The sequence below is a fragment of the Ruegeria sp. CDSA033 genome (assembly GCF_059612305.1).
The window spans coordinates 391,910-448,650 of the sequence record NZ_JBXWQI010000001.1; the positions used below are offsets into that span (position 1 = coordinate 391,910).

Here is a 56,741-nt window from a genome sequence, read left to right on the forward strand (position 1 = left end):
ATGGCGGTGCAGATGCCGGCGCTCAAGAAGCTGGGCGAAGAACTGGGCCTGTCGATGGAAAACGGTGTCGGGGGTGTCGTCAACGGTGCGCTTGAATCGACGGTTGAACCTGCCGAAGAAGGCGGCGTGATCGAAGAAGGATCGCGGACAGAGCACTAATCGAAAGGGGCCGGGGTTTTCCCGGCCCTTTTTTATTGCTTTTCACGCGACCGTTTCAGCAGACGACCGATGGTGAACGACGTGCGTGGTGCGTAGACATAGTTGGTCCGCTCTTCGGGCGTCGGGCGTGAGCGCATTCGGGCCAGGCCAAAGATGATCAGGAAAACATGGCCGACCGCCACAAATGCAAACAGGGCTCCGGGCCCAAACTGCTGAATCAACGTCGATGAGATATAGGGTGAGGCTATCGCACCCAAAGCGAACCAGAACATCAGTGCCGCGGATAGCTCAACCCGTTCTTCTGCCGTTGCAAAGTCGTTTGCATGAGCGGAAGAGACCGAGAAGATCGGGAAGGTTGTCAGGCCAAAGAAAACAGCGGCCAGCATGACGCCTGCCGTTCCTGTTCCGCTGGCCGCCATTGTGACACCGCTGCTGACAACCGCAGCAACGGACAGCCAGATCAGCACCCAGCGCCTGTCATATTTGTCGGCCAGCCAGCCAACCGGGTACTGCGCCAGTGCACCACCCAAAACAAAGGATGCCAGGAAGAATGCGATCTGGTCCACGTCCAGCCCAACTTCCTGACCGTAGACCGGACCAACCATACGAAACGACGCAGAGCTGAGCGCCGCAACGATCACACCTGCAACGGCCAAGGGTGAGCTGCGCCAGGCCAGTTTGGGTCTCAACCGAGGGGCGTCGGGTGTTTTCGGCTGGCTGGCCCGTGTCAACGTCAACGGCAACAGGGACGCGCAGCACAGGATCGCCAGCAAGTTGTAGGACACGTATGACGCTGGCGGCAAAACCGCGATGATCAACTGTGCGCACAGAGACGCGCCCATATCCGCAATGCGATAGGTCCCCATGGCGCGGCCGCGCGTTTCGTTTGTGACTTTGGCGTTCAGCCACGCCTCGATCACCGTATAGGCCCCGGCGACACAGGTTCCAGACGCGACCCGAAGGGCTGCCCAGATGTACGGGTTTTCGGTCAACGTATGCCCAATAAGACCCATTGCGCCCAAGGCGGTGCAGACTGCGAAGGCTCGCGAATGACCAACGCTGCCCATCAGGCGCGGAGCCCACCAGCAGCCAATGAAGAAGCCAAGAAAGTGCGCCGAACCCAACATACCGATTTGTCCGGTCGTGAACCCAAGCGTGATGCCCGAGATCGCATCCAAAGGACCAACGCCGCCCGTTGAGAGCTGCAGAAGAATGACAGAAAGAAACAGGGCGGCAAAAGAAATGATCGTGCGCATAGTGCGCCCAGCATTACCGCATCAGCGAGCGTTGCGCGTGATAATTCGACCTCTGCGCGTCGTTTTTTGTCCTTTGGGTGTCAGGCCTTGCGGGTCAACTCGGCCCGGATGTTCAAAGACACGGTATCGGCGACCAGATCGGGATAGCCAGAGGCGCCGAAGTTATGGCGGTTCAATGCGCCCGACAGTCGAATTGACAAAGCGTTCAGGTCATCAGCCTCGGTTCCGGGTTCGCGGTACAGATTGGCTTGCAGGGTCACAGGGCGTGTGACCCCGCGCACCGTCAGGTCTCCGGTGATGGTTGCGCCTTCGGAAATGCGGCCAGTGGGGCCAAGCTGTATTCGGGTAGATTTGAACGTAATGCTCGGAAATTCCTGCGCGTTTAGCACGTTTTTGCTTAGCATCGGGCCGCGGGCAAAGGGCAACCGGGTGCGCGCCGCGGCTACATTCAGCACGACGGTGACACGGCTGTTTTGTAACTGTTCCGTGTCGACCCGAATATCTGCCGATTGGATCGGCATCGTGCCTGACTGCGCAACCCCCGAGAGCATGAAGGAAAACCCGACGGACGTCCCGGCTCGAGACAATTCATATTGGACCAACGCAGCATGAGTTGGCCGTGCCAGCGGAATGCTCGCCAGACCCGCAATCAGAAAGCGCCGCGTCAATGATCTCATGCCAAAACCTCTTGTCTGTGGGCGCGCGAGCGGCTGAGCAGAAACAGCAGAATTCCGATGTTCAGGCCGTTCCATAGAATGCCGTTTACGAAAGCCAGTTGGTAATTGCCGGTCACGTCGTAAATCCAGCCGGACATCCATCCCCCCAGCGCCATGCCCATGATCGTCATCATCATGACAAACCCCACGCGCGCGCCGGCCTCTCGCGGGGGCATATATTCGCGCACAATAAGGGCATAACCGGGAACGATGCCGCCTTGTGACAGGCCAAAAAGCAGGCTGATCAGGTAGAGTGAGACCATCCCGTCATAGGGAAGGAACAGAAACAACGCGAGGCATTGCAGGACCGAGCCGATCAGAACCGTCAGGACGCCGCCAAGTTGATCGGCGACCATGCCTGATATTACTCGGCTGATCACACCTCCGAACAGCATCAGGGACAACATCTCGGCGCCGACTGTGGGTCCGTAACCCAGCCCGACGCAATAGGACACGATATGCACCTGAGGCATCGACATCGCGACACAGCACGATATACCGGCCAGACCGAGGATGTATTGAAGTGCCCGAGGGGAAATGCCGACGCTGCGCGCCTTGATTTGTGCGGCAGACGCTGCGGTGCTGTGCGCCTCGGCCGGGACCTGTCGACGCAACAGTAGGGATAGGGGAATGACGACAAGCAGCGTTATGACAGCCAGCGTCAGGTAGACCTGCTGCCAACCGTCGCGCGCGAGTATGCCGGACAGCAATGTCGGCCAGATAGCCCCAGACAGGTAGTTTCCGCTTGCCACCAGACCCACAGCGATCCCGCGCCGTTTCATGAACCAGTGCGAGATGTCGGCGATCAATGGTCCAAAGCCGATGGATGCCCCGAGGCCCAACAGAAGATGTGCGACGGACAACATCACAATGTTTGGCGCCAGTGTCGCCAGAAGATAGCTGGTCGCGCTGAGGATTGCGGCCCCGATCAGGGCTTTGGTCACGCCCAGCCGATCCACCAATTGCCCCATCCAAAAATTGCCAAGGGCGAACCCGATCATGGCCAATGTGTAAGGCATCGCGGCCTCGGCGCGTCCGGCGTTGAATTGGGTTTCGATGGCGGGCATCACAACGATGACGGCCCACATTCCCACATTGGCCACGGTTGCGATGATCAAAGTGATCGCAAGTCGCAGCCAGGAGTATCGGCTATCGTGGATCGCGTGGCTCATCCTGAAACGCTAGGGCTCGGCCTGTGCTTTGGCCAGTCACAAACCCCGTGAGGGGCGCGTGATCACACGGGTGTGTCTTCTGTAGCGATCTGTTGCAGGTGCAAACCGGCGCGCGGTTTGGTCTGCGTGGCATGCCAGCTGACCGGGGGCAGGGCGCGGGCACGGCGGCGGGTCAGGGTCCAGCGCCGGGCCTCTGCCTGATGGTTTGCGGCCATGTGCCAGCGCGTCTCTACCCCCTGTGCGCCGCCGTCGCCGGGGGTCAGCAGCATCCCCAGCGGGGCACGCCCCATCGCACCACCCTGTTCCGCAGCCAGATGCATGCGCCGCACCGGGGTCAGCCCTGGCGCGCCGGGCAGATCACCGACAACCAGAGGCATAGCCGCGCTGCGCAGGGCCTCTTCTACGCACCACAGCAGATCTTCGGACCGGGTCGGGCGCACAAAGATGAACCGGGCGGGATCGGCAAAGGCCATCATGCCATCGGGGTTAAGCTGGCCGGGCTCCCATGCGGGCGCGATCCACAGCACCGGCCCCTGCATCTGCCCCGCCAGCCACATGGCAAAGCTGCGCCGGGCGGGGCCGCAGGCCTCGTGCACGCGGGCCAGTTGCAGTCTGATCTGCGGATGAAGATCTATCCCCGGCACCTCACGTGCGGGTTTGCGGCCAAGAAGATGTGTAGACATGCTGTCAGGCTAGCATGTTCTCACTTTGTTCTCAATTGTGGAATTGCGGCAACGGATGCCTTAACGCGACAAAAGCAGGCGGCCATTGGCGAACTGGATATTCGAGAACCGATGCAGGTAATCCATACCCAGCAAGGATTTGTCCAATTCCCCTTCGTTTACCCAGGCCGAGATATTCTGGTCCGTGATTGGCCCCAATGCCAGCGTGTCCAGGCGCACAGGCGCGGTCCGCACAACGCCATTGGCCGTGTTTGCCCGGCCGAAATAATTCAACTGATCGGGATCAATGCCAACACGTTCGGCGTCCCGCGAGCTTAAGACAATCTGGCTTGCGCCGGTGTCCACCAGAAAGGTGATCGGTTCTCCGTTCACATCAATGGGCAGATAATAGTGCCCGTCGGAGGCGCGCGGAACCTCTATGGTCTGGCCGGTGACAGTCATTTGCGGGGCAGGGCCAACAGTGGTGCGGATGTCTTCCCACAGGCCGACAACGGCAATGACACCGATAAAGATAAAGACCCACGCCAAAGCCTGCTGCAGCGTTTTGTTCAGAGACTGGCGGTTTTGTGCGACAAACCACGCTACAACGGCCGTACCAAGCACGGCCAGATATACCAAACGTCCAATGTTGTCGCCGTCCATAGCGCTCCTCACCATATTCTCTGAAAGATATATGGGGTTTTACGACGCAAAACCAAAGGCCTTGAGGCCGTCCAGGATGAATTGAACCGACAACGCCGCCAGCAGCATCCCCAACAGCCGCGTCAATACGTTCAGGCCGGTTTTGCCCAGCAAACGCGCAATCAAGCCGCCGGACAGGAAGAAGGTCAAAACCACAGCCATGACGGCCAGCATGACGATACAGGCCTCGACAATGCCAAGAATGCCCGGGTGCTGTCCGGCCAGCAGGATAATCGTCGCAATTGATCCGGGACCGGCGACCAGCGGAATGGCCAGCGGGAACACGGACGGGTCGTGGTGTTCCTCTTCTTCCTCGACCCGGTCTTCACGGCGTTTGGTGCGTCGTTCGAACAGCATGTCCAGTGCTGTAAGGAACAACAACGCGCCCCCGGCGACCTTGAAGGCCTCCATCGAGATACCGACAAAACCCAGCACCGCTTCGCCAAAGGCGGCAAAGGCAATGAGTATGCCAGAGGCCACGGCACAGGTGCGATAGGCCGTCCGGCGACGGGCGCGGGCGTCCATGTCCTGAGTTAAAGCCACAAAAATCGGCGCGGTGCCAAAGGGGTCAATCACCACGAACAGAGTGGTGAAGGCAGTGATGAAAAAGGCGAGGTCGATCATTTGCCGGCACCTTGTTGGAGGTCTAACAGAACGGCCACAGCTTTTTCCGCCAGATTGCTTGGAACATAGACGTGGTCGTGGTGATACCCCGCGACCATGTTTGCCGGAATGTCACTTTGGGCAAGAGCATCGGACACAGCGGCAGTCAAGCCAACGCCTTCCAGTGAGGAATGAACCCGCAGGGTGATGCACTTCATACTGATGGCGCCAGCGGGTGCCGCGTCGATCGGCACGATGAGGGACAGACCTTCGGCCTCCATGCAACTGGCCCGCGTTCCTTCGGGCCAGGCTTTGTCATGCGGCCAAACGACAAAGGCAAATTCCCCGTCCTGAAGTTCAGGGCGCATGCCTGCGATCATGGCAGTCGTTTCGATTACCGGTTTCGTCATGTTGTTTCGGCCTTTTCCAGGCGTTCGGCGGCGGCGACCCAAAGAGCCTCGGCTTTTTGCATGGCTTCGACCACTTCGGCAAATTTCCGGTTCCACGTTGCAAGATCGTTTTTCCTGTCGTCCTCGTAAAGCGCAGGATCTGCCAGTTTGGCCGACAGTTTATCATGCATATCCGTTAGCTTCTCGATCCGGTCCTCGCATTTGCGAAGGTCCGCCCGCAGGTTCAGCACTGCCTCGCGCGAAGGGCGCTTGGGCTTGATCACTTGCGGTTTCTCTTTGGCCGGTTTGTCGCGTCCCAGCAGCATGGTGCGATAGGTCTCGAGATCTCCCTCGAAGGGTTTGACCGTTCCGTCCGAGACCAGCCACAGATGGTCCGCGACCAGCGACAATAAGTGCATATCGTGGCTGACCAGAACCACCGCACCGGAATAGGCGGTCAACGCTTCGACCAGCGCCTCACGGCTTTCGATATCCAGGTGGTTGGTCGGCTCGTCCAGGATCAACATATGCGGCGCGTCGATGGTGGCGATCAGCAGAGACAGGCGTGCCTTCTGGCCGCCCGATAGACGACCAACCTTGGTTTCAGCCTGATCCGCGTTCAGCCCGAACCCCGCCAGACGCGACCGCCACTTGCCCGGCGCCTCGTTCGGGCGCAGGCGGCGCAGATGGTCCAGCGGCGTTTCGTCCACATAAAGCTCATCCACCTGATGCTGCGCAAAATAACCAATCCGCAGCTTGTTGCTGCGGGTCATCTTGCCCGCCATGAGCGGCAGTCGGTCGGACAGCAGCTTGGATAGGGTCGACTTGCCCTGACCGTTCTTGCCCAGCAGCGCGATCCGGTCATCCTGGTCAATACGCAGGTTCAAGCGGCGCAGCACCTCGGTGTCACCATAGCCCGTCACGCCGCCTTCAATCTGAATGATCGGCGGGGACAGCTCTTCTGGCTCTGGGAAGGAGAATGCGCGCAGAGCGGCCTCTTGAGGGGTTGAAACCAGCTGAATGCGCTCGATCATTTTCAAGCGTGACTGGGCCTGAACTGCTTTGGATGCCTTGTAACGGAAGCGATCCACGAAACTCTGCAGATGGGCGATCCGGGCCTTGGCTTTTACGTTCTCGGATTCCGCCTGTGCCAGTCGTTCAGCGCGGCGTTCGGCGAATTTGTCATAAGGAACCGCGTAGTAGGTCAGCTTGCGGTCTTCCAAATGCAGGATCGACCCCACCGCGCGGTTCAGCAACCCGCGGTCGTGGCTGATGATGATGACGGTGTGCGGATATTTGGCCAAATAGCTCTCCAGCCACAGCGCACCTTCGAGGTCCAGATAGTTTGTCGGTTCGTCCAGCAGCAGCAGATCGGGCTGTGAAAACAGCACCGCCGCCAACGCCACGCGCATCCGCCAACCGCCCGAGAAGTCGGAGCAGGGGCGCAACTGGTCGTCATCATCAAACCCAAGACCTTTAAGGATCGAGGCCGCGCGCGCCTCGGCAGACCACGCGTCGATATCTACAAGGCGGGTCTGAATTTCGGCGATGCGTGTGGGATCGGTCGCGGTGTCGGCCTCGTTCATCAGCGCGCTGCGCTCAGTATCGGCGGCCAGAACCGTGTTGATCAGCGACACATCCGAGGAGGGCACCTCTTGCGCCACTCCGCCAATCCGGGCGCGCTTCGGGACATTGATATTGCCTGACTCCAGCGCCAATTCGCCCCGGATCAGTCGGAACAGGGTTGTCTTCCCCGTGCCGTTCCGTCCCACAAGGCCAACCTTGTGCCCATCGGGAATGGTTGCACTGGCCCCATCGAATAGGGGGCGGCCTTCAACCGCGTAGGTTATGTCTTGAATCCGTAGCATGACGCGCTCTTAGCAGAGCCTTGTTGCCGCCGCCAGCAGCTTGATATGTTCAATATCCAGGCAATGTGTTAGCGCTGATCCGGTTGACATTACTCGACGGTTTTCATCATGCGCGCGGCTCAGACGCCTCCTTCTTTGGTCACTTTGATCTTCGCTACGGCGTTGTCGGTGCTGTCGTTGAACATGTTCCTGCCGTCGCTTGCGAGGATGGCCGAGGGGTTTCAGGTCGACTACGGACTGATTAACTTGTCAGTCGCCGGGTATCTGGCGGTGTCCGCCGTGTTGCAATTGATCATGGGGCCGTTGTCCGACCGATATGGTCGCAGACCGATCCTTTTGATTTGCATGGCAGTTTTCACAGTGGCCTCCGTTGGCTGCGTATTGGCCGAGTCGATCTGGATATTCCTCGGTTTCCGTCTGCTTCAAGCAGCGGTGGTGGCCGGACCCGTGCTGTCCAGCGCCTCGATCCGGGATCTCTATGCCCCGAACGAGGCCGCCAGCAAACTGGGCTATGTTGCGATGGCAATGGCTTTGGCACCGATGCTTGGCCCGATGCTGGGCGGTGCACTGGATATGCTGTTCGGCTGGCGGGCAGGATTCATTTTGTACTCGGTCCTGGGGGCGGGGATGCTAGTGCTGTTGTGGGCGGATATGGGTGAGACGAATACGAACCGTTCCGCAACATTCTCGGCTCAGCTAAAGGAATACCCGCACCTGTTTCGCGCGCGTCGGTTCTGGGGTTACGCGCTGTGTGCGGCATTCTCGATCGGCGGGTTCTTCAGCTTTATCACCGGTGCGCCACTGGTCGCCGCGGTCTGGTTCGACCTGAGCCCTGCCATGCTGGGTCTGGGGATCGGAATTATTACCGGCGGCTTCATGGTGGGCAATTTCATCACCGGGCGTATCGCAGCACACACGAAGCTGACGACGATGATCCTGATCGGTCGGGTTGTTGCCTCTATTGGCCCTTTCTGCGGGTTGATGCTGTTTACAGCGGGTCTCGGCTCGGTCTGGGTATTCTTCGGCTCGGCCATTTGCGTGGGCTTCGGTAACGGGCTGACGAATGCGAACGCCTCGGCCGGGGTAATGTCCGTGAGACCCAATCTGGCGGGCAGCGCTGCGGGGCTATCTGGTGCGTTGATCGTGGCGTTGGGTGCAATTCTGACCTTGATGACCGGCGCGTTTGTTAGCCCTGAAAATGGGCCCTTTCTGGTGTTGGGCATGATGTTCGCCAGCAGCTTTGTCGGATTGCTTGCGGTGCTTTACGTTCGCCGGATCGACGCGTCAGAGCCCTTGCCGGACACAATCTGATGGCCAAGACCCACTGGCGCAATCATTCCACTTTTCATGAGGCACATACCGTGTTAGGCGGCGCGCGATGGATTTCGGCGCGTACCTCGCGCCATATAGTAAGGAGAGGCCGATATGGCACTGGAACGCACATTCTCGATCATCAAACCTGATGCAACCCGTCGCAACCTGACTGGCAAGATCAACGCCAAGTTCGAAGACGCTGGCCTGCGCATCGTTGCGCAAAAGCGCATTCACATGACCAAAGCTCAGGCTGGCAAGTTCTACGACGTACACGCCGAGCGTCCGTTCTATGACGAACTGTGCGAATTCATGTCCTCCGAGCCGGTTATCGTTCAGGTTCTGGAAGGCGAAGGCGCCATTGCAAAGAACCGCGAAGTCATGGGCGCAACCAACCCCGCAGACGCAGCACCCGGCACCATCCGGGCCGAGTTCGCAGAATCGGTTGGCGAAAACTCGGTCCACGGTTCGGACGCGCCTGAAACTGCTGCGGTTGAAATCGCATACTTCTTCTCGGGCATCGAACTGGTCGGCTAATCCGTCATCAGACGAAGTTCTGGGCCGTATCCCATTGGGGGTGCGGCCTTTTTCGTTTCAGACCTGTTTAAGATCTTTCGGCGCGACCCGTATGCCTATCGCATCCAGATCAGAAATCATGCGGGTTTCCGGGGCGGTGCTGACGCTGGATTTTATCGCGTCGAACTTTACGCGCAGTGCCTTCTTTTCCTCGCCCTTGCAGTCGTTCCAGGGGCGCCCCTGCAATCCCATCACCAATACGTAGTATCCGATGAAATGCGGCCGGGTGCCCGCCTGCAATAGCCGGGCATAGGCTTCATCCGGCCCCAAATCGCGCAATTCCTGCGCAGAATGAATACCTGCGCGTGCGCAGGATTGCTCAAAAGCCGGGCCGAGATTGCGGATCGATGAAACAGGATCAGACATACCCCCGTCTTAGCCAAATGCCCGGACAGAGTCATTCGGTTGTTCGAGCAAAATCAGATGTTCTGGTCATTGCTGTTGATCAACGGAGTTAGTCGTTGATCGGATCGCAGGAATATGAATTCATGATCACGTACTGGATCCTCGGTGAAAGGGACGCTCTTAATGGCTCGGGTCAAAAACTGTTTTGTTATCCCGGGCACATTCGATGAGGCGGGTTTTACTAAATCTTTGAAAGAATTGGCATTGCGGTTCGAGGCCGCTGAACCTGCTGGAAATTTTGATATTCTGGATTGTCATGACCAATCCCTCAGGGCATCTAGCAAGGTATTGATCCAAACCGATGGGTCATTGTTTTTGTTGCGCGGCGGAACAGCCGAAACCCAGCGGTGCAAGGGTAAGGGCAAGTTCGTGCAGGAATTGCCTGACGGACCCGTCAAGGCGGGTCTAGCGGGCTTTCCCAAGTTGCGCGCGTTGATGAGCGTCGGGGCGGGCAGGGCCAAGCACCGATCGTTTGCCATTCTGGGTGACCTGCAAAAGACACAAGTGCGTGGCACGATGATGTTGATGTCCTCGGATCAGGGGCAGGTAACTGTTGTTACTGTTCAACACATGCGCGGATATGACCGGGCATATAAGACTGTTTGTGAAAAGCTGACGAAATTGGAGGGTGGTAAAAGCAAGGCTAAGCCATTGTTCGACTGGTTGTTTCCCGACGCGACCATATACAAGGCCAAGCCCGAAATCCGCGTTAGTAAACAAGAGCCATCAATCGAGGTCGCCACCGACATCATTCGCACCTATCTGGCGGTCGCGCGCCAGAATGAGGCGGGCGTGATCGATGATATTGATACTGAATTTCTGCATGACTACCGCGTTTCCTTGCGCCGCGTGCGATCTGTGATCAGCCTGTTCAAGGGGGTGCTCTCGCCTGAACAAACCGCTGCATTAAAGCGCGAGTTTTCCGGCCTGATGGAATCCACTGGACGAGCGCGAGATTTGGACGTCTATCTGTTGGAAAAAGACAGTTACTTCAATCTGATACCGCCGAACCTTCATGAAGGTGCCGTGGTCATGTTTGCGCAATTCGAAAAGGAACGCAGCCAGGCACTTGGACGTCTGTCCCGGCTCTTTCGGACGCAGAACTATGACAATCAGATGAAAAAGTTGACCGAGCTTTTCGCTGATCCGACAAACCTGCAGCCTGGCCCAAATGCAGATCGGCCTGCCTATGAATACGCGCGCGCCCTGATCTGGAAGCGATATCGCAAAACCTGCAAACTGGCGCGCGGCATTACGCCAAACACGCCTGACGAAGCTGTGCATAATCTGCGGATCGACTGCAAAAAACTGCGTTATCTTATGGAGTTCTTTGCTCCTTTGTTCGACGCAAAGGCATTTAAAACGATCATCAAGCCATTGAAAAAGTTGCAGGATAATTTGGGTCTATTCAATGATTTCTCGGTCCAACAAGAGGCGCTTCTGAGCTTTGTGAAACAGCACACCAATATGCAAGGCCGCGCTGATGCGCAGTTGGCCTTGTCCGTGGGTGGGCTGATTTCTGTTCTGGATCAACTCCAAAAGGCAGAACGCGACCGAGTCATCGCAAATTTCAAGCATTTCGACAGCCCGGACATCCGGCACCTGTTCCGCAGTTTGTTTCATCAAAAGGAGGGCTGAGGAGTGAAGATCATTGCCTGTTACAGCAACAAGGGCGGTGTGGGTAAAACCGCCACCTCGGTCAATCTGGCGCATGCCTACGCAGCAGCAGGGCACAAGGTTCTGCTGTGCGACCTGGATCCGCAAGGGGCATCCGGGTTTTATCTGCGCGTCAAGCCGTCCAAAAAGCTGACAGATGCGCGGTTTTTTGACGATGTCGCGCGCTTTACCAAGTCCATTCGAGCCAGCGATTTCGAAGGGCTGGACGTGCTGCCAGCAAATATGACCTTCCGGGATTTTGATGTCTTCCTGTCACGGATGCGGAACACGCGGTCGCGGCTGAAAAAAGCGCTGATCTCGGCGGGCAGCGATTATGAGGTGATCATTCTGGATTGCCCGCCCAACTTTTCGACCCTGTCGGAAAACATCTTCAAAGCGGCCGATCAGATTGTGGTTCCGGTCATCCCGACGACCCTGTCTGAACGGTCTTTCGATCAGTTGGTCGGGTTTTTTGATGCCAACAAGTTGTCGAAGAAAAAGCTGACGGCATTCTTCTCCATGGTGCAACAGCGCAAGACCCTGCACCTTGAGACTATGGATGCGATGCGAAAGCTCTATCGCAAACGGTTCCTGCACAGCTCAATCCCGTTTGCGGCGGATATCGAACGGATGGGGCAGAACCGTGCGCCAGTCAGTGAATTCGCCCCGCGCAGCGCCGCCAGCTTGGCATATCAAAAGCTGTATAATGAGATGGAAAACGGAGTGGTTTCAAAGCGATGAGCACCGAAATTGAACGCAAGTTTCTGGTGGGGGAACTGCCCGACCTGAGCGGCGCGGATAGGGCCGTCGTACGTCAAGGCTATCTGACTGCACCGGACGATTCCACGGAACTGCGTCTGCGGCAGAAGAATGACGGGTACTTTTTGACGCTCAAAGGAGCGGGCTCCTTGGTGCGGGTGGAACGCGAGGCCGAGATCACGGCCGAGCAATTCGAAACCTTCTGGCCGGAAACCGAAGGACGTCGGGTTGAGAAAGAACGCTATACCGGAAAAATGCCAGACGGTCGGGTGTTTGAGCTGGACATCTTTCTGGGAAACCTCGCGCCGCTGCGGCTGGTCGAGGTGGAGTTCGACACAGAGGCCGAGGCGCAGGAATACACGCCTCCCGACTGGTTCGGAACAGATGTGACGGCAGATAAACGTTATAAAAACAAAATGATGGCGATCAAGGGTGTGCCAATCTAGGGCTTACGCGCCAGTTTGATTGTTGCCTCAAGACCCGGGTCGCAATTGCGCGCCTCGAATGCGCCCTGATGCATGTGAGAAATCGCTGCCACCAGCGCCAGGCCCAGGCCTGAGTTGCGCTCGGTCCTTGCGGGATCGAGCGTCACAAAGGGCACCTGCAGGCGTGGTAAATCCTCTTCTGGGACACCAGGGCCCCGGTCACGCACGCTCAGGCAGGTGTAGGGGCCGCTTTCTGACAGGGTGATCGTGATTGCCGTCTTTTCCGGGGCATAACGCATGGCATTTTCCAGAAGATTTGACAGCGCTTGAGACAGAAGCGGGCGGTGCCCCTGAACAGTGTGGGCGGTGCCGACGACCTCCAGCGAGATGCCCTGATCGGCGGCAACTGGTTCGTACAGCTCGACGACGTCGCCAATCAGTTGCTGCAGATCCACGGGTTCGAATTGTTCACGCCCGACACCGGCTTCGGCGCGTGAGATTTCAGTCAATTGCCCCAGAACACGCAGCACGTGGTCGATCTCGGCCGTAGCGCGGGCCACGTCGACCTCGCGGTCCAGATCACTTTTGGACGGGTCAGACAGCGACTCGACCCTTTGGCGCAGACGGGACAGGGGGGATCGCAAGTCATGCGCGATTGAATTCGAGGTTGTGCGCAGATTGCTGATCAGTTCCTCAATCCGGTCCAACATGCTGTTCAAGGTTCCGGCCACTTGATCCAGCTCATCCCCGGTTCCGCGCAAGGGCATGCGGCGGGACAGATCACCTGACACGATGTTTTCTGCCGTGCCCGCAAATTCCGACAGGCGAGTGAACACCAGCCGGGTGAAAAGCCAACCGGTCAAAAGGCTTAGCGCCAGTGCAATGGCTAGGGCCAAGCCAACCGCGCGCAACAGTGCACGGTCGAATTGCTGCCGTGCAAGGGCATCCCGACCTACCAACAGGCGTTCGCCACCGGGCAGGCGAACTGAGGCGGCCGAGATCGGCACCAACTGGTCGTTATCGGCGCGGCGAAGATCCAGATCGACCCAACCGCTGCCTGCCGTGACATCCGCAGGCCAGTGCTTGAGGTTCCCGGCCAGCTTCACACCGAACCGGTCGGTCAAAAGATACAGCGCATCCCGCTCGGACGCGGTTGGAATCCTGCGTTCAATGGCTTGCAACAGCCCGAACAGACCGCGTCGTTCGTATTCATCTGCCAGGCCTGTCAGTTCGGCGGATACCACTGAACGGGTCTCACCCTCGATACTGCGATTGGCGGTGAAGTATACCAGTCCCAGCACAATTGCCGTCAGCAATGTGCTGAGGACCATGCTGGCAAGGACGAGGCGGGTACGGGAATTATTGAACGAAAGTCGCAAGTTATCCATCGGATATCATGTAACCCGCACCTCGAACCGTTTCAATCAATGGCGGCCTGTCGCCTTCATCCAGCTGGCGGCGCAGCTTTGATATATGGACGTCGACCACGTTGGTATTCGGGTCGAAATGATAATCCCAGACACCTTCCAGCAGCATTGTGCGCGATACTACGCGGTTCTTGCGGCGCAGAAAGAATTCAAGGATCTGGAACTCACGCGGTGTCAGGGAAATCTCTTGCCCGTCGCGGGTGACCTTGCGAGTCAGCAAGTCCATCTCAAGATCGCGGCAGGTCAGCGTCGCGGTTTCTTCAGATTCCTGAGGGCGTCGCAACAGGGCTTCGATCCGGGCATGCAGTTCCTGGAACGAAAACGGTTTGACCAGATAATCATCCGCACCCGAGCGCAGGCCCTTTACCCGTTCGTCAACCGCGCTCATCGCGGTCAGCATCAGGGTAGGGGTCTTGACCCCGGCCGCCCGCAAAGATCGGATCAGCGACAGTCCATCAAGACCTGGAAGCATCCGGTCCAGCACAATGGCGTCAAACCCGCCATCCGTGGCGTGGTACAGACCCTCGCGCCCGTCTGCGGCTTGCTCGACCACATACCCTTCTTCGCCAAAGCCCTTGGCGATGAACTCTCGAGTGTCCTCGTCATCTTCGACGATCAGCAGGCGACGGCTCATATTTTGCGTTCCTTTCTAGCGGGATTTAAACACAAAAATCCGGCAAAGCACATGATTTGCTTAAATTACGTGCCGGGTGCGTTGCAGCGCACCCGGCAGTCCCGGCGGAGTGCGGACAATTCAATCCGCCGAGGAGGCGCACGCCAGAAATCCCCATCAAATGGCGCACGCGGACTTCGGATCAGGCGATTTCTACCGCCATGAAGATTTGGTTTCCGCCACGGTTGATCAGCACCAGCGCAGGATCAGTCTTTTCGCTGTCCAGTGCGGCCTTCAGCGCGTCGGGGGAGGCGGTTTCCTGACCGCCCAGCTTTACGATCACGTCGCCGCGTTGCAGGCCGGCCTTGGCAGCAGGGCTGTCTGGCTTCAGATCAGTGACGACCACACCGTCGACATTCTCAGCAACGCCCATCTGAGCACGGTTGCTGTCGGTCAGCGGTGCGACGGTCACGCCCAATGCAGTGCCCGAGATACCTTCGTCCACGGATTTGTCGATCTCAGCCGAGGCGCTTTGATGCTGACCGATTGTCAGTTCAATCTGCTGTTCCTTGCCATCGCGCAGAACGGTCATGACACTGTCGGTACCGACTTTGGTTGTGCCCACAAGGATCGGCAGGTCGCTGCTGGAGTCGACGGCTTCGTCGTTGAAGGTCAGGATAACGTCACCTTGCTCCAACACGCCCTCTGCCGGGCTGCCCGCGACGACATCTGACACAAGTGCGCCGGACGAGGCGTCGATCCCCATCGCTGCTGCGATCTCAGGGCTGACATTCTGGATCGAAACACCCAGCCAGCCGCGGCTGACCTGGCCGTCATCGCGCAGATCGGCGGCGATATGTTCAACGATGTTCGAGGTCACGGCAAAGCCAAGACCAACCGAACCGCCGGTAGGAGAGTAAATGGCCGAGTTAACGCCTATCACTTCGCCTTCCATGTTAAACAGCGGACCGCCCGAATTGCCTTTGTTGATGGCTGCATCGGTTTGAATGAATTCAGCGTAAGGTCCGGCCGAGATGTTGCGGCCCTTGGCCGAAACGATGCCCGTGGTCACGGTCGAATGCAGGCCAAACGGATTGCCGATCGCCACGACATCTTCACCCACGCGGATAACGTCGCTGTCACCGATCTCGACGGCCTGCAACGCTTCGCCAGCGTCGATCTTCAGAACGGCGATATCGGTCAGCGGGTCGGTGCCCACGATCTCGGCCTCGAAACTACGGTCGTCGCTCAGACGGACGGTGACGGTCGAGGCATTGTCGACAACGTGGTGGTTGGTGATGATGTACCCGGCTTTGTCCAGTACAAAACCCGATCCCAGACCTTGCGATGGTCCGCGCTGCGGCGCCTGAAAGCCCTCAGGCGCACCGAAGCGCTTGAAGAACTCACCAAAGGGGTGGTCTTCTAAATCAAAATTCTGTCCTTGTCCCGGCGCTTGTACGGGTACGATGTCTTGTTCCGCGATGATGGTCACCACCGACGGCGACACGCCTTCGACCAGATCGGCCAGGGCTTCGTCGGCCAGTGAGGGCAGGGCTGTCGTGGCCAACAGCGCTGCACCAAGGGCGGATGCGCCAACCAAGCCAGTAGCGCGTGGCAAAAGCAGTGAGGATTTACGGATGCTCATTTTAGTCTCCTGTTTATATCGCGCGATTGCAGGCGCGCGTTAACCGAGGAGATGAGGCATCAGTCTGTGAGTTTCCTGTGCTCAGGATTAAGATATCTTAATTTAGCCACAAACAGGTCGTTGTATATCGACGGTCCGCAGGGAAGCGTAGCGAATCGCTAGTCGCGAATCAGCCATTGTTGCCAATTTGAAAGTCAAATCCTGAATAATCCTGAATTGATTCAGTTTTGGTAACAAAGGGTCACCGGAAGGCCTTGGCGGAAAATCGCTCATCTCTTGGTTGTGGCGCGTTTCTACGACCTGAACAGATCAAAAGCGTATGGTCCCGATAAGGTGTATATATGCTCAATAAAGAATATACATAACGTCCGATGTGACCTAAGACGTGCAGTTGATTGATCGTCTATAGGTAGATCTCGCTTCGGCGGGATGTTGCGCAAAAACCATTCCGAGACGCCAAAAGTTAACCGTTCTTTCCAATTTTACATTGTTTGGGCGCACCGTTTGGGTGACGATGAACTTGCCCAAGCGAAGGGGGAGCCGAAGGCACTAGGGGGTGCCAACGGCTTGTCACAGTCACTGGAAACGCTGAGCGGCATGTTAACGAGGGGGTCTTGTTTAGGTTCAGCGGCGGAATAGCCAAGGTGCCATAGGCATTTTTGGCAGCGTTTTCAGGATTGGTGAAAAGTGGTAGTCCTGTTTTGGGCAAGCGGCCTGGTCGGTATCGACCGGGCCGTTTCTATTTTGGCAGGCCGGTTATGTGGCCTTCCCGGCCCGCCAGCGTGCCCAATCCTCGGGAGTGTCCAGATCCAATAGGGCGTTTTGACCGGGCAATGGTTGAATATGCACTGCATTCTTATGCGCCTGCACAACGGACTGCGCGCCCTCATCGCCTGTAAGTTGCCTGAGCTCTCTGAATAGCGGACGGGCAAACACAACCGGATGGCCTGGCTTTCCTGTGACTGTCGCCCCACGCCAAATCAAACAATTTGGGTATTCTTGGATAGACTCTGCGACCTGCTTCAGGTCACCAACTGTGATTTCCGGCAAATCTGCCAGTAAAACCATGACAGCCCTGGCATCGGCGGGCACATGCGCAAGAGCACCGCGCAAACTGGCGTTCATGCCATCATCAGCGTCGGGTATTTCAACTGCAACAACATCCATACCTTTCAAGGCGTCCTGGCGAGGATGCGGGGCAGGCGGTAACGCAACGATCACCGGGCCTACCTGCAACGCTGTTTGTGCGGATCGCCGTATCAGGGGCATGCCATCGACGCTTTGCATCAGCTTGTCCGTGCCAGCCATGCGGCGGGATTGCCCGGCGGCCAGAAGGATGATGGGAATATCTCTCATGCAATCACATAGCCGCCATGGCCGTCTTTTGCCATCCCCGCATGCGTGCACCGTCCGCGTCGAACAGTGGTATTGAGATCACGCGCGCCTTGCGCATCTGGCCCAGTATCTCAATCTCGACCTCTAATTCGTCGCGTATACGGTCCGAGGGCAGGAAGCCCATGGCGATGGATTTCCCGGCATAGTGTGAATACCCGCCCGAGGTGCAGAATCCGACGACCGCACCATCCAGCCAGATCGGCTCATAGGCATTCACGTCAGCGTCGTCTGCATCCACTTCGAATGAGACCAGCTTGCGCGCGGTCCCCTCGGAGCGTTCAAGCTCGGCCGCGGCGCGACCGATAAAGTCGGTGTTCTTCATGAAGGCAATAAAGCGATCCAGCCCGGTTTCCGCGGCAGAGTAGTCGGGTGAGAACTCGCCCATCCACGAGCCAAAGAACTTGTCCAACCGCAGGCTCATCATCGCGCGCATGCCAAAGGGCACCATGCCGTGGGGCTGACCGGCTTGCCAAAGGGTCCACCACAATTGCCGTTGGGCCATCGGATCACAGTAGATTTCGTACCCCAGATCGCCCGTGTAGCTGACCCTTTGAACGGTGCAGTCGGTCATACCGATGGTCATGCGGCGAACATCAAGGAACCTGAGGTCAGAAATGTCCTCGCGGGTACAGGCTGCCAGAACCTCAGTCGCCTTGGGACCTGCGATCTGAAAACCGTTCAGACGATCGCTAATGTTTTTAATTGTAACGCCGTCATCCTGATGCTGCAGGAACCACCGCATATGGAAGGCCTGGCTGCCATATGACGCCGTTAGTTGGAATTCGGTTTCGGCCAGACAGGAAACGGTGAAATCCCCGATCAGCTTGCCCTTGTGCGACAGCATCGGTGTCAGCGAAAGCCGCCCCGGCTTTGGGATGCGCCCGGCCATGACCCTGTCCAGCCAATCGCGCGCACCCGGGCCAGTGATGCGATACTTGCCGAAATTGTGGACCTCGTTGATGCCGACACCATTGCGCACAGCGCGCACCTCGCGCCCGGTCGCCTCGAATGCATCCGAGCGGCGGAATGATGGCGTTTCATAGCTTGGCTCATCACCCTGCGCAAAATAGTTCGCAACCTCCAGCCCGTATTGCTGACCCCAAACCGCGCCCAGATCGCTGAATATGTCGTACATCGAGGTGGTCCGGTTTGGACGCGCGGCCGGCAGTTCTTCGTTGGGGTAGGCGACACTAAAGCGTTTCTGATAGTTCTCGATCACCTTCGGGCGCGTATAGCCAGGCCCGATCCAGTCGCCGAAGCGGGCGACATCCATGGCGAACACATCGCGTTCGGGCTCACCTTCGATCATCCATTGCGCCAGCGTCAGTCCAACACCACCGCCCTGGCTGAACCCGGCCATCACGCCACAGGCGGACCAATAGTTGCGCATGCCCGGCACCGGCCCAACGAGCGGGTTGCCATCGGGCGCAAAGGTAAACGGTCCATGGATCACCGATTTGACGCCAGCCTCGGCCAGAACGGGGAAGCGTTTGTAGGCGAATTCGATACTGTCGGTGATCTTGTCATAATCGTCGGGCAGCAGTTCGTGGCCGAACTGCCACGGTGTGCCATCGACAGCCCAGGGTTTGCAGGGCTGTTCATAGAACCCAATACACAACCCGCGCCCTTCCTGCCGCAGATAGCTTTCGCCAGCAGGGTCCATTACATGCGGATGCTCGCCGCCAGCGTCGATGATCGCCTCGATCTGAGGGATCGAGTCTGTCACCAGATACTGGTGTTCCATCGGGTGTAGGGGGAAATAGACGCCCGCCATCGCGCCAACCTCGCGCGCCCAAAGGCCACCGGCATTGACGATGTGTTCGGCATGGATCGTACCCTTGTCGGTGACCACATCCCATGTTCCATCGGTGCGTTGGATGGTTTCGCGCACCATGCAGTGCGTTTCGATCGTAGCGCCTCCCATCCGGGCCGCTTTGGCGTAGGCATGGGTGGTCCCCGACGGATCAAGATGACCGTCCAGCGGATCATAAAGCGCGCCGATGATCCCGTCGGTGTTGGTGATAGGAGCGATCTTTTTGATCTCATCCGGACCAACGATTTCCGTCTCCAACCCCATGAACCGATGCTTGGCGCGTTCTGCCAGCAACATGTCGAACCGATCCTGATTATCTGCCAGCGTCACTCCGCCCACATGATGCAGACCGCAGGACATGCCGGTAATCTCTTCCAGCTCTTTATACAGCCGGATCGTATACCCCTGCAGCGCCGCCATGTTGGTGTCGCCGTTCAGGGTGTGAAACCCACCCGCCGCGTGCCAGGTCGACCCGCTGGTCAGCTCGGAGCGTTCCAACAGCATCACGTCCGTCCACCCCAGCTTGGTCAGGTGATAGAGTACGGAACATCCAACGACTCCGCCGCCGATGACTGCAACTTGGGTTGTGAGTTTCATGCACGTCTCCTGATGCCTATGCCGTCAGTCTCAATAGGAAAGCTGCCTTTGCAATAGCTTCAGCGACAGAAAGTGTCGCGGAAGGCGATCCGGGTTCAGCGCCTGCTGGCGAACCCAAACCGGAAGGATATGGTGGTTACCCGAAAGAAAACCGGCGCTCGGATCAGAACGCCGGTGTATTTTTGCAGTTTTTGTGGTTGCCCTCAGAGAGGGCGAACTTTCAGTTCGGTGATCCGGTTGCCTTGACGTTTTGTCACCTCAAAGCGGAAGCCGTGAAAGGAAAATACCTGACCGACGGTTGGGATCATCTGCGCTTCGTGAATGACCAGACCGGCAATGGTGTTTGCCTCAACGTCGGGCAGGGACCAATCCATCGCGCGGTTGGCGTCGCGGATCGTGGTGGCCCCTTCGACCAGAAACTGCCCATCTTCGGTTCGGGTTACAGAAACGTCTTCGTCTATATCGAACTCATCCGCGATCTCGCCCACGATTTCCTCAAGGATATCCTCAAGCGTAATCAGCCCGCGCAGCGAGCCGTATTCATCCACTACCAACGCAAAGTGGCTGTGCATCCGAAGGAATTCGCGCATCTGATCGTCCAGAGTGGTGGTTTCCGGAACAAAATAGGGATCGTTCGCGACCTTGAGGATGTCGAATTCTTTCAGGCGGTTATCGGCGTTCTCACTACCTCCGGCATGGGCGTACATCGCGCGGAACAAGTCCTTGGCGTGGACGACACCCACAATGTTTTCTTGCTCATCCCGAAACACGGGCAGGCGGGTGTGGCTGCTTTTCAGACATTGCTGAAGGATGGCTTCTGGCGAGGCGTCTGCATCGATCATTTCGATATTCGAGCGGTGCAGCATGATCTCTTCGACCGTGCGATCGCCCAGATCCAGCGCGCCAAGGATACGGTCGCGGTCTTCCTTTTCGACTACGCCTTCGGAATGTCCAAGCTGCAACGCTCCGGCGATTTCCTCGCGCACGGCCAGAATGTTGCTGTCCGGGTCGATCTGGACGCCAAAAAGGCGCAAAACACCGCGTACCAGCAGGCGCACGGCTGCAACGATAGGCGAAAACACCGTCACGACGACGCCGATGATCGGTGCCACGGCTGCGGCGGCCTTTTCCGAATTGGTGATCGCGTAGGTCTTGGGAAGAACCTCGGCAAAGATCAGGACCAGCAGGGTCATTACAAGCGTTGCCAGCGCAACGCCGCTTTCACCGAAAAGCCGAGTGAACAACGCGGTCGCCAACGACGCAGCAAGGATGTTCACAAGGTTGTTGCCCAACAGGACCGAGCCGATCAGCCGCTCGTTGTCGTCCGTGATTTCCAACGCCTTTTGCGCGCCGCGTGAACCCTTGTCGGCCTGTACACGCAGTTTTCCGCGCGATGATGCGGTCAATGCCGTTTCAGAACCCGAGAAAAAGCCCGACAGGACAAGCAAAAGCAGGATGGCGCCTGTGGTAAACCAGAATGCGCCGTCGATCAGAGAAGCAGAAGAGGGTTCCATCGTTCCTTGGTTGTTCGTGATACTGCATCCGTTATGGGGGTGCGCATGCTGTGGATCAAGGGGTTAGCCGTCGTCATCGCCGTCTTTCGCCAGCGGGTGATGCTGCAACACAAGCTCTGACAGGCGTTCGTCCAAGACATGGGTGTAGATTTCCGTTGTCGCCACGTCGGCATGGCCCAGCAGGGTCTGGATCGACCTCAGATCAGCGCCATTGGCCAGAAGATGCGTGGCAAAGGCATGGCGCAGGGTGTGTGGCGTCACTTTTTCCGGCGAAACGCCACCTTCTACGGCCAGTTCCTTGACCAGCAGAAAAAACCCGTGCCGGGTCAGATAGCCGGATTTACCGCGAGACGGAAACAGGAACTTGGAACGCTGAGCGCCGTCTGCAACCTGCTTGTCCTCGGCCTCGTCCCTGATAAGCAGCCACGCAGCCAACGCATCGCGCGCCGGAGGGGACAGCGGTACCATCCGTTCCTTACCGCCTTTGCCCAGCACAAGCAGCATCCGGGGGTCACCTCTGGCCGAGGAAACCGGCAGCGAAACCAATTCGGTCACCCGCATTCCGGTGGCGTACAGAACCTCCATCAGGCAGGTGTTGCGCACCCGGTCTGCATCTTTGCGGCCGGTACGGCGCGCGGCCTCAAGCAAACGATCGACTTCGGCGACATCCAGCGTTTTGGGCAGGCGCTTTTGTCGACCGGGGCCTTTGATCTGAATGGCGGGGTTAGCTTCAAGCCAACCTTCTTCAAAGGCGAACCGAAACAGTTGCTTGATCGCCGACAACCGACGTGCGCGCGTGGAACGAGACAGGCCCTGTGCGTCGCAGTCTATCAGGAATTGTTCGATTTGTTCTCTTTGTGTGTCGGGAAAACCCGTCTTTCGACGTTCCAGCCAGGCCGAAAATTCTTTCAGATCGCGGCCATAGGCTAGCAGCGTATTGGTCGCGGCCCCCAATTCGGCGGCCTGAGCTTGCAAAAAGGTGGAAATCCACAAGTCCTGAGTCGCCGGGACCGCCACGATCAGCGGTCCTGCAGGATCAGCAAGTTCAGTGCGGCGCGGCGGGCGGTGTCCTCAAGACCCACACGGCGCAGAGTCGCGATAGCCGCTGTCAGGTCGACAAGGTTGCCGCGTGCCCCGTGTGCAAACCGCTGCATGGTCTCCAAGATCGCTTCACCTAGCTGATCATTGTTTAGCATCGTTTCGATATTCGATGGAACCGGGGCGGCCCATGCAAACCCTTGCGCAACCGCATCCGCCAAAGGCGAAGGAGAGCGCGCGCGCCCCGGATCGCCTTGCGCTAACGCCGCCAGAAAGTGATTTTCGTCGGATTGACCGGGCACAGAAAGGGCCGCTGTTTCATACAGTTCGGACAACAGCAGGATACGCCAGCGCAGCTGTTCCGCCAACGGGTCGGTCAGTTCGATCTGTGACAGGCGTTCTGCGAACAATTCTGCAAAGGGTACCTCTAATCCGATCAGGCGCATTTGCGTCCACACAGTATTTAAAGCTCGGGCGATTTTGTCGGGATTGCGCGAATCCAGTGCAGACTCGAACCGTTGCACGGACGAGACCCTGTCCCAAACTGCGCCGGACGCGGCCGGAGAGCGCTCGGTATACAGACCCAGCAACTGGTTGGGGGTCAGCGCGCCAATGCGGGTCAGCCGCTCAGCCGCTTCGATCTGCGCTTTCCACCCGGCTACGTCCCGCAGGTCGGCATTCGCAAAGGCACGGGGCAGAGGGGCCGATGGCAGGCGTTCTCCGATCGCCTCAAACAGGCGAAAGGTCAGTGGGCTGGGATCATCTGGTTGCGGAAGGTATTCGGCTTCTTCAAACAATTCGGGGCTCAGAAAGCGATCCAGCACATCCAGCTCTTCTGGTGGCAGTATTTGCAATGCATGTGCAGCTTCCAGCGTGAGGGCGGCTGATGGCCAGTCTCCGCGCCGCGCCTTGCAGAATATTTGCGCGGCGTAGTCCTGCGACAGGTGTGGCTTCGCGATCAGCGACGTACAGCTGCGATCCTCGTCCCCGGTGAGCAGGGTGGCGTCAAACCAGCGCTGGAACCTTTCGCGTGTGTCGGTCGGACCGGCCAATTGGACCAGCGATTGCGCCGGGTCGGCTGCACCAAGTTGCATCAACCGGTCGATGCGGGCGAGCAGCAGGGTTTCTTCAGCACCCGAACCAGCTGGTGCGCGAGCCTCTGACAGGATCAGAGTAAACAGTAATCGCTGCATCGCGGGGTTATAGCGAACCGGCACATCGGTGATCAGCTCAGCCAGCCGGTCGGCATCACTATTCTGCCAAAGGTGCACCGGCAGGCCGGTCACCGACGACGACACAAGCCCCAACGGCTGTGACAGCGCCTCAAGCGGAGAGACTTGGATATCCGGCTGAATGCCCGTCTCCGTGACCGGTGGTTCCAACAGGACAGTCCCTGGCAGGTTTTCCGGAGGGTCCGTCAGCCAATCGATGACAGAAAGAGGAGCCTGCTGCGCCTGCGCTGATCCAGCCAGCAATAAGGCAGCCAGTGCGGCTTTATTCAACATTCAGGATTACCGGCTCTCGTATCTCGTCCTGTGGGGCCGAGAAATCCACCCCGAATATCGGACCCAAATACGCATATCCCACCAGCCCGACAAAACACAGGCAAACAATATATATCAAGAACTTGATCAGACGGCCCATTGCTCAACGCTGCCCCAATTTTGTCTTTTGCCATAGTTATAGCTGGCATTTTTCGTAAGATCACGTCATTCACGTTGAAATGAGCGAAATTAAGCATAACACCCACACAGAAGAGACTGATGCGGTCTTTGAACTGCACAAAACCGTCGTTCTTGTTGGCATGATGGGGGCCGGAAAGACGGCTGTGGGCCGTGCTTTGGCCGCAAGGCTGGGCGTTCCTTTCCTCGACAGCGACGCAGAGATCGAATCGGCTGCTAATATGACCATCCCCGAGATATTTGAGCGTGACGGTGAGCCGTTCTTTCGTTCCAAGGAAAGTCAGGTCATCGGACGTCTGCTGGACGAGGAAAAAGGCATCCTGTCAACTGGTGGCGGCGCTTTTCTTTCCGATCAGAACCGCCAGATGATCACCGAACGCGGGATCTCGGTCTGGCTGCGGGCTGATTTGAAGGTGTTATGGAACAGGGTCAAACACAAGGACACACGGCCATTGCTGCGCACGGCTGATCCTTATGCGACCTTGCGCGCCTTGTATGAGGCCCGCGTCCCGGTTTATGCGCAGGCGGGTCTGACGGTTGAGTCCGATGGCGAAACCTCGATTGAAAATATGGTGGACCGGGTGGTGAATGCGATGTTGACGCGCCCCGACGTATTGGAACGGAAGTAAATGCACCAAACCGTACATGTAGAGCTGGGCGAACGTTCGTATGACGTGGAAATCGGGCCCGACCTGCTGGCACAATCCGGCACGATGATTGCACCCTTGTTGCACCGGCCCAAGGTCGCCGTTCTGACGGATGAGAACGTGGCCGGGTTACATCTGAATGCGTTGCGGGATGGCCTGGCAACAGCTGGAATCGAGATGACCTCGCTGGCCTTGCCCGCAGGAGAATCCACCAAAAGCTGGCCGCATTTCGAGCGCGCGGTTGAATGGCTTTTGTCGGAAAAGGTAGAACGCCGCGATGTGGTGATTGCCTTGGGTGGCGGGGTCATCGGTGATCTTGCGGGATTTGCTGCGGCCGTTTTGCGGCGCGGTGTCCGTTTTGTCCAGATACCGACCTCGTTGCTGGCACAGGTGGACAGTTCTGTTGGCGGAAAAACCGGCATCAACGCTCCACAGGGCAAAAACCTGATTGGGGCATTCCATCAGCCGTCTCTGGTTCTGGCGGACACCTCGGTTCTAGGCACCATGACTCAGCGGGATTTCCTGTCGGGCTATGGCGAGGTGGTCAAGTACGGCCTGCTGGGCGATGCAGAGTTCTTTGAATGGCTCGAAGCAAACGGTCCCGACGTTTCGGGTGGCGATATGGCTGCGCGCGTGCGGGCGGTGACACGCTCGGTTCAGATGAAGGCCGATATCGTAGCCCGCGACGAGACTGAGCAGGGCGACCGAGCGCTGCTGAACCTTGGGCACACTTTCTGTCATGCGCTGGAAGCGGCCACCGGGTATTCTGATCGCCTGTTGCACGGCGAGGGTGTCGCTATCGGTTGTGCACTGGCGTTTGAGCTGTCCTCTCGTCTTGGGCTGTGCTCACAGGAGGAACCGAGCCGTGTTCGGGCGCACCTAATTGCAATGGGAATGAAAACCGATCTGGCCGACATTTCCGGAGACCTGCCGGGTGCCGAGGCACTGGTTGACCTCATGGCGCAGGACAAAAAGGTCATCGACGGCCAGCTGCGGTTTATTCTGGCGCGCGGGATCGGGCAGGCGTTCGTTACTTCGGACGTCCCAAGGGACGCTGTGTTATCCGTGCTGGAAGACGCCTTGGCAACGGTCTGATCAGCGTCCGCGGATCACCATCAATTCACCGATGTTTTCGCGGGTGATGTAGCCAACCATTGTCCCGGCCTGCGTGCAAACTGCGACGGCGGGAGCACCCTTGTGTAGTTTCCCCAGCACGGTTTCCAGGCCGGTGGTCAATTCAACGCGCGGGATCTCGGTTTCCATGATCGAAGTTGCCAGATCTGACCGAGGTGCCTCTTGCGCCATGGCAGTGAACAGCGTGCCGCGTGCTATAAAGCCCAGCAGGTCTCCATTCGGACCCAACACGGGGAATTCGTGTTGCGTGGTGTGAATGACGGCCTGTGCGGCGGTTGCAAGCGTGTCGGTGGGCGATAGGGCGTGAAACTCGGTAATCATCGCGTCGCGGGCCAGCACCCGCCGCGCGACTGAGCGCATGGCCACATCGTGGCTTTCCGCATTGGCCGCGACGAACACGAAGACGGCAATCAAAACCAGCAGAGGGTTACCTGTGCTCAGACCGAGAAAACCAAACGCCACCGCCACGACCTGACCCGCCAGAGCGGCGATACGTGTGGCTTTTACCCGGTCCATCTTCAGACATAAAAGCGCGCGGAATACCCGGCCGCCGTCCATAGGGAAGGCCGGGATCATGTTGAATACGGCCAGCAGTAAGTTCACATAAGCCAGCCGACTCAACAGCCCGTCACTGGTTGAATCGATCCGGGCTATGGAGTCCAGCGTCATTCCTGCCCCCATGGCCATCATAACGATCCAGATCACAATATTTACCGCCGGCCCGGCCAGAGCGACCCAGACTTCTTCCATAGGCTTCTCGGGCATCCTTTCGAGCCGGGCAAGCCCGCCGATAGGCAGCAAGGTGATGTCAGGGGTTTTGATGCCGTAGCGCCGCGCCATCAGCGCGTGGCCGAACTCATGCGCGACAACGCAGGCAAACAGGGCCAGAACAAAGATCAGGTTGTCGATCGCGGCGGGCACCCCGCCTTTGGAATAAGCCGCAAAGGCGACCCAGCCCAGTAGCAGAAAAAAGGTGACATGGACCCTCAGTTCCGACCCCAGTACCCGGCCGAGAGTGAAGGACCATGTCATGTTTCGTCTCCGTTTGCCTTAGAACGGAATCTCGTCGTCGTCGATTCCGCCGGATGCAGGGGCCGGGGCAGGGGCGCTGGACTGTCCGCCATAGGGGTCGCCATAGTCGCCGCCGGCCTGACCGCCGCCATAGCTGCCTGACTGACCGCCGCCATAACCGCCTCCGCCGCCGCCTTCGCCGCGTGCATCAAGCATCACAAGGGTCGAGCCGAACCCCTGAAGAACAACCTCAGTCGAATAACGGTCCTGCCCAGATTGGTCCTGCCATTTGCGGGTCTGCAATTGGCCTTCGAGATAGACCTTCGAGCCTTTGCGCAGATATTGCTCCGCCACGCGGACTAGCCCTTCATTGAAGATCGCGACCGAGTGCCACTCGGTGCGCTCACGACGCTCGCCAGTATTGCGGTCTTTCCAGTTTTCGGATGTGGCGATGCGCAGGTTGCATACTTTGCCCCCGTTTTGGAAATTCCTAACTTCAGGATCGCGGCCAAGATTTCCGACCAGAATGACCTTGTTGACTGAACCTGCCATATATTTCCCCGTTCTTGTCTGTGTCGAGCGCGCCCGAATCTGACGCGAAGTTTCTACGCGACCCTATACGGCCTGCGTCATGGTTAAAACACAGTTGATGTGTGCAACGGTTGGCAAGAAACTACGCAGGTTCTGTTTACCAAGCTTTTATTCTTGCCTGAAATACCTATACTCATTCGGGTTCGAGAGCGAGCGGGATTGGCATAAATGCGTTTTCAAGTTGGTTGTTTTTCTGTTCTGTGCCTTGCGCTGGTTTCGGGTCCGGCTGCGGCAGACACCCTGTCTACCAAGAGCCGTAAGGATATTTTCCTCAAACAATCCAAGATTCTGGACTCGCGAGCAGCCACCCAATACCGCGATTCTGAACGGCTTAAGCCAAAGACCGCGCAAACAAATCAGGTCGTCAAACGGTATAATGGTAAGTATCGCGGCCAATACCTGGCGCTGGCGCGGCAAGCAGCTCGGAAACACAGTGTCCCGGAAGAACTATTCCTGCGACTGGTTCAGCAGGAAAGCGGATGGAACCCGCACGCGGTTTCCCACAAAGGGGCACTGGGTCTGGCACAGCTGATGCCCGGAACCGCGCGTCTTTTGGGTGTGAACCCGCATGATCCGAAACAGAATCTGGAAGGCGGAGCCCGTTATTTGTCGTGGCAGTACCGCAAGTTCAAATCCTGGCGTCTGGCGCTGGCGGCTTATAACGCCGGTCCGAAAGCCGTGGAAAAGCACGGTGGCGTGCCGCCCTACAAAGAAACCCAGAACTATGTGAAAGTGATCTGGGGCGGCTGATCACCAGCCAACCCAAGTCAGAAAAGAACCGGCGCTGTAGCCGGTTCTTTGCGTTTGGGCTGTTACTCGGCCGCGATTTTGATGACCGGCTCCATGCGGGCCAGAACTTCTTCGGACAGATGGCATTTGACCTGATGTCCGTCCGCCAGGGTTTTCACCGGCGGCACATCTTTCTCGCACAGCCCACCCGGCACTTCGGATTTCCAGCGACAGCGCGTCTGGAATGGGCATCCCGGGGGCGGATTCATGGCCGAGGGGATATCACCGTCCAGAACGATATGCGCTTTTTCAACCGACGTATCCGCGATGGGAACAGCACTCAGCAGAGCCTCGGTATAGGGGTGATAGGGCGGCGAGAACACCTGATCGGTCGTCCCCAACTCGACCACATGGCCCAGATACATCACCATCACCCGGTCGCTGAGATAGCGCACAATCGAGAGATCATGGCTGATGAACAGCAAGGTGGTCTTGTGTTCGCGCTGAATCTCCATGAGCAGGTCGGTCACCGCCGCCTGTACAGACACATCCAAAGCCGACACAGGTTCGTCCGCGACGACGATCCTCGCATCGCCGGCAAAGGCGCGCGCGATACCGACGCGCTGTTTCTGTCCGCCGGACAACTGGCGCGGCATCCGCTCGGCAAAGGCGCGCGGTAGCTTCACCAGGTCCAACAATTCCAGCATGCGCTGTTTTCGCTCGGCCTCGGAATTGCCGATGCCAAAGATTTCCAGCGCGCGGATGATCTGTCGCCCAACGGTCATCGAGGGATTCAGAGTGTCAAACGGGTTCTGGAACACCATTTGAACTTCGCCCACGGTCTTGGCATCCCGCTCTTCGATCGGCACGTCCTCGATATTGCGATTGTCCAGAAGGATTTGCCCATCCGTGGCTGTTTCAAGCCCCATTAAAACCTTGGCAAAGGTGGATTTACCGCACCCGGATTCGCCCACAATCGCCAGCGTCTCAGACTCATGTGCCTCAAAGCTCAGCGTTTCGTTGGCTTTGACTACCTTCTTTTCACCGCCCCCGAACAACGCATTGGCAGCCACCTCATAGTATTTCTTGAGGTTGTCCATTTTCAGGACAACGCGGCCGATTTCGCCTTTTTCCTTCTTGTCCGCCAAAGTGATCGGGGCGTTCCAGTCAATCTCGTTGAACTTCAAACAGCGTGTGTGGTGGCGGTCATTGCCGGGCACCGGCTCCATCAGAATGCTTTGCGCGTCGCAGCGGCCTTCCTCGAAATAGTCGCAGCGCGGGCCAAAGTTACACCCTGACGGGCGTTCGTGGGGCAGGGGAAAGTTCCCGGGAATGGCCACCAGCGGGCGGGCGTTCTTGTCTGCCCCCGGCAGCGGGATCGAACGGAACAGCGCCTGCGTATAGGGGTGCTGCATCTCGTCGAACACATCGTGGATCGAGCCGCGCTCGACTGCCTCACCCGAATACATCACGCAAAGCCGGTCACAGGTTTCCAGAACCAGGCCAAGGTTGTGCGAGATGAACAGCATCGAGGTGCCGTATTTCTTGCCCAAATCCCTGACCAGCTCGACTACGGCGGCCTCAACCGTCACATCCAGTGCGGTGGTCGGCTCATCCAGAATCAACAGCGCCGGCTTCGACATCAGCGCCATTGCGATCACGATACGCTGCTGCTGACCACCTGATAGCTGGTGGGGGAACGAATTCAGCATCCGCTCGGGGTCGGGCAGGCGTACGTCTGTCACCACTTCCAGAGCCCGCGCATGGGCCTCTTCCGCGCCGACTCCCTCGTGGATCATCGGCACTTCCATCAATTGCTTCCCGATCTTCATCGCCGGGTTCAGCGAGGCCATCGGCTCCTGATAGATCATCGCGATCTCATTGCCGCGGATGTCGCGCAATTCATCCGCACTCAACTCGGCCAGATCGCGTCCTTTGAACTTGATCGTACCCCCGACAACCCGCCCGTTCTTGCCAAGGTCCTGCATGACCCCAAGTGCCACAGTGGACTTGCCACAACCGGATTCCCCTACCAAACCAACAGCCTCGCCGGGCTGCACGCTGACCGAAAAATCCATCACGGCGGGAATTTCCCGAAGGCGGGTGAAGAAAGAAATCGAAAGTTTGTCGATCTCAAGAATTGGGCCGTCATATTCCGCCAATTTGTTCATCTTGTATCTCCTCGCGAGAGTCCGGGGATCCCCTTCATCTGGCTAAAAATATCCTGGGGGTCCGGGGGCAAAGCCCCCGGTCGCTCTCACATCAGTCCTTCAGGCTTTCTTCGCGCAGGCCATCTGCCAGCAGGTTCAGACCAAGAACCAGTGACAGCAAGGCAAAGGCAGGCGGAAGGGCAGGGTGCAGATAGATGGAAAGTAGCTTGCGCCCTTCGTTGATCGTAGAGCCCCAATCCGGGCTTTCCGGCGGCAGTCCCAATCCGAAGAAACCCAAGGTTCCCAACAGGATCGTGGTATAGCCGATGCGCAGACAGAAATCGACGATCAGCGGGCCACGTGCATTGGGCAGGATCTCCCACAGCATGATGTACCACGGGCCTTCGCCCCGTGTTTGCGCCGCCGCCACGTAGTCCCGCGTTTTGATGTCCAGCGCGAGACCGCGCACGATGCGGAAAACCGTAGGCGAGTTCACGAAGACCACCGAAACAAACACCACGAGGATACCGCCTGGGATATCGAACAGGTCCAGATAGGTCGGCAAGCCCCAAATGCTGTAATCATCGGTGTTGATGATATAGCCATCGGTCGAAATAAGCGACAGATACAGCCACAGCGCGATACCCAGAACCCCGATCAACAGCGGAGTGCGGAAATTCGGGCGGGTGTAATACCGCGAGTTCAGCAGAACGCCGATGAACAGGATCGGGAACACGAACAGAACGGCTGCCATATAGTTGGGGACGCCTGTCGCCACGATTTCCGGCGTAACCAGCAGGTAGAACAGCAGGATGACGGGAAAAGCCAGGATCAGGTTGGCAAGGAAGGACAAGAACGTGTCCAGACGTCCGCCGTAATACCCTGCCGGTAGGCCCAGAGTAATCCCGACCATAAACGCGAACATGGTCGCCAGCGGAGCGATCTGCACCACGATCCATGCGCCTTTGACCATGCGACTAAAGACGTCGCGGGCGAGGTTGTCGCCGCCCAGAAGGTACCAGGCATACTCGCCGTCTTCAGGATTTTGCAGGGGCGTTCCGGGCACTTTGTTCTTCATGCCAGAGACCTGACTCAGCGGGTCATGTGTGATGATCAGATCCAGCGCACCGAAGATACCGGTGAAGACCCAGAACATCACAAGACCGAAGCCGATCATGCCGATGGGGCTGTCGAACAGTTTGCCGTATAACCCGAGGCGTCGTTTGAAGGCGATCGACATTGCGAACAGGATGATCAGCGACAACCACACAGGCAGAAATTGCTGTGAGATCGCGCCGACGATCCCGGCACTTGTACCCATGAGGATGCCAAGCACGATATACGCCAGCGCAAGGACGACACAGGCGAAAAAGCTGTATCTCAAGGCTGATTGGGTCAGCCCACGCAGTCCTGTGCCCGAGCTGAGCGTGCCGTCCGCATTCAAGCTCAACGGGGCTTCAGGTAGAACGATGCTGCCGATGATCCAGACGACGATAGATACGACCAACGCAGCCAGCGCGATCATCAGGATAGGGTTTAGAATGGCGATAGAGCCGGTCCAGCTAAGAGGTTCCATGATCTATCTCCCTTACGAAATTCGGATGCGCGGGTTGAGGTAGACATAGCCGATATCGGATATCAGCTGCGTCACCAGCACCACAAAGACCGACACGACCGAAATCGCCAGCAAGAGCTGAATGTCGTTGTTGCCTGCCGCCTGCACCAGTGCCCAGCCGAAACCCTTGTAGTTAAACAGGGTCTCAACAATCACCACGCCATTCAGCAGCCATGGGAACTGCAGCATGATGACGGTAAAGGGGGCGATCAGAGCGTTGCGCAGCGCGTGCTTCATAACGATGTTGCCAAAGGAAACACCCTTGAGACGCGCGGTACGGATATATTGTGCGGTCATCACCTCTGTCATCGAAGCGCGGGTCATCCGGGCGATATAGCCCATCCCGTAAAGCGCAATGGTCAGCACCGGCAGAAAGAAGTTCTCAAAGGTCGGATTGTCCATCGCTTGCGTCGCAGTGCCCTTGAACCATTTCAGGCCCACTGTGGACGAGGTGAAGATCGCGATAAAGATCACGCCTGATACGTATTCTGGCGTCGCCGTCGTGATGATCGAGAAGGTAGAGAGGGACCGGTCAAGCGCTGATCCTTCGCGCATCCCGGCCAATACTCCGACCAGTAGCGCAGATGGCACCATTAGGACCAAAACCCAAAACATCAGATAGCCGGTGTTGCCCAGGCGTTTGCCAACAATGGTGCCGACCTCGTCTTTGAACACGCTGGAATAGCCCCAGTCGCCCTGCAAAACACCGCAATATCTGGAGGTCGTTTCCTCGGTTGACCCCGGTCGGGTACACGTTCCAAGGAACGTACCGTCATCAAGTGTCTTGGTATAGCCTGGCAGAACCCCCAGCCATTGACCGTATTTGACCAGCGTCGGTTGCAGATAACCGCGATTGTCCAACCAGGTCTCAACCTGTTCGTCGGACATCCGCTGGTTGCCCTGTGTTTTCGCAAGCTTTTCCAGGTTCGGGTAGAGGTTGGTCAGAAAGAAGACCACGAAAGTCAGGCACAATGCAGTAAGAAGCATGACGCCGAACCGTCGGAGGATGAATAGTCCCATGATGGCCCCTGTTGTTCGGGTGTTCCGCAGATCATTGGACCATTATCTGGCCTCGGACATCCGACCCCGTGTCGGCCTGTCTGCGGCTGGAAAGGGGCGCCCTGTTCAGGCGCCCCCATTAACGTCTGGCAGGTTTTAGGCCGCCCAGCCCCACTTGTAGTGGTGGTGCTCGAAGGAGACATGCATGTCGGTGCCCACAAGGCCGTCCTTCATGTGGCGATACAGCGAACGCCAGTATGGCTGAATGGTAACGCCTTCTTCCTGGATCATCGCCTCGCCCTTGGCGACCACTTCGCGGCGCTTGTCGGCATCCGCGATGGCCAGCGCTTCGGTCAGAAGCGCGTCAAACTCGGCATTTGCCCAGCCGAATTCGTTCCAGGCTTCACCGGTACGATAGGCCAGAGCCCAGATTTGCACGCCCAGTGGACGGTGGTTCCAGTTGGTCGAGCTGTAGGGGTATTTCGCCCAGTCGTTCCAGAACGTGTTGCCCGGTAGAACGGTCCGCTTGACCTTGATACCCGCGTCACGCAGCTGCGCGGCAACCGCGTCGGTGGTGTTCCGGCGCCAGTCATCGTCGATCGAGATCAGCTCGTGCTCAAAATCGATCATTCCGGCTTCTTCCATCAGCGCACGTGCGCCTTCCGGGTCGACCTTCTGCGCCGGCAGTTCATAGTAATCCGGGTGGATCGGACCAACATGGTGGTTTTCCGCAGGCGAACCGCGACCGCCGTAACCCAGTTCCAGACAGATCGAGTTATCAACGGCCATTTGCAGAGCCTGACGTACACGCTTGTCTTCGTAAGGCTTCTTGCCGTCAATCTCGGCCAACTGGTTCGGGCGGACGACGATGGTGTTCATAGTCACAACTTCGGACTTCACATAGCCGAGGCTATCCATCACGTCGATGAATTCACCGACCGATTCATACAGCATGTCGACTTCGTCGGATTCCAGTGCGGCCAGCCATGCGGACGGGTCGGTGCCGTAGTCAATGTAGACGATGCTGTCTAGCGCCGGGCGACCAAAGATTTCTTCGCCCCACCAAGTGTGGTTCTCGTTGCGAACGAGGGTGGCTTTCACGCCGACTTCCAATTCCTGCACCAGATATGCGCCGGTACCCACATTGTTGAGCAGATCGGTTTCACTGAACGAACTGTGTACGATAGCTGCCGGATAATCTGCCATGCCCGCAATCAGCGAGATGTCAGAGGCTGGCAGGTTCAGTTTGACGGTGTTGGCATCGACAACTTCGATTGCGCCGTCAATGGCCTGACCAGATTCAGGATCGATCAGTGTCGCAAAGCGACCTGCCATCGAGTTGGTTTCCGAACTCTTGTCACACCAGCGCCCGATGTTGCGGGCCACGTCTTCCGCGGTGAAGTCGTCACCGTTGTTCCATTTGACGCCAGGGCGGACTTTCAGTGTGTAAACGGTTGCGTCATCGTTGACTTCCCAGCCCTCCAGCAACATGCCACGGAACGTACCGTCCGAGTTGTACTCGACCAGATACTCGAGCGTGCCACGGGTCACGTTCGCGATCTGCGACCAGTCATAGGTGCGTGGGTCCTTCAGGGCGCGCACTTCCTGCTGAACGCGCAGGGTGCCACCTTCTTTCTTGGCGTCTTCACCGGCCGCGCGCGCCGGGGCGGCCAGTCCGATCATGCCATAGGCTGCGGCGGCGGTGACCCCAAGACCAGTGGTGCGGGTCAAAAACTCGCGCCGGTTCAGTTTGCCGTCCCGATATTCCTGTGCGTGCATTTCTGCCGCCCAGTGCGTCGGTGCTCCGGTCATTGTCTGATTATTCATTAACGTTACTCCCTGTGAGTCAGTATTTTTTTGGATGAAGTGTCGAACCGCTCAGGCCGGAATGCTCCGGACGGCAGGTTCTTGGATATTCTGATCTCGGATTCTGGACATCCCCATGGCCGACATTCGGCACCAGAATTTGGGTGAGGTCAATGTTCGAAATCGTCATTAATGATACAAAAACGACATCGGCGGGCTGAGTTTACCGTTGTCAGCTTTGTCAGCCCCAAGAGAATCCTCCAGCAAACTTAGTTTCGAGACTGCGGATTCGCCGCGAGTTAATTGCACCGGTAGTAGCGATGGCAGCGACTTCAATCGCGGAAGGTATCACTTTGATAAATCGATCCGATTCCAGCTTTTCATGCGGGCGCGAAACCAGGTGCGCTGTCGTTTGGCAAATTGGCGGGTCGAAATCGTGGCCCGTTCGCGGGCTTCATCCAACGTCATGGTGCCGTCGATATAGGCCATCAACTCGGGTACTCCGATGGCCTTGAATGCCGGAAGCGACGGATCATAGCGGTCCCGCATCCTCTCAACCTCGGTCAATGCACCAGTGTCCAACATCAGGTCAAAGCGGCGCGTGATGCGATCCAAAAGCCATTGTTTATCTACGTCAAAAACGATGGGCACTGTGTTCTTCACGTCCAGAACAGGGGGCGGTGTTGCGTCTTGCCAGTCACTGAGGTTTCGACCAGTGGCGTTGTACACTTCCCATGCCCGCTGAACACGGGCGCGGTTTTGTGTGTCGATCCGGGCCAGTGTTTGCGCATCCACACCCGCGATCAGAGTCTGCAAGGTCAGGCTGTCCGCCTCGGCCCGGATTTCGGACGGTGTAGGTGGAATATCGGCCATACCTTCGGTCAGCGCAGAAAAATACAGGCCGGTGCCCCCAACAATGATGGGGCGTGCGCCGCCGGTCAGCAGTGGTTTCACTTCGCGCAGCCAATGGCCGGTGGAGTAGTCTTGGTCATATGAGATATGTCCATACAGAAGATGCGGCGCGCGGGCTTCCTCTTCAGCAGACGGGCGGGCGGAAATCACGCGCCAGCAATCGTAGACCTGGCTGGCATCGGCATTCACGATGACGCCGCCGAACTGCTCGGCGATCAACAAGGCAAGGGCGGACTTTCCAGAGGCGGTAGGGCCTGCAATCAGCACAGGTTTCCCATTAGGAATGGGGGGCAGGCGGTCCAATATCTGCGATCTTGCGGGTTCGGTCATCTCGGACTGCCTCATTCCTTACCAATCGCATTGAACCTGCGGCGGTTTTGCTTCATTTTGCGCCTGAAAATAAACCCGTGCCAGCCCGGAGCGCAACATGACCATTTCCCCGACCACCGACACCGCCGAAACCACAAAGGCAAGGTATGATCGCGTAATGCTGAAAATCTCGGGCGAGGCGCTTATGGGCGATCAGGGGTTCGGCCTGCATCCGCCCACAGTTCAGCGCATCGCGCAAGAGATCAAATCGGTGCACGATCTGGGCGTCGAAATCTGCATGGTGATTGGCGGCGGTAATATCTTCCGCGGTCTCAGCGGATCGGCACAGGGGATGGAACGGACCACGGCTGATTACATGGGCATGTTGGCAACGGTCATGAACGCGCTGGGAATGCAGTCCGCGCTGGAAGAGATCGGCGTTTTCACGCGGGTCATCTCGGCCATCCGCATGGATGAGGTTTGCGAGCCTTACATTCGCCGTCGCGCCGTGCGCCACCTTGAGAAAAAACGGGTCTGTATCTTTGCCGCCGGAACCGGAAACCCGTATTTCACCACCGACACCGCCGCGACCCTGCGCGCCAACGAAATGGCGTGTCAGGCGATCTTCATGGGTAAGAATGGCGTCGATGGTGTTTATGACAAGGACCCCAAGGAACACGCGGATGCCGTGCGGTACGACACCGTCAGCTATGATGATGTTCTGGCCAAACGCCTGCGGGTCATGGACGCGTCGGCCATTGCACTGGCGCGCGACAACAATCTGCCGTTGATTGTCTTCGGGCTGGACGAACCGGGCGGGTTCCGGGGCATTTTGGCCGGTGAGGGGACCTACACCAAAGTTCAGGGCTAAACCGCTTTACAGTTTGCTTAAAAGCCGGGTTTGGATGCCCGGCTTTTTTGTGCGCGTTTAGCAAACCTGAACGCTTGACGAACCATCTCAGTCCTTGCAATTTGACCCCGTTCCCGCGCCGGACCGGTAGCGGGGGCTGTCTGCGCCTATCGCGCGGACTGGGCTGGAAGACCTGCCATGATTTCTGAGGGTTTCGAAATCATGCTCGGACACCTCTTGAATGAACGCGCATGATCAAGGAGAGACGTGCCATGAGCACTCTGGATATCAATTTTGTCCGGTCACAGTTTCCGGCCTTTTCCGAGCCCAGCCTGCAAGGGCAGGTATTCTTCGAAACCGCTGGTGGGTCATACACTTGCAAGCCGGTTCTCGACCGCCTGACGCGGTATTATACCCAGCGCAAAGTGCAACCCTATGCACCCTATGAGGCCAGCCGTCTTGCCGGCGAGGAAATGGACGAAGCCCGGGCACGCATGGCAGCCATATTGGGCGTCGAGACGGATGAGCTGAGCTTTGGCCCTTCGACTACGCAGAACACCTATGTCCTGGCGCAAGCTTTCCGCCAATGGATGCAACCGGGTGAGGCCATCATTGTCACCAATCAGGATCATGAGGCAAATTCAGGCCCGTGGCGGCGGCTAGCGGACGAGGGGATCGAAATCCGCGAATGGCAGATTGATCCCGAAACCGGGTCGTTGAATCCGATGGATCTGGAAAACCTATTGGATGAAAACGTGCGTCTGGTGTGTTTTCCCCATTGCTCGAACGTGATCGGAGAGATCAACCCGGTTACCGAGATTACCGCGATTGCCCATGCGGCGGGGGCATTTGTATGCGTTGACGGCGTATCCTACGCACCACACGGGTTTCCGAATGTGGGTGATCTGGGGCCGGATATCTATCTGTTTTCGGCCTACAAAACATATGGGCCGCATCAGGGTTGTATGGTCATCCGGCGTACGCTAGGGGAAATGTTGCCGAACCAGGGGCACTACTTCAACGGCGACGTGCTGTACCAACGGTTTACTCCGGCGGGGCCGGACCATGCCCAGATTGCGGCCAGCGCGGGCATGGCGGACTATATTGATCTGCTGTGCGACCATCATAGCGGGCCAACCGGCGAAGCGGCCGAGCGTGGTTCATTCGCCCATGATCTGATGCGCTCGCACGAGATCGCATTGCTGCAACCGGTTCTGGATGCGGTCAAAGACCGCAACGCCGTTCGCCTGATCGGAACATCCGATGCCAGCCGCCGCGCGCCGACTGTGGCCCTGGCGTTGAACCGCAATGCCGAAGAGGTTGCCGCCGATCTGACTGGATATGGTGTTATGGCCGGCGGAGGTAATTTCTATGCCGTGCGCCCGTTGACCGCGATGGGGGTTGATCCGGATCAGGGCGTGCTGCGGGTCAGTTTCACGCACTATACGTCTCAACAGGAAATTGATCAGCTTTTGAATGCACTAGACGACGTTTTGTGATCCAATTCCCCTGCTGCTTCGTAACCGAAGAAAGAAGAAAAGAGCAGGGCGGACATGGAACAGCAGCGGTCACCGATCATAATGTGGTTCCGACGGGATTTGCGCCTGTCGGATCACCCTGCACTGAGCGCCGCGGTTGAGAGTGGGCGACCGATCATACCAGTTTTCATTCTGGACCACACGGTCCAGGCTTTGGGCGCAGCGCCGAAATGGCGTCTTGGATTGGGCCTAAAGGCTTTTGCCCAGGCGCTAGAACAGGCTGGCAGCCGCCTGATCCTGCGGCATGGGGATGCGCTGATCGTATTGCAGCAGCTTGTCGTCGAAACTGGTGCAAGCGATGTGTTTTGGACTCGCGCATATGACCCTGACGCCATTGCCAGAGATACGAAAATCAAGACGGCTCTGACCGACCAGAGTATCACGGTTAAATCCTTCGCCGGCCATCTTTTGTTCGAACCTTGGACAGTGGCGACGAAAACAGGGCAGCCGTTCCGTGTGTTCACTCCAATGTGGCGTTCAGTGCGCAGCCGGGATGTTCCGGCCCCAAACAACGCTGTGTCTCATCTCATACCGCCCGCGATGTGGCCCGTTTCTGAAAACCTTGAGGATTGGCATCTGGGCGCGCAGATGCGCCGCGGAGCATCCGTGGTCACACCCCATGTCCGACCGGGCGAAACCGCAGCTTTTGAGGCGTTGCATCAATTTCTGGACCGCATCCCCGACTATTCAGATCACCGGGATCGTATGGACTTGGACGGAACATCCAACCTGTCCGAATATCTGTCTTTAGGTGAAATAGGCCCGCGCAGTGTCTGGCACGCAGTTCAGCGGGCCGGGATGACGGGAGTTCAGGGGGGCGAACCCTATTTGCGCCAATTGGTCTGGCGCGAGTTTGCTTATCACCTGATGTATCACACTCCATCCTTGCTCAGCGGTAATTGGAAGCCGGAGTGGGATAGATTTCCCTGGAACACTGATGCGGGCCAGCCCGAAGTTCTCGCCTGGAAGCAGGCGAAAACCGGCGTTCCGGGCGTCGATGCGGGGTTACGGCAGATGTATGTGACAGGGCGGATGCACAATCGGGCCCGGATGATCGTGGCGAGTTATCTGACCAAGCATCTGATGACCCATTGGAAGATTGGCATGGATTGGTTTGCGGATTGCCTGGTCGACTGGGATCCGGCGGCAAACGCGATGGGCTGGCAATGGGTTGCAGGGTCGGGGCCGGATGCCTCGCCATTCTTTCGCATCTTCAATCCGCAAACACAGCAGGAAAAGTTCGATCCGCAATCGGACTTCGTTCGGCAATGGGTTGCTGAGGGGCAGAGCAATCCACCAACAACAGCACTGGCGTATTTTGATGCGGTTCCGAAGTCATGGAACCTCAGCCCATTGGACCCATACCCGCAACCCGTTGTCACTTTGGCAACCGGTCGGGCGCGTGCATTGGCGGCCTATGAGGGCCGAAAAAACCAGTAACGAATTGAAAACTTGCCACAAACACAAACTCGGCCTAGCCTGTTTGCGCGGCCGCACAGAGGAGAGCGGATGACTTTGATGACCACCGAGGGGCAGAAAGACCTGCCCAGATACTTTGCGCAAGTATTCAAAATGGTTAGCCGGATGCAGTCTGGCCGATTGGACATCGGACTGCCGGATGGTCGTGTCTTCCGAACCGAGGGCACCAAACCCGGGCCGGTTGCGCGTGTGGATATCCACAATCCAGACGTTTTTGCCCGCCTGGTCCGCGAAGGTGAACTTGGTTTTTCCGACGCATATTTGGAAGGTGACTGGAGCACGCCGGACCTGCGATCCTTTATGGATCTGGTGCATATGGGTAATGAAACGGTCTACGACGATTTCACCGGCAAAGTCCTTGTGCAGATGTATGAGCGGTTACGGTTCTGGTTGCACCGCAATAACCGGACACAGGCCAAAAAGAACATCTCGTACCATTATGATCTGGGCAATGATTTCTATCGTTTGTGGCTTGATGACACGATGACCTATTCCAGCGCACTGTTCGAAACAGGGCAGGAAAGTCTGGAAAAGGCGCAAACCGCAAAATATGCCAGCATGGTCGATGAAATGGGGGCAAAACCCGGAGATCATATTCTTGAGATTGGCTGTGGCTGGGGCGGCTTTGCTGAATACGCTGCGAAAGAGCGTGGCCTGCGGGTCACAGGTCTGACGATCAGTCAAGAGCAGTTGAAGTTTGCGAGGCAGCGTATTGAAAGTGCTGGGCTTTCGAATTTGGTTGAATTCAAATTGCAGGATTACCGGGATGAGCGTGGTCAGTATGACGGAATCGCATCGATCGAGATGTTCGAAGCGGTAGGTCAAAAGTACTGGCCTGTGTATTTCGACACTGTGCGTGAGCGATTAAAACCCGGGGCGCAAGCGACGTTGCAAATTATCACCGTCGCGGATCATAGATGGGATGTATATCGTAACGGTATTGATTTCATTCAGAAATATATTTTCCCGGGCGGCATGCTTCCGGCGCCTTCCATTTTGAAGGAACAAGTTGCTCAGGCGGGTTTGAAAGTCGTCAATTCGAAAGAATTCGGTAAAAGCTATGATCTGACCCTGCGCCGCTGGTATGACACGTTCAACGGCAAGTGGGACGAAATCTCGGAAATGGGCTTTGACGAGCGTTTTCGCCGCATGTGGAATTATTATTTGACCGCCTGCGGAGCAGCCTTTGACACCGGTAATTGCGATGTGACACAGATCACTATAGCGAAACCGAGTTAAGGAACGGACTTCAGAAATGCCCACTGCCCCCAAGCTTGTTTCTGGCTTATGCCTTTTGATCGTGGCGTTCTTGGTTTCGAGTATGATCATCGAAAACGGTGATGAAGGTAAGAACTACGGTATGTTTACCTACGTAAACATGGCGTTGGGCGTGATTTGCGGTTGGTGGATCATGGGCAAGCGTGCTGGCCGTGGCTGGACTGCCGCAATCAACAACGGCTTGACCGGAATGGCGGCGCTGGTGTTCTGGGGCCTGTTTGTTCAGGGTGTAAACGAAATGCTCCGCTTGGCAATGCGCCATCGGTATGACGGCCCGTTCGAGGCGCTGATCTCTATCTTTAAAATCGGTGTTGAATATGGTCAGCAACTTGTGGTGCCCGAAATCTTGTGGACTTTGGTCATTGGGGCTCTGATCACTGGGCTGGTCACCGAGGAAGCAGCCCGCCGGTGGCGGTGAGCTAACAACTTAAAGTACGAAAGAACCCAACAGTGTCAGATCTGTTCTTTTATGGCACGCTGCGGCACTTGCCTTTGCTGGAGCTTGTCTTGGGACGTCCAGCGTCCAAACTTGAATTTGCCCAAGCCACTCTGAAAGATCATGCAGTCCATAGCGTGCAGGATCAGGCCTTTCCCATGATTGTTCATGAGGAAGGCAGTCTGGCCAAAGGGTTATTGCTCCGGGGATTGAGTGAGGAAGATCAGAACCGTTTGGTCTTCTACGAGGGTGGCTTTGATTACGACCTGCGGGCGCAGACAGTTGATCTGGCCGACGGGTCGAATGCGCAAGCCCTTGTGTTCTATCCAGAGCCGGGGCTTTGGAATCGCGGCGGCCTTTGGTCCCTGCAGGGTTGGTTGGATGAGTGGGGCGCGATGACAATGCTCGCCGCGCAAGAGGTTATGGGGTTTTACGGCAAGGTCGATGCGGGACAGATTGCGCGCAGCTTTCCGTCGATCCGGACGCGTGCATGGGCAAAGCTGGCTGCGCGTCAACGTACGACAGGTGATGCACGAGACACTGCCAATGACGTCATCGTGCACGACCGCAAACCGGCCTATGTCAATTATTTCGGGATGGAAGAAGTCGCGTTGCAGCATCGCCAGTACGATGGCTCGATGGGCAAAGTTCTGAACCGCAGCAGCCTGATGCAGGGCAGCGCCGTGATCGTCCTGCCATATGATCCTGTGCGCGACACGGTGCTGTTGGTCGAACAATTCAGGGCACCGATCTTTCTGGCTGAAGATCCTGAACCCTGGATGTGGGAGCCGGTCGCCGGGATGATCGACCCAGGCGAAACGCCGGAACAGGCGGCCCTGCGCGAGGCTGAAGAAGAAGCCCAGATTGCGCTGAACCGGCTGGAATATGCAGGCGGCGCGTATTCCTCCAGCGGTTCATCGACTGAATATCTATACCTTTATGTCGGGCTGGCTGATCTGACCAAGACCATCAAAGATGGCGGGTTGGCCACGGAAGGTGAGGATATCCGAACCCAGATCCTGCCTTTCAGTGATTTCATGGGCAGAGTCGACAGTCATGGGTTCAAGGATTTGCCGCTTTTGGCGGTGGCCCATTGGCTTGCACGTCACCGTGAGCGCTTGCGCGGATGATTTTCGCCGCTTGTGGTCATCGCGCACCACAGGTAAATCTGCGTTGATCCGAAATGAAATGAGGGCGCCATGCGCATTGCACGAGACCTTGCCGACGCAGTCGGAAAAACCCCGCTGATCCGCCTGCGTCGCATCAGCGAAGAGACCGGGTGCGAGATTCTCGGCAAGGCCGAATTCATGAACCCCGGCCAGTCGGTCAAGGATCGTGCGGCGCTCTACATCATCCGCGATGCAATTGCGCGTGGCGACCTGAAACCGGGCGGCACCATTGTCGAAGGTACGGCGGGTAACACCGGGATCGGTCTGGCCCTTGTTGGTGCGTCGATGGGGTTCAAGACCGTCATCGTCATCCCGGAAACGCAGTCCGAAGAGAAAAAGGACATGCTGCGACTAGCAGGTGCTCAGCTGGTTCAGGTTCCAGCGGCACCGTACCGCAACCCCAACAATTTCGTCCACTATTCCCGTCGTCTGGCCGAAGAACTGGCGCAGACTGAGCCCAACGGCGCGATCTGGGCCAACCAGTTTGACAACGTTGCAAACCGTCAGGCGCACGTGGAAACTACGGGTCCTGAAATCTGGGAACAGACCGACGGCAAGGTCGACGGTTTCGTCTGTGCCGTAGGTTCGGGTGGAACGCTGGCGGGCGTGGCCGATGCGTTGCAGCCCAAAGGCGTCAAGATCGGTCTGGTCGATCCGATGGGGGCTGGGCTGTATTCGTATTACACCACCGGCGAAATCGCGATGGAGGGCGGCTCGATCGCCGAGGGCATCGGTCAGGTGCGTATCACCAAGAACCTTGAGGGGTTCAAACCTGACTTTGCGTATCAGATGACGGACAACGAGGCGCTGCCTTACATCTTTGATCTGCTGCGCGATGAAGGCCTGGTCATGGGCGGCTCAACCGCCATTAACATGGCTGGTGCGGTGCGTCTGGCCAAAGATCTGGGGCCGGGCCACACCATTGTGACCATCCTGTGTGACTATGGAACTCGCTATCAGTCCAAGCTGTTCAACCCGGACTTCCTGCGCGAAAAGGAATTGCCTGTCCCGGACTGGATGACCGAAGCTCCACGCAGTATCCCCGGCGTTTTTGAGGACGTGTGATGCTGCGGCGTGCTCGCCTGTTCCTGACCCTTGTTGCGGTATGTTTTGCGATACTTTGCGGCCCCGCTGCCGCGCAGCTTACAGATCGTCAAAGCGAGTATTATCAGGGCTGGGTCAAAACGGCGGACCGCGCCGAGACGGTGATCGAGGCCGATCGCGCGTCGAACGCTTCGCTCGAAAACCTGCGCGCCGAGATCAACGAATACCGGGACGATTTCAATCGGGCACGCGGTGCAAATACCGAACGCATCCAGACGCTTGAAAATCAGATCAAGGCTCTTGGTGCTGCGCCCGAAGGCGACGCCACCGAACCGGAAGACATTGCCACACTACGAGAGCACCTAAACGAGCAGCTGAACAGTTTGCGCGTACCACAGATCATCTCAGAAGAGGCATTCAGCCGATCAAATGGTCTGATATCCGAGATAGACAAGTTATTGCGGGACCGTCAGAAGAAAGAGCTTTTGGAGCGTGGCCCGTCGCCAATGAACCCCACCCACTGGCGGCCGGCCTGGGTTGATGTGAACGAAGCTGCGCAAGCGTTGTTCAACGAAGCGCGGCGGAACCTGAAAACCGACGTGGTGCATGAACGTTTGCGGTCCCGTGGGCTGGGCATTCTGGCCTTGGTGCTCGTCGCAGGTGTTCTGCTGCTTTACGGCAAGCGCTGGTCCGAAGCCGCCGGCGAACGTATGCGAGCTTTGGGAGGACAGGGAAGTGGCGTATGGACGTTCCTGACCTCGTTGCTGCGCATTATCCTTCCTTGGTTCGGCGTCTGGCTTCTGGTTCAGGCGGTTGTGATGACAGGCGTTCTGGGGCTGCGCGGCACGCTGTTGATGCAGAACGTGCCCTATTGGGCCGCGATCATCCTGTATTATGACTGGATTGGCCGACAGGTTTATGTGCTGCAAGCGGCGCAAGGTTTCAAAAAACTGTCCCGGCAAAAAGTCACCGAGTTACGCGTCTACCTCGATTTTCTTGCCGGGCTCCTGATCCTGCACGAACTGGTGAACCTGTTCGATCAGATCGAAAATATTTCGGATGCGACGCGCGCCGTCGTCGTCTTTCCGGTCATCGTCGCAACAGCTTTGATTCTTTTGCGCGTCCGTCGCGTCCGCAGTGTTGATGTCCCGGTCGATGCAGATGAGCCGTCTGCAACGGCCCGCGCTGCCGGGTTCAGCCAGCTGGTGGAGTTCATTCGACGCGCTTTGTTCTTCCTGGGTATCGCCAGCCCGATATTGGCAATGCTGGGGTATACGAATGCGGCTGAGGCAATCGTTTTCCCGGCCGTGCGGTCGTTGGTTCTTATTGCCGCGCTGGTCATCGTCCAACGGTTCCTGACGTCTGTTTACGGATGGCTCGGCGGGCAGGGCGATAAGGCCAAGGACTCGCTGTTTTCGGTTCTCATCGGCTTTGCAATGGCCATTCTGGCTATGCCGGTCCTCGCGCTTTATTGGGGCGCCCGTAAAACCGACCTGCTAGAGGTCTGGTCGCGCCTGCTGCAGGGGTTCGATATCGGCGGCGTAACGATCGCGCCCAGCAACTTCTTTACCTTCCTTGTCATATTTGCCGTCGGCTATGGCCTTACCCGGATGCTGCAAAGTGGGCTGCGCAATTCGCTGCTGCCAAAGACCAGTATTGATCCAGGCGGGCAAAACGCGATTGTTTCAGGCACCGGGTATGTCGGTATTTTCCTGGCCGCGCTGGTTGCGATAACGATTGCCGGTTTCAACCTGTCATCGCTGGCAATTGTTGCCGGTGCGTTGTCGGTGGGGATCGGCTTTGGTCTGCAGACCATCGTGTCGAATTTTGTGTCGGGCATTATCCTTTTGGTCGAACGCCCAATCTCGAAAGGGGATTGGATCGACGTGAATGGGATGATGGGGTACGTCCGTGATATTTCCGTCCGGTCCACGCGGATCGAGACGTTTGACCGCACGGATGTGATCGTTCCGAACTCGGATCTGATCAGCGGCGTTGTCACGAACTATACACGCGGCAATACGATCGGGCGGGTGATTGTACCGGTCGGTGTCGCCTATGGGACTGATACCCGAATGGTGGAGAAGATTCTGGGCGAAATCGCGAATTCACACCCGATGGTTCTGGCGAATCCAGCCCCAAGTGTGGTGTTCCAGGGGTTTGGCGCAGATTCGCTGGACTTTGAAATCCGGGCCATCCTGCGCGATGTGAACTGGGTGCTGTCAGTCAAATCCGACATGAACCACGAGATCAACCAGCGCTTTGTCGACGAGGGGATCGAAATCCCGTTTGCACAGCGCGATCTCTGGTTGCGCAATCCCGAGGCGTTGCAGGGCGGCGAAGCCCAACCCAGCAAGAAACCCCAGGAAACACCGACCACAAAGCCATCCACAAAACCAGTCGCGATGACTGAGGCCGATTTGGCTGATGGTGACGGGGACGAGATTTAATTGCCTTTGAAGGCTTTCGATTTCAGGTGAAATTTCACCTCAATGGGGCCTTGCAAATCCCCCGGCGATAGTTCAAATAACGCCGGCACGGAGAGGTGGCCGAGTGGTCGAAGGCGCACGCCTGGAAAGTGTGTAGGCGGGAGACCGTCTCCAGGGTTCGAATCCCTGTCTCTCCGCCACAATCCCCAATCAACATTCATCCAGCCGCGCTTGGACGTGAATCCGTCAATCCCTGGATTTCGACCACCGCAGAAGTAGGTTGGCCGCGATTGGCGCGCCGATGATAACGACGACAATGCGCGCCAGGTGGTGCGTGACCACATATCCCAAATCCGCCCCCGAAACGATGGCCAGCACCGTCATCTCTGCCTGACCTCCGGGTGCAAAGGCCAGAAAGGCTTCGACCGGCTGGCCAAGCCCAAGCGCCGTGACCACTGCCGTGAAAGCAGCGGCCAGAACGGCCAGCAAGATCACATAGGTGAAGCCAGCCGCCACGACGCGTTTAAGCTCAGACCAGGTGACACCGACGAACTTGACGCCGATCCCACAGCCGATGAAGAACTGGGCGAACAGGATCGCCTCGCGCGGGGGGCGGGTATGGATGAAATCCCCAAGCGACAAGGCCGCTGTCAGGATTAATGGCCCAAGAATCGAAGCACCGAAAAGCCCGATCTTCTCTCCACCTTTCCAGCCGACAAAAGCTGCGACCGCCATGAGTATCAGTTCATGCAAGGGTAGGGCCGAGGCAGGTTCGCCCACTGGGTTGGTCAGTTCGGCATCGTAAAACAAGGTCAGAAATAAAGGGGCAAGGGTGACGATAATCAACACGCGCGTCCCGTGGATCAGAGACAGGGTTCGCGGATTGGCACCGGCTTCAGCCCCAAAGATAACCATGTCCTGAAACCCGCCCGGCATGGCGGCAAAAAACGCAGTTTTGTCGTCAAAGCCCCAGAATTTGCGAAAGAACGGCACGCCAACCATTGCAATCAGCAGGATAAAAACTGGTATCAGCAAAAGGGACGCCGCCATCTTTGGAAGATCTGCGAACAGACTGGGTGTGATCGACGCCCCGACGGCGACGCCAAGAATGGTTCTGGACGCGACTGAGATTTGCCCGAAATCCCGCATGGGTGCGTGTGCCAAAGCTGCAATCAAACACGCAGACATCGGCCCGAACAGAAAGGGCAGCGGCAGGTTCAACGCCCAAAAAACTGCAGTTCCCAACATAGCCAATATCAACGTGACTGACCGTTGCATCAGCGGCGACAAATGAAGGCTTGGGGCGGTCAAGGATTGTGTCCGATTTCGTTGACTAAGACATGTATCCAAATGTATACAAAGAAACCCGATATGCAAGATTGAGAACGATGAAAACTCAAGAAGATCCTAATCAGGCCGGCCCGCAGGGGAATTCCGCTTATCAGCGTTTGCTAGATGAAATTCGCGAGGGCGTTTTGTTGCCTGGTGACCGGCTCAGAGAGATCGAGCTGTCCGAAAGATTGGGTGTCAGCCGAACACCTGTGCGTGAAGCGATACGGCAACTCGAAACGGATGGGTTGGTGACGCATGTCCCTAGGTTGGGCGCAACGGTTCGCAGCCTGAGCTATTCGGAAGTTATGGAACTGTATGAAATGCGCGCCGTACTTGAAGGCACGGCGGCACGGTTGGCGGCACGCGCGGCTTCGGATGTGGAACTGGACGAACTGAACGTTCTGAACAATCGCCTTGCCGAGGCTGGCACCGGTCCGGTGGCCGCCCAGTTGAACCGTGTTTTCCACGCCACGCTATTGGATGCCGCCAAAAACCGCTTTCTCACAAAGTCGATGTTATCGCTGCAAAAGGCGCTGTTGATATTGGGTCCATCCCAAATGCTGGATGGTCAGCGCGCAGACGATGCCGTGGGTGAGCATCGCCGTGTGATGGAAGCCTTGCAGGCTCGCGACGGCGACGCAGCCGAGCTGGCGATGCGCGCCCATGTTCATGCGGCCCAGCGGATGCGTATCCGCGCGTTGCAGAAACGGGACCGCGCAATTGATCAGACCTGACCTGAGGAGCTGATCGTCCTACCTCTTGGTCTTAGGTTCCTTCGCCAAACCCGCCCTCCAATCCGCAGAGGTCGACGGAAATCCTGTCCATCGTGGAGGTCGTTGTTTATGTTCTTCCGGTACAAATACTCAGCTGACCACTTTCAAAGGGTTGGCGCTTTCAACCTCGCGGTTGATCTCTTGTACCAGCGCCATCGCGGCAGGGTTTCGGCGTTTGACATGCATACGCGCGACAAAAACGATGGTCGGGGGATCGGGGAACACGCCGTTGATCACCTCGATGTCCGGTGTGACATGCATTCCATTCAACAGGGCGACGCCCAAACCGGACCGCACGGCCGACTGAATGCCAGTGGCGCTTGGGCATTCTAATACGTTGTCGAAGCGATGCCCTTGCAGCTGCCCATCTCCGAAGCCCCATTTGCGATAGAAACATTGGCTGTCGAAGGACAGAAAGGGAACAGGTGCTGTCGTATCCAGTTGGAAATCCGGTGATTTTACCCAGTGCAGAGTGTCCTCGAACAGGATCAGGTCATCTGGCCGCGCATCGTGCCGAAAGATTTGCATGACGGCGACATCCAACTCTCCGGCCTTCAACCATTCTTGCACGTTGAGACTTTGACTGGTGCGTGTTCGAACCTGTACGTCCGGATAAAGCCGTGTGAAACGACCCAATATGCGGGCAATGTCGCTGGTTGCTGTGTCCTCGGTCATGCCCAGCCGGAGTGCGCCGGCCAAGGGTTTCTTGCCCAAACTGGCCAGAGCCTCATCGTGTAGGGCACATATTCGGCGGGCATAGTCGCACAGGCGCAGACCAGTATCCGTGAACAGAGGGCCACCGGGTCGGCGCGCCAGCAGATCGCAGTCCAGGGCTTGCTCTAACCGTCGGATTTTGTGGCTGACTGCCGATTGCGACAGTGCTAGATGCTCGGCCGCGCGCGTTACGCCGCCATGGGATGCGATGGCCAGAAGGGCGCGCAGGGCGTCAATTTCCAATCGGTCGGTCATTTGTGAAACCATGACAGTTTTTAATTGAGCCATGAATATCATTCATTTGTGTCACGCACCAGTGTTGAACTACTGGTAAGGAAATCCAAAGCTCAGGAGCATTCGCATGCCGCATCTCATCCCGGACCACACGGTGATCAAAACCCTGCGGATGGTCTCCGGAACCCATGGGGAAGGCGATCCGGTGGTTTTGATCCACAGCCCAATATCTTACATCCAGCGCGACGTGCCGCCTGTACGGGCAGCGGCGGGCAACAGGGTACACTTGTTCGATTTGGCGGGTCTTGGTCAGTCTGAACGACCTTGGAATCCGGTGCATGACAGGTCGGTCACCGATCAGGTTCCCGTCGTTCACAAGTTGCCGAAAAACTGCGGTCATTTCCCGATTAAAGATCAGCCCAAACAGACACCCGCGCCGCTGATCAATCTCCTGCCGAGAAAGGGTTGAGCTATGACGGATCAAGTCAAAACCGGTGACCGGCGCGGTCTGACGACCGTATTCGAAATCATCGGATCGGTTCTGGCCATGGCCTATGCCTTGTTGATCGCTTCAAATACGGGGGCCGAGCTGTTCGGATTTGCCCTGTTGTTACTGTCCTCGGGCCTGTTTGCGGCCTGGGCCGTGATTGATCGCCGCTGGACGTTCCTGTTGTTGCAGGGGTTCTATGCGGCCTCGGCGATCATCGGCTTGATCCGGTGGGCATGAACTTCGCATAGGGCAGTTGCGGAAATCTTGTTAGAACAGCCTTATGCGCAATGAAGACAGAATCAAAATCGGCTTTTTGCTGTTCGACGGCTTTCCCATGGCTTGCCTGACCTCGGTGATCGAGCCGTTGCGGGCGGCCAATGAAATCGCCGGGCAAGAGGCGTTCTGCTGGTCCCTGCTGTCCGAGCGTCAACAGAAAGTACAATCCAGCGCAGGTGTCCGGTTCGAGGCCGAGAGGTCTTTGGCCGACTGCAAGGATATCGACATTTTGTTCCTTCTCAGCAGCCCAACGTCCGGCTTTGACAACACAACCGTTGGCAACGGTGCTCTGCGCAGTCTCGGACGGCATGGCACCGTTTTGGGCGGGATTAGCGGTGGGGTTTTCCCATTGGTCCGGTCCGGGGTGATGGGGGGGCAACCTGTTTCCGTCCATTGGTGCTATGAGGCCGCATTTCTGGCTGAGTTTCCCGAAGTCGACTCGCGTAGCGAGGTGATCGTGAAAACGGCCACGCGCTACACCGCAGCCGGTGCTGCTGCCGGGTTCGATCTGGCCCTGCATCTGATCGAGGATCGGCTGGGCGGCGACGTCGCGCATGAGGTCGCCTGCTGGTTTCAACATCCCATGATGCGCGGGGCAGGTGTGCGGCAACAGGTTCCCACCACGACTGCGCCGGAAACTGGCGACAGCCTTCCGCCGTTGGTGTCGCGCTGCGTCGACCTGTTCGCCGGTCATATGAGCGATCCGATTTCCATCGCAGAGGCCGCACAGCAAATCGGGGTCACGCCACGCCAGGTGGAACGCGCCTTTAAGCAGGCGACAGGCCAAAGCCCCAGCCACTATTATCGCGCCATGCGCATGAAGGCGGCGCGGCAGATGGTGGTCTATACCAAGGACCCGATCGCAGATATCGCGGCTGCAATCGGGTATGGATCAGTGGCGCCGCTTGTGACGCATTATCGGTCGGCCTTTGGGCTAAGCCCCAGCGAAGACCGTCGCAGAATCAACCGCTTCCGTGTCGAAGGTAACGCGCCGCTGCCGTCAGTCTGACGTGGCCTTACAACGCCGACCGCATTGCAGTGACGATGGCATGATGCAACGACCCGGCGGATGAGCGGGGGCCATAAATGCTGAACGCTTCATCTGACCGACAGAGAACAAAGCAGCCAACGTGGTGAATTGAGCAACGGGCGACGCTGCCCGCGTCCATTTTACGGAGATCCAGCATGCACAACAGCTCCAGCACTGCTGGTATTTGACCCCCATTCAGGTCGAACCGTGTCCAACCGTCGGTCTGTTCTGTCACCGACGCGGTATCGCCCAAAGCGGACTTCACTTGATCAGTAAGCTCTTCGTGCGTGTCAAAAGGCGCCTCGATCATCCACTGATCCGGACCGGCCCAAAAGGCAGTGACAGTGTCACCGGCATGTTGGCCGATGCCAGGTGCAGGGGCACCGATCAGTTTTGCCAGGGCTTTGCTGGCTTTGGATTCCTGTCCCATCCGCGCGGCGACGGATGCCAGCGCGGCGCCCGGAACTTCCCGGCACGTAACCCCGCCAACAGTGTCGACCTGCGGTTCGGACCCGCCCAATGCGGTTATTGCAACTAGATCATGCACGCAGACGCTCTCCTTCGGGGTCAACGAAATGGGCCGATACGATTTCGACCTCGACGGTCAGATCGGTCAATGGGGACACGAGGCGCATTTTCTCGCCCATCCGGTTTGCGCCATCCTTCAAAAGACCCAGCCCGATATTGCTGTTCAGAATAGGCGAATACGCAGCCGAAGTGACATAGCCCTGATCGTGCGCGGCATCCACCGGGCCGGTCGTGTTCATCAAATGGCCACCAGCGGTGACTTTCTCTTCGGGCGATACCGGTTTGATCCCGACCAGCCGCAGGACATCCGGTTCTACCAAGGCCTCTCGTTCGGACAGGGTCGATCCGATGCTGTCTTTCTTTTTCGACACCATCTTACCCAATCCAAGATTCAATGCCGTTGTGGTGCCGTTCAGCTCGTTGCCGGCCGCGTGGCCCTTTTCGATCCGCATGACGCCCAGCGCTTCGGTGCCGTAAGGGACAACCTCAAATTCTTCACCCTCGGTCATCAGACGCCGCATCAGCGCATCGCCATAGCGTGAGGGTACCGCGATTTCGAACGCCAACTCTCCCGAGAATGATATCCGGAACAGCCGCGCGCGCAACCCGCCGCAGACCGTAATGTTGCCACAGCCCATGAACGGAAATGCCTCGTTTGAAATGTCGAATTCAGGGTCGACGATCTTTTGCAGCAGCTTGCGCGAATTGGGACCAGCGACAGCATATTGCGCCCAGGATTCGGTGGTCGAGATCAGCTGCACATCCATATCCGGGAACAGGCATTGGCGCACAAATTCCATGTGACGATAGACATTTACCGCGTTGGCCGTGGTCGTTGTGACGACAAAATGATCCTCGGCCAGACGCGCGGCTGTGCCATCATCCATCACCATGCCGTCTTCGCGAAGCATCAGGCCATAGCGGGTTTTTCCCACGGGAAGCTTGGCGAAACCGTTCGCGTAGACGCGGTTCAGGAAATCAGCCGCGTCCGCGCCCTGCACGTCGATTTTTCCAAGTGTCGTACAGTCGCACACCCCGACGGACGCGCGGGTCTGGCGCACTTCACGGTCCACTGATTCACGCCAATGAGTCTCACCCGGAAGGGGGAACCATTGCGCGCGCAGCCAGTTGCCGACCTCGACAAACACAGCGCCCCGTTCCTTGGCCCAATAATGCGAGGGCGTCAGGCGCGTGGGGTGGAATTCTTGTCCCTTCATCCGACCGGCGAAAGTGCTGATCGGAACAGGCGTGTAGGGCGGGCGGAAAATGGTTGTTCCTGTTTCGGGGATCGTCTTTCCGGCCACCTCGGCCATGATCGCCAATGCGCTGATGTTCGAGGTCTTGCCCTGATCAGTCGCCATGCCAAGGGTGGTATAGCGTTTCAGGTGTTCAACTGACCGGAACCCTTCCTGATAGCTGAGTTTGACGTCCTTGACGGTCACGTCATTTTGCTGGTCCAGCCATGCGCGTTTGCAGCCTTCGACATACCAGAACGGTTTCTGCGCGATTGGTGTATCCTCGGCCTCTGGCAGGTCGGGCCGAGCATCGCTCAACTCCAGCGCTGCAGCAGCAGCTTCGGCACCGGATTGCAATGCGCCATGGGTGGACATCACCCCGTTCGCCGCACCCGCCACCGATAGCCCGACAGGCAGATTTGAGCCGGGCACAAAGGCGGCCAGGTCGTTGTTCCAGACTGGACGCCCGCGCTGATGGCAGGTCAGGTGCACATTCGGGTTCCACCCCCCCGAAACGCCCAGCGCGCCGCATTCCAGCGTGCGGGTCGAGCCGTCGGGCAGGGCAACTTCGACAAAGGTCAGACCAAGGCGTCCCTTGGTATTCACAACCTGCGCGCCGCTCAGGACTTCGTAATCGTAGTTGACCGGAGCATCCTCACGCACGTCGACAACGGCGCAAATGTGAACGCCCTTGGCATACAGATCGGCGGCGGTGCGGTGGCCGTCGTCGTTGTTGGTAAAGATCGCCACGCGCTGAGACGCTGTGGCCGCGAACCGATTGGCATAGGTTCGTAAGGCACTGGCCATCATGATGCCGGGGCGGTCGTTGTTTTCGAACGCGATGGGGCGTTCAGTCGACCCCGCACACAGCAATGCCTTTTTGGTAAAAATGCGCCAGAGGATCTGGCGTGGCTTACCGGCGGGCAGGGTGGCCACGTGATCTCCGGTGCGTTCAACAGCGCCGTAGATGCCGTGGTCGAAGGCGCCGATGACAGTGGTTCTGGCCATCAGCCGGACGTTGGGCATACTTGACAGTTCGGCGACAGCCTGCGCGGCCCAGTCGCTAGCGCTTTGATCGCCAACCGAGAATGTCTCGCTGTTCAGACGTCCGCCGAACCGAAAATCCTCATCAGCCAGAATAACGTCCGCACCCGCGCGTCCTGCGGTCAGGGCTGCCATCAAGCCCGATGGGCCTGCGCCAATGATCAGCAGGTCACAGTGGCGGAACCCTTTGTCATATTCGTCGGGGTCAGCCTCCATCGACAATGAGCCAAGGCCGGCAGCGCGACGGATGATCGGCTCATAAACTTTTTCCCAAAAAGCAGCCGGCCACATGAAGGTCTTGTAGTAAAACCCGGCGGACAGGAAATTCGAGAACAGGTCGTTTACGCCAAGCGCATCGAATTTCAGGCTGGGCCACCGGTTCTGCGATTGCGCCTCAAGCCCGTCAAACATCTCGGTCGTTGTGGCCCGTGTGTTGGGTTCCTGCCGGTTGCCGGAGCGCAGCTCGACAATGCCATTCGGTTCCTCGGATCCGGCAGTCAGCAGGCCGCGCGGGCGGTGATACTTGAACGAGCGTCCGATCAACCGCACGTCATTGGCCAGCAAAGCCGAGGCCAGCGTATCGCCGGGATGGGCGGTATAGTTGCGGTTGTCGAACCGGAAGTTCACTGTGGTGTTGCGGTCGATTTGGCCACCGCTCAGTCTGTTGGATTGCGTCATTTGGATCGCCCCCGCGCGCGGGCCACATCGCGGGCCAGTTCTACCTTGGAAATCTCATGAGTGGTGGTGTCGCGGGTAACGACCAGCCAAGACCGGTCGCCAGCCTCATGATACCACAGTTCTTGATGCTCGCCTGCGGGATTGTCGCGCAGATAGCCGTATTCATAGAACGCGTCCGCCGCGTTTTCGGCCTGCCAGTCCGGGCGGTTAATCAGTGACGCGTCGCCCAGATAGGTGAATTCAGATGCGTCGCGCGGGCCCAGAAGGGGATGGTTGATAATCATTCTCGTGCTCCCCTCAGTGCAGGTTGGGCTGGTTGCCCACGCCCTTTTCGTCGATCATCCGGCCCGTGCGGAACCGGTCGAAGCGATAGGCCGTAGCGGTAGAGTGCGGTTCGTCCTTCGCCAACAGATGCGCAAAACAGTAACCGGACGCCGGGGTCGCCTTGAACCCGCCGTAACACCATCCGCCGTTGAAATAGAGCCCCTCAACCGGTGTGCGGTCGATGAAGGGCGAGCCATCCATCGACATGTCCATAACACCGCCCCACATACGCAGCAGACGGGCGCGTCCGATCATCGGCATCAACGAGACGCCGCCTTCGCAGACATCCTCGACCACCGGCAGATTCCCGCGTTGCGCATAGGTGTTGTAACCGTCGATGTCGCCGCCAAAGACCAGCCCGCCTTTGTCGGACTGGCTGACATAGAAATGTCCGGCCCCATAGGTGATGACGCCGGGCAGAACCGGCTTTAGACCCTCGGACACAAAGGCCTGCAACACGTGGCTTTCGATCGGTAGGCGCATGCCTGCCATGCTCATCACCCGGCCCGAGTTACCGGCAACAGCGCACCCGACTTTGTTAGCCCCGATAAAGCCCTTTGAGGTCTCGACGCCCAGGCATTTGCCGTTCTCGATACGCAGACCAGTGACTTCGCAATTCTGGATGATGTCGACACCGTGGCTGTCCGCGGACCGGGCAAAGCCCCAGGCCACCGCATCATGGCGCGCGGTGCCGCCCCGCCGCTGGGCCAGACCGCCTTTGATCGGGAAACGCGCGTCGTCGAAATTCAGATAGGGGTGTTCTTTGCGTACCTGATCGGCATCCAGCAATTCTGCATCTGCACCGTGCAGGATCATCGCATTGCCGCGCCGCGTATAAGCGTCGCGCTGACCATCCGTGTGGAACAAGTTGAGTATTCCGCGCTGGCTCATCATGGCGTTGTAGTTCAGGTCTTGTTCAAGCCCTTCCCACAGTTTCATCGAGAATTCATAGAACGGCTCATTCCCGTCCAGCATGTAGTTCGAGCGAACGATCGTCGTGTTCCGCCCGACATTGCCTCCGCCGATCCAGCCCTTTTCTACAACCGCGACATTTCGATGACCGTAGACCTTGGACAGATAATGGGCAGTTGCCAGCCCATGACCACCACCGCCTATGACGATAATGTCGTAATGAGCTTTGGGTTCGGGGTCACGCCAGACCGGTTTCCACCCTTTGTGGCCGGTAAGCGCCTCTTTGATGACTCGAAAGCCTGAATATCGCATGAATCGGACCTTTTTTGCCAGAATTCACTATTTTCCTGCTCAGTGATATCCTCAGATGCGACATTGGTGTGTCTGAATCAGACCCTTTGGTGTGCCGAGCCGGGAACCAATTGTGAAAACCATGATACAAAGGCGTCAACCTCGGGTGATGCGCGCTGCACGGCCAGAAAGTACCCTTCGGCCGCCGGGGCGGTCTCATCGAAGGCACGCGCGACCTGTCCGATCTGCAGAGCGTGATCGGCGATAAGTGCATTCACCAAGGCCACGCCGTTCCCGGAAGCCGCCAATTGCAAGGCGAGCCCGTATGAATCGACATAATAAGCCGGGGTATGGATTTTATGACCGGTGAC

Annotated in this window: 52 protein-coding genes and 1 tRNA gene (2 of these 53 running past the window's edge); 22 read left to right on the forward strand and 31 right to left on the reverse strand. The window is 57.7% G+C overall.

Annotated features, from left to right (window positions below; translation table 11 throughout):
* Positions 1–159, forward strand: partial view of a flotillin family protein gene (locus tag AC2FLA_RS01975; RefSeq protein WP_496720075.1) — the final stretch only. Its footprint begins 1,512 nt before the window's first position; the window shows 159 of its 1,671 coding nt (coding positions 1,513–1,671); its start codon lies beyond the left edge, outside the window; its stop codon occupies positions 157–159.
* A gap of 32 nt (positions 160–191) precedes the next feature.
* Here the strand turns inward: AC2FLA_RS01975 and AC2FLA_RS01980 are convergent, their stop codons facing one another.
* From AC2FLA_RS01980 to AC2FLA_RS02015, 8 genes are all read right to left on the reverse strand, one after another.
* Entirely contained in the window at positions 192–1,415 is a 1,224-nt protein-coding gene (locus tag AC2FLA_RS01980; protein WP_496720077.1) for an MFS transporter, read from the reverse strand.
* 80 nt (positions 1,416–1,495) lie between these two features.
* On the reverse strand, positions 1,496–2,092 hold the full coding sequence (locus tag AC2FLA_RS01985; protein WP_496720079.1) for a YceI family protein: 597 nt from the start codon (positions 2,090–2,092) through the stop codon (positions 1,496–1,498).
* Entirely contained in the window at positions 2,089–3,303 is a 1,215-nt protein-coding gene (locus AC2FLA_RS01990) for an MFS transporter (RefSeq protein ID WP_496720081.1), read from the reverse strand. The genes AC2FLA_RS01985 and AC2FLA_RS01990 overlap by 4 nt, the downstream gene beginning before the upstream one ends.
* A 62-nt stretch (positions 3,304–3,365) precedes the next feature.
* Entirely contained in the window at positions 3,366–3,986 is a 621-nt protein-coding gene (locus AC2FLA_RS01995) for an ImuA family protein (RefSeq protein ID WP_496720082.1), read from the reverse strand.
* 60 nt (positions 3,987–4,046) lie between these two features.
* The gene (locus AC2FLA_RS02000; RefSeq protein WP_058273802.1) at positions 4,047–4,628 is read right to left on the reverse strand and encodes a retropepsin-like aspartic protease family protein; all 582 of its coding nucleotides are present in this window, start codon (positions 4,626–4,628) and stop codon (positions 4,047–4,049) included.
* Between the two features lie 39 nt (positions 4,629–4,667).
* Positions 4,668–5,291, reverse strand: a complete 624-nt coding sequence (locus AC2FLA_RS02005; protein ID WP_058273801.1) for a MarC family protein — start codon at positions 5,289–5,291, stop codon at positions 4,668–4,670.
* Positions 5,288–5,680, reverse strand: coding sequence for an ACT domain-containing protein (locus tag AC2FLA_RS02010; protein WP_496720084.1), 393 nt, complete (start codon positions 5,678–5,680; stop codon positions 5,288–5,290). Before AC2FLA_RS02010 ends, AC2FLA_RS02005 begins: the two co-directional genes overlap by 4 nt.
* A complete protein-coding gene (locus AC2FLA_RS02015; RefSeq protein ID WP_496720086.1) occupies positions 5,677–7,527 on the reverse strand; it encodes an ABC-F family ATP-binding cassette domain-containing protein in 1,851 nt (616 codons plus the stop codon). The genes AC2FLA_RS02010 and AC2FLA_RS02015 overlap by 4 nt, the downstream gene beginning before the upstream one ends.
* A gap of 108 nt (positions 7,528–7,635) precedes the next feature.
* Between AC2FLA_RS02015 and AC2FLA_RS02020 the strand changes: the two genes are divergently transcribed.
* On the forward strand, positions 7,636–8,838 hold the full coding sequence (locus AC2FLA_RS02020) for a multidrug effflux MFS transporter (protein WP_496720088.1): 1,203 nt from the start codon (positions 7,636–7,638) through the stop codon (positions 8,836–8,838).
* A gap of 114 nt (positions 8,839–8,952) precedes the next feature.
* Positions 8,953–9,375, forward strand: a complete 423-nt coding sequence (gene ndk / locus AC2FLA_RS02025) for a nucleoside-diphosphate kinase (RefSeq protein WP_058273797.1) — start codon at positions 8,953–8,955, stop codon at positions 9,373–9,375.
* Positions 9,376–9,432: 57 nt separating this feature from the next.
* Here the strand turns inward: ndk and AC2FLA_RS02030 are convergent, their stop codons facing one another.
* Positions 9,433–9,780, reverse strand: coding sequence for a TfoX/Sxy family protein (locus tag AC2FLA_RS02030; RefSeq protein WP_496720090.1), 348 nt, complete (start codon positions 9,778–9,780; stop codon positions 9,433–9,435).
* Positions 9,781–9,942: 162 nt separating this feature from the next.
* Between AC2FLA_RS02030 and AC2FLA_RS02035 the strand changes: the two genes are divergently transcribed.
* Genes AC2FLA_RS02035 through AC2FLA_RS02045 form a run of 3 tightly spaced genes read left to right on the forward strand, consistent with a single transcriptional unit; the run spans position 9,943 to position 12,680 of the window.
* Positions 9,943–11,457, forward strand: coding sequence for a CHAD domain-containing protein (locus AC2FLA_RS02035; RefSeq protein WP_496720092.1), 1,515 nt, complete (start codon positions 9,943–9,945; stop codon positions 11,455–11,457).
* 3 nt (positions 11,458–11,460) lie between these two features.
* Positions 11,461–12,216: a ParA family protein gene (locus AC2FLA_RS02040; protein WP_496720094.1), complete on the forward strand. Its 756-nt coding sequence runs from the start codon at positions 11,461–11,463 to the stop codon at positions 12,214–12,216.
* Positions 12,213–12,680 carry a CYTH domain-containing protein gene (locus AC2FLA_RS02045; protein WP_472723619.1) on the forward strand — a complete coding sequence of 156 codons (468 nt, stop codon included), beginning with the start codon at positions 12,213–12,215 and terminating at the stop codon, positions 12,678–12,680. Before AC2FLA_RS02040 ends, AC2FLA_RS02045 begins: the two co-directional genes overlap by 4 nt.
* On the opposite strand, the gene AC2FLA_RS02050 is transcribed toward AC2FLA_RS02045, so the two are convergent.
* From AC2FLA_RS02050 to AC2FLA_RS02085, 8 genes are all read right to left on the reverse strand, one after another.
* A complete protein-coding gene (locus AC2FLA_RS02050) occupies positions 12,677–14,047 on the reverse strand; it encodes a sensor histidine kinase (RefSeq protein ID WP_108858814.1) in 1,371 nt (456 codons plus the stop codon). The two genes, AC2FLA_RS02045 and AC2FLA_RS02050, sit on opposite strands and share 4 nt — an antisense overlap.
* A complete protein-coding gene (locus AC2FLA_RS02055) occupies positions 14,040–14,720 on the reverse strand; it encodes a response regulator transcription factor (RefSeq protein ID WP_058273791.1) in 681 nt (226 codons plus the stop codon). Before AC2FLA_RS02055 ends, AC2FLA_RS02050 begins: the two co-directional genes overlap by 8 nt.
* Before the next feature lie 181 nt (positions 14,721–14,901).
* Positions 14,902–16,344, reverse strand: a complete 1,443-nt coding sequence (locus AC2FLA_RS02060; protein ID WP_496720097.1) for a Do family serine endopeptidase — start codon at positions 16,342–16,344, stop codon at positions 14,902–14,904.
* Positions 16,345–17,100: 756 nt separating this feature from the next.
* Positions 17,101–17,700 (reverse strand): nucleotidyltransferase family protein, encoded by a 600-nt coding sequence (locus AC2FLA_RS02065; RefSeq protein WP_496720099.1) that lies wholly within the window; start codon positions 17,698–17,700, stop codon positions 17,101–17,103.
* 4 nt (positions 17,701–17,704) lie between these two features.
* On the reverse strand, positions 17,705–20,149 hold the full coding sequence (locus tag AC2FLA_RS02070; protein ID WP_496720101.1) for a GcvT family protein: 2,445 nt from the start codon (positions 20,147–20,149) through the stop codon (positions 17,705–17,707).
* Positions 20,150–20,352: 203 nt separating this feature from the next.
* On the reverse strand, positions 20,353–21,663 hold the full coding sequence (locus AC2FLA_RS02075; protein WP_113788952.1) for an HlyC/CorC family transporter: 1,311 nt from the start codon (positions 21,661–21,663) through the stop codon (positions 20,353–20,355).
* A gap of 63 nt (positions 21,664–21,726) precedes the next feature.
* Positions 21,727–22,680, reverse strand: coding sequence for a site-specific tyrosine recombinase XerD (locus AC2FLA_RS02080; RefSeq protein ID WP_496720103.1), 954 nt, complete (start codon positions 22,678–22,680; stop codon positions 21,727–21,729).
* Between the two features lie 2 nt (positions 22,681–22,682).
* Positions 22,683–24,206, reverse strand: coding sequence for a hypothetical protein (locus tag AC2FLA_RS02085; RefSeq protein WP_496720105.1), 1,524 nt, complete (start codon positions 24,204–24,206; stop codon positions 22,683–22,685).
* A gap of 218 nt (positions 24,207–24,424) precedes the next feature.
* Here AC2FLA_RS02085 and AC2FLA_RS02090 point away from each other — a divergent pair, with 218 nt between their 5' ends.
* Both AC2FLA_RS02090 and aroB read left to right on the forward strand, forming a co-directional pair.
* Complete coding sequence (locus tag AC2FLA_RS02090; protein WP_496720107.1) at positions 24,425–25,012, forward strand: shikimate kinase; 588 nt, start codon at positions 24,425–24,427, stop codon at positions 25,010–25,012.
* Positions 25,013–26,125: a 3-dehydroquinate synthase gene (aroB, locus tag AC2FLA_RS02095; RefSeq protein WP_496720109.1), complete on the forward strand. Its 1,113-nt coding sequence runs from the start codon at positions 25,013–25,015 to the stop codon at positions 26,123–26,125. It begins immediately after the preceding gene.
* On the opposite strand, the gene AC2FLA_RS02100 is transcribed toward aroB, so the two are convergent.
* Together AC2FLA_RS02100 and ssb are read right to left on the reverse strand one after the other, a co-directional pair.
* Entirely contained in the window at positions 26,126–27,196 is a 1,071-nt protein-coding gene (locus tag AC2FLA_RS02100) for a site-2 protease family protein (protein ID WP_496720111.1), read from the reverse strand. It lies immediately after the preceding gene.
* An 18-nt stretch (positions 27,197–27,214) separates the two neighbouring features.
* Positions 27,215–27,727 (reverse strand): single-stranded DNA-binding protein, encoded by a 513-nt coding sequence (gene ssb / locus AC2FLA_RS02105; RefSeq protein WP_496720113.1) that lies wholly within the window; start codon positions 27,725–27,727, stop codon positions 27,215–27,217.
* Positions 27,728–27,934: 207 nt separating this feature from the next.
* Here ssb and AC2FLA_RS02110 point away from each other — a divergent pair, with 207 nt between their 5' ends.
* Entirely contained in the window at positions 27,935–28,516 is a 582-nt protein-coding gene (locus tag AC2FLA_RS02110; RefSeq protein WP_496720115.1) for a lytic transglycosylase domain-containing protein, read from the forward strand.
* A gap of 62 nt (positions 28,517–28,578) precedes the next feature.
* On the opposite strand, the gene AC2FLA_RS02115 is transcribed toward AC2FLA_RS02110, so the two are convergent.
* From AC2FLA_RS02115 to miaA, 5 genes are all read right to left on the reverse strand, one after another.
* Positions 28,579–30,666: a dipeptide ABC transporter ATP-binding protein gene (locus AC2FLA_RS02115; protein WP_496720117.1), complete on the reverse strand. Its 2,088-nt coding sequence runs from the start codon at positions 30,664–30,666 to the stop codon at positions 28,579–28,581.
* A gap of 91 nt (positions 30,667–30,757) precedes the next feature.
* Positions 30,758–32,221 carry an ABC transporter permease gene (locus AC2FLA_RS02120; RefSeq protein ID WP_496720119.1) on the reverse strand — a complete coding sequence of 488 codons (1,464 nt, stop codon included), beginning with the start codon at positions 32,219–32,221 and terminating at the stop codon, positions 30,758–30,760.
* Positions 32,222–32,233: 12 nt separating this feature from the next.
* Positions 32,234–33,280 carry an ABC transporter permease gene (locus AC2FLA_RS02125; protein WP_058274233.1) on the reverse strand — a complete coding sequence of 349 codons (1,047 nt, stop codon included), beginning with the start codon at positions 33,278–33,280 and terminating at the stop codon, positions 32,234–32,236.
* A gap of 135 nt (positions 33,281–33,415) precedes the next feature.
* Positions 33,416–35,086, reverse strand: coding sequence for an ABC transporter substrate-binding protein (locus AC2FLA_RS02130; protein WP_496720121.1), 1,671 nt, complete (start codon positions 35,084–35,086; stop codon positions 33,416–33,418).
* A gap of 327 nt (positions 35,087–35,413) precedes the next feature.
* A complete protein-coding gene (miaA, locus tag AC2FLA_RS02135) occupies positions 35,414–36,307 on the reverse strand; it encodes a tRNA (adenosine(37)-N6)-dimethylallyltransferase MiaA (RefSeq protein WP_496720123.1) in 894 nt (297 codons plus the stop codon).
* A 97-nt stretch (positions 36,308–36,404) separates the two neighbouring features.
* On the opposite strand from miaA, the gene pyrH reads away from it, so the two are divergent.
* From pyrH to AC2FLA_RS02180, 9 genes are all read left to right on the forward strand, one after another.
* A complete protein-coding gene (pyrH, locus tag AC2FLA_RS02140; protein ID WP_058273777.1) occupies positions 36,405–37,157 on the forward strand; it encodes a UMP kinase in 753 nt (250 codons plus the stop codon).
* 251 nt (positions 37,158–37,408) lie between these two features.
* The gene (locus AC2FLA_RS02145) at positions 37,409–38,635 is read left to right on the forward strand and encodes an aminotransferase class V-fold PLP-dependent enzyme (protein ID WP_496720126.1); all 1,227 of its coding nucleotides are present in this window, start codon (positions 37,409–37,411) and stop codon (positions 38,633–38,635) included.
* Positions 38,636–38,689: 54 nt separating this feature from the next.
* Entirely contained in the window at positions 38,690–40,114 is a 1,425-nt protein-coding gene (locus AC2FLA_RS02150; protein ID WP_496720128.1) for a cryptochrome/photolyase family protein, read from the forward strand.
* 69 nt (positions 40,115–40,183) lie between these two features.
* Positions 40,184–41,392, forward strand: a complete 1,209-nt coding sequence (locus tag AC2FLA_RS02155) for a class I SAM-dependent methyltransferase (RefSeq protein ID WP_496720130.1) — start codon at positions 40,184–40,186, stop codon at positions 41,390–41,392.
* 16 nt (positions 41,393–41,408) lie between these two features.
* Complete coding sequence (locus AC2FLA_RS02160) at positions 41,409–41,849, forward strand: TrgA family protein (RefSeq protein WP_496720132.1); 441 nt, start codon at positions 41,409–41,411, stop codon at positions 41,847–41,849.
* A 32-nt stretch (positions 41,850–41,881) separates the two neighbouring features.
* Positions 41,882–42,997: an NUDIX domain-containing protein gene (locus tag AC2FLA_RS02165; RefSeq protein ID WP_496720134.1), complete on the forward strand. Its 1,116-nt coding sequence runs from the start codon at positions 41,882–41,884 to the stop codon at positions 42,995–42,997.
* Positions 42,998–43,066: 69 nt separating this feature from the next.
* The gene (locus AC2FLA_RS02170; protein WP_108858796.1) at positions 43,067–44,101 is read left to right on the forward strand and encodes a cysteine synthase A; all 1,035 of its coding nucleotides are present in this window, start codon (positions 43,067–43,069) and stop codon (positions 44,099–44,101) included.
* Positions 44,101–46,530 carry a DUF3772 domain-containing protein gene (locus tag AC2FLA_RS02175; protein ID WP_496720136.1) on the forward strand — a complete coding sequence of 810 codons (2,430 nt, stop codon included), beginning with the start codon at positions 44,101–44,103 and terminating at the stop codon, positions 46,528–46,530. The genes AC2FLA_RS02170 and AC2FLA_RS02175 overlap by 1 nt, the downstream gene beginning before the upstream one ends.
* Before the next feature lie 89 nt (positions 46,531–46,619).
* A tRNA-Ser gene (locus AC2FLA_RS02180) sits at positions 46,620–46,709 on the forward strand.
* Positions 46,710–46,755: 46 nt separating this feature from the next.
* Here AC2FLA_RS02180 and AC2FLA_RS02185 read toward each other — a convergent pair.
* On the reverse strand, positions 46,756–47,757 hold the full coding sequence (locus tag AC2FLA_RS02185) for an AbrB family transcriptional regulator (protein ID WP_496720138.1): 1,002 nt from the start codon (positions 47,755–47,757) through the stop codon (positions 46,756–46,758).
* A 140-nt stretch (positions 47,758–47,897) separates the two neighbouring features.
* On the opposite strand from AC2FLA_RS02185, the gene AC2FLA_RS02190 reads away from it, so the two are divergent.
* Entirely contained in the window at positions 47,898–48,575 is a 678-nt protein-coding gene (locus AC2FLA_RS02190; RefSeq protein ID WP_496720140.1) for a GntR family transcriptional regulator, read from the forward strand.
* Between the two features lie 129 nt (positions 48,576–48,704).
* Here AC2FLA_RS02190 and AC2FLA_RS02195 read toward each other — a convergent pair whose 3' ends face one another.
* Positions 48,705–49,583 carry a LysR family transcriptional regulator gene (locus AC2FLA_RS02195; RefSeq protein ID WP_496720142.1) on the reverse strand — a complete coding sequence of 293 codons (879 nt, stop codon included), beginning with the start codon at positions 49,581–49,583 and terminating at the stop codon, positions 48,705–48,707.
* A gap of 106 nt (positions 49,584–49,689) precedes the next feature.
* On the opposite strand from AC2FLA_RS02195, the gene AC2FLA_RS02200 reads away from it, so the two are divergent.
* Genes AC2FLA_RS02200 through AC2FLA_RS02210 form a run of 3 tightly spaced genes read left to right on the forward strand, consistent with a single transcriptional unit; the run spans position 49,690 to position 51,337 of the window.
* Positions 49,690–50,031 carry a hypothetical protein gene (locus AC2FLA_RS02200; RefSeq protein WP_496720144.1) on the forward strand — a complete coding sequence of 114 codons (342 nt, stop codon included), beginning with the start codon at positions 49,690–49,692 and terminating at the stop codon, positions 50,029–50,031.
* Between the two features lie 3 nt (positions 50,032–50,034).
* Complete coding sequence (locus tag AC2FLA_RS02205) at positions 50,035–50,289, forward strand: hypothetical protein (protein WP_496720145.1); 255 nt, start codon at positions 50,035–50,037, stop codon at positions 50,287–50,289.
* Between the two features lie 43 nt (positions 50,290–50,332).
* The gene (locus tag AC2FLA_RS02210) at positions 50,333–51,337 is read left to right on the forward strand and encodes a GlxA family transcriptional regulator (RefSeq protein ID WP_496720147.1); all 1,005 of its coding nucleotides are present in this window, start codon (positions 50,333–50,335) and stop codon (positions 51,335–51,337) included.
* A 7-nt stretch (positions 51,338–51,344) separates the two neighbouring features.
* Here AC2FLA_RS02210 and AC2FLA_RS02215 read toward each other — a convergent pair whose 3' ends face one another.
* From AC2FLA_RS02215 to AC2FLA_RS02235, 5 genes are all read right to left on the reverse strand, one after another.
* A complete protein-coding gene (locus AC2FLA_RS02215) occupies positions 51,345–51,905 on the reverse strand; it encodes a sarcosine oxidase subunit gamma (protein ID WP_496720149.1) in 561 nt (186 codons plus the stop codon).
* Positions 51,898–54,843 (reverse strand): sarcosine oxidase subunit alpha family protein, encoded by a 2,946-nt coding sequence (locus AC2FLA_RS02220; protein WP_496720151.1) that lies wholly within the window; start codon positions 54,841–54,843, stop codon positions 51,898–51,900. Before AC2FLA_RS02220 ends, AC2FLA_RS02215 begins: the two co-directional genes overlap by 8 nt.
* Positions 54,840–55,127 (reverse strand): sarcosine oxidase subunit delta, encoded by a 288-nt coding sequence (locus tag AC2FLA_RS02225; RefSeq protein WP_496720153.1) that lies wholly within the window; start codon positions 55,125–55,127, stop codon positions 54,840–54,842. The genes AC2FLA_RS02220 and AC2FLA_RS02225 overlap by 4 nt, the downstream gene beginning before the upstream one ends.
* A gap of 13 nt (positions 55,128–55,140) precedes the next feature.
* On the reverse strand, positions 55,141–56,391 hold the full coding sequence (locus AC2FLA_RS02230; protein WP_496720155.1) for a sarcosine oxidase subunit beta family protein: 1,251 nt from the start codon (positions 56,389–56,391) through the stop codon (positions 55,141–55,143).
* A gap of 77 nt (positions 56,392–56,468) precedes the next feature.
* Positions 56,469–56,741, reverse strand: the 3' end of a protein-coding gene (locus AC2FLA_RS02235) for a LysR family transcriptional regulator (RefSeq protein WP_496720157.1). 591 nt of this gene lie beyond the right edge of the window; the window shows 273 of its 864 coding nt (coding positions 592–864); its start codon lies off the right edge, out of view; its stop codon occupies positions 56,469–56,471.

Excerpts from the sequence above, each read along its gene's own strand:
- AC2FLA_RS02050 (WP_108858814.1), bottom strand. The coding sequence starts at position 14,047 with ATGGATAACTTGCGACTTTCGTTCAATAATTCCCGTACCCGCCTCGTC.
- AC2FLA_RS02125 (WP_058274233.1), bottom strand. The coding sequence starts at position 33,280 with ATGGGACTATTCATCCTCCGACGGTTCGGCGTCATGCTTCTTACTGCA.
- AC2FLA_RS02085 (WP_496720105.1), bottom strand. The coding sequence starts at position 24,206 with ATGTTGAATAAAGCCGCACTGGCTGCCTTATTGCTGGCTGGATCAGCG.
- AC2FLA_RS02220 (WP_496720151.1), bottom strand. The coding sequence starts at position 54,843 with ATGACGCAATCCAACAGACTGAGCGGTGGCCAAATCGACCGCAACACC.
- AC2FLA_RS02170 (WP_108858796.1), top strand. The coding sequence starts at position 43,067 with ATGCGCATTGCACGAGACCTTGCCGACGCAGTCGGAAAAACCCCGCTG.
- AC2FLA_RS02005 (WP_058273801.1), bottom strand. The coding sequence starts at position 5,291 with ATGATCGACCTCGCCTTTTTCATCACTGCCTTCACCACTCTGTTCGTG.
- AC2FLA_RS02030 (WP_496720090.1), bottom strand. The coding sequence starts at position 9,780 with ATGTCTGATCCTGTTTCATCGATCCGCAATCTCGGCCCGGCTTTTGAG.
- AC2FLA_RS02210 (WP_496720147.1), top strand. The coding sequence starts at position 50,333 with ATGCGCAATGAAGACAGAATCAAAATCGGCTTTTTGCTGTTCGACGGC.
- AC2FLA_RS02000 (WP_058273802.1), bottom strand. The coding sequence starts at position 4,628 with ATGGACGGCGACAACATTGGACGTTTGGTATATCTGGCCGTGCTTGGT.
- AC2FLA_RS02225 (WP_496720153.1), bottom strand. The coding sequence starts at position 55,127 with ATGATTATCAACCATCCCCTTCTGGGCCCGCGCGACGCATCTGAATTC.
- AC2FLA_RS02145 (WP_496720126.1), top strand. The coding sequence starts at position 37,409 with ATGAGCACTCTGGATATCAATTTTGTCCGGTCACAGTTTCCGGCCTTT.
- pyrH (WP_058273777.1), top strand. The coding sequence starts at position 36,405 with ATGACCATTTCCCCGACCACCGACACCGCCGAAACCACAAAGGCAAGG.
- AC2FLA_RS02045 (WP_472723619.1), top strand. The coding sequence starts at position 12,213 with ATGAGCACCGAAATTGAACGCAAGTTTCTGGTGGGGGAACTGCCCGAC.
- miaA (WP_496720123.1), bottom strand. The coding sequence starts at position 36,307 with ATGACCGAACCCGCAAGATCGCAGATATTGGACCGCCTGCCCCCCATT.
- AC2FLA_RS01990 (WP_496720081.1), bottom strand. The coding sequence starts at position 3,303 with ATGAGCCACGCGATCCACGATAGCCGATACTCCTGGCTGCGACTTGCG.
- AC2FLA_RS02115 (WP_496720117.1), bottom strand. The coding sequence starts at position 30,666 with ATGAACAAATTGGCGGAATATGACGGCCCAATTCTTGAGATCGACAAA.
- AC2FLA_RS01985 (WP_496720079.1), bottom strand. The coding sequence starts at position 2,092 with ATGAGATCATTGACGCGGCGCTTTCTGATTGCGGGTCTGGCGAGCATT.
- AC2FLA_RS02185 (WP_496720138.1), bottom strand. The coding sequence starts at position 47,757 with ATGTTGGGAACTGCAGTTTTTTGGGCGTTGAACCTGCCGCTGCCCTTT.
- aroB (WP_496720109.1), top strand. The coding sequence starts at position 25,013 with ATGCACCAAACCGTACATGTAGAGCTGGGCGAACGTTCGTATGACGTG.
- AC2FLA_RS02155 (WP_496720130.1), top strand. The coding sequence starts at position 40,184 with ATGACTTTGATGACCACCGAGGGGCAGAAAGACCTGCCCAGATACTTT.
- AC2FLA_RS01980 (WP_496720077.1), bottom strand. The coding sequence starts at position 1,415 with ATGCGCACGATCATTTCTTTTGCCGCCCTGTTTCTTTCTGTCATTCTT.
- AC2FLA_RS02090 (WP_496720107.1), top strand. The coding sequence starts at position 24,425 with ATGAGCGAAATTAAGCATAACACCCACACAGAAGAGACTGATGCGGTC.
- AC2FLA_RS02190 (WP_496720140.1), top strand. The coding sequence starts at position 47,898 with ATGAAAACTCAAGAAGATCCTAATCAGGCCGGCCCGCAGGGGAATTCC.
- AC2FLA_RS02120 (WP_496720119.1), bottom strand. The coding sequence starts at position 32,221 with ATGGAACCTCTTAGCTGGACCGGCTCTATCGCCATTCTAAACCCTATC.
- AC2FLA_RS02130 (WP_496720121.1), bottom strand. The coding sequence starts at position 35,086 with ATGAATAATCAGACAATGACCGGAGCACCGACGCACTGGGCGGCAGAA.
- AC2FLA_RS02200 (WP_496720144.1), top strand. The coding sequence starts at position 49,690 with ATGCCGCATCTCATCCCGGACCACACGGTGATCAAAACCCTGCGGATG.
- AC2FLA_RS02070 (WP_496720101.1), bottom strand. The coding sequence starts at position 20,149 with ATGAAACTCACAACCCAAGTTGCAGTCATCGGCGGCGGAGTCGTTGGA.
- AC2FLA_RS02065 (WP_496720099.1), bottom strand. The coding sequence starts at position 17,700 with ATGAGAGATATTCCCATCATCCTTCTGGCCGCCGGGCAATCCCGCCGC.
- AC2FLA_RS02010 (WP_496720084.1), bottom strand. The coding sequence starts at position 5,680 with ATGACGAAACCGGTAATCGAAACGACTGCCATGATCGCAGGCATGCGC.
- AC2FLA_RS02175 (WP_496720136.1), top strand. The coding sequence starts at position 44,101 with ATGCTGCGGCGTGCTCGCCTGTTCCTGACCCTTGTTGCGGTATGTTTT.
- AC2FLA_RS02015 (WP_496720086.1), bottom strand. The coding sequence starts at position 7,527 with ATGCTACGGATTCAAGACATAACCTACGCGGTTGAAGGCCGCCCCCTA.
- AC2FLA_RS02150 (WP_496720128.1), top strand. The coding sequence starts at position 38,690 with ATGGAACAGCAGCGGTCACCGATCATAATGTGGTTCCGACGGGATTTG.
- AC2FLA_RS02195 (WP_496720142.1), bottom strand. The coding sequence starts at position 49,583 with ATGACCGACCGATTGGAAATTGACGCCCTGCGCGCCCTTCTGGCCATC.
- AC2FLA_RS02020 (WP_496720088.1), top strand. The coding sequence starts at position 7,636 with ATGCGCGCGGCTCAGACGCCTCCTTCTTTGGTCACTTTGATCTTCGCT.
- AC2FLA_RS02205 (WP_496720145.1), top strand. The coding sequence starts at position 50,035 with ATGACGGATCAAGTCAAAACCGGTGACCGGCGCGGTCTGACGACCGTA.
- AC2FLA_RS02060 (WP_496720097.1), bottom strand. The coding sequence starts at position 16,344 with ATGAGCATCCGTAAATCCTCACTGCTTTTGCCACGCGCTACTGGCTTG.
- AC2FLA_RS01995 (WP_496720082.1), bottom strand. The coding sequence starts at position 3,986 with ATGTCTACACATCTTCTTGGCCGCAAACCCGCACGTGAGGTGCCGGGG.
- AC2FLA_RS02230 (WP_496720155.1), bottom strand. The coding sequence starts at position 56,391 with ATGCGATATTCAGGCTTTCGAGTCATCAAAGAGGCGCTTACCGGCCAC.
- AC2FLA_RS02110 (WP_496720115.1), top strand. The coding sequence starts at position 27,935 with ATGCGTTTTCAAGTTGGTTGTTTTTCTGTTCTGTGCCTTGCGCTGGTT.
- AC2FLA_RS02075 (WP_113788952.1), bottom strand. The coding sequence starts at position 21,663 with ATGGAACCCTCTTCTGCTTCTCTGATCGACGGCGCATTCTGGTTTACC.
- AC2FLA_RS02055 (WP_058273791.1), bottom strand. The coding sequence starts at position 14,720 with ATGAGCCGTCGCCTGCTGATCGTCGAAGATGACGAGGACACTCGAGAG.
- AC2FLA_RS02100 (WP_496720111.1), bottom strand. The coding sequence starts at position 27,196 with ATGACATGGTCCTTCACTCTCGGCCGGGTACTGGGGTCGGAACTGAGG.
- ssb (WP_496720113.1), bottom strand. The coding sequence starts at position 27,727 with ATGGCAGGTTCAGTCAACAAGGTCATTCTGGTCGGAAATCTTGGCCGC.
- AC2FLA_RS02160 (WP_496720132.1), top strand. The coding sequence starts at position 41,409 with ATGCCCACTGCCCCCAAGCTTGTTTCTGGCTTATGCCTTTTGATCGTG.
- ndk (WP_058273797.1), top strand. The coding sequence starts at position 8,953 with ATGGCACTGGAACGCACATTCTCGATCATCAAACCTGATGCAACCCGT.
- AC2FLA_RS02035 (WP_496720092.1), top strand. The coding sequence starts at position 9,943 with ATGGCTCGGGTCAAAAACTGTTTTGTTATCCCGGGCACATTCGATGAG.